The 54516-nt window shown below is 66.5% G+C and carries 58 protein-coding genes (2 of these 58 running past the window's edge); 31 read left to right on the top strand and 27 right to left on the bottom strand.

Translation table 11 applies throughout. From position 1 onward, the window contains the following. A protein-coding gene (locus QX124_RS19530) for a nitronate monooxygenase family protein (protein ID WP_315798008.1) crosses the window boundary here: on the bottom strand, positions 1–685 show its 5' portion. It extends 392 nt beyond the left edge of the window; the window shows 685 of its 1077 coding nt (coding positions 1–685); its start codon is at positions 683–685; the stop codon falls past the left edge of the window. Positions 686–1001: 316 nt separating this feature from the next. Between QX124_RS19530 and QX124_RS19525 the strand changes: the two genes are divergently transcribed. Continuing rightward, complete coding sequence (locus QX124_RS19525; protein WP_315740280.1) at positions 1002–1949, top strand: cyclase family protein; 948 nt, start codon at positions 1002–1004, stop codon at positions 1947–1949. Positions 1950–2123: 174 nt separating this feature from the next. Here QX124_RS19525 and QX124_RS19520 read toward each other — a convergent pair whose 3' ends face one another. After that, on the bottom strand, positions 2124–2723 hold the full coding sequence (locus tag QX124_RS19520) for a TetR/AcrR family transcriptional regulator (RefSeq protein ID WP_315784489.1): 600 nt from the start codon (positions 2721–2723) through the stop codon (positions 2124–2126). A gap of 49 nt (positions 2724–2772) precedes the next feature. Here QX124_RS19520 and QX124_RS19515 point away from each other — a divergent pair, with 49 nt between their 5' ends. The 3 genes from QX124_RS19515 to QX124_RS19505 all read left to right on the top strand — a co-directional run bounded on the left by QX124_RS19515 (position 2773) and on the right by QX124_RS19505 (position 5176). Then, the gene (locus QX124_RS19515; protein ID WP_315798007.1) at positions 2773–3615 is read left to right on the top strand and encodes an oxidoreductase; all 843 of its coding nucleotides are present in this window, start codon (positions 2773–2775) and stop codon (positions 3613–3615) included. Positions 3616–3762: 147 nt separating this feature from the next. Next, entirely contained in the window at positions 3763–4248 is a 486-nt protein-coding gene (gene ruvX, locus QX124_RS19510) for a Holliday junction resolvase RuvX (RefSeq protein WP_315798006.1), read from the top strand. 4 nt (positions 4249–4252) lie between these two features. Further along, entirely contained in the window at positions 4253–5176 is a 924-nt protein-coding gene (locus tag QX124_RS19505; RefSeq protein ID WP_315758615.1) for an AEC family transporter, read from the top strand. A gap of 10 nt (positions 5177–5186) precedes the next feature. Here the strand turns inward: QX124_RS19505 and QX124_RS19500 are convergent, their stop codons facing one another. From QX124_RS19500 to QX124_RS19490, 3 genes are read right to left on the bottom strand one after another with little or no spacing between them, the layout of a single operon-like run. Then, positions 5187–5993, bottom strand: a complete 807-nt coding sequence (locus QX124_RS19500; protein ID WP_315784495.1) for a CPBP family intramembrane glutamic endopeptidase — start codon at positions 5991–5993, stop codon at positions 5187–5189. Continuing rightward, positions 5990–7633, bottom strand: coding sequence for an acyl-CoA dehydrogenase family protein (locus tag QX124_RS19495; RefSeq protein ID WP_315798005.1), 1644 nt, complete (start codon positions 7631–7633; stop codon positions 5990–5992). Before QX124_RS19495 ends, QX124_RS19500 begins: the two co-directional genes overlap by 4 nt. A gap of 23 nt (positions 7634–7656) precedes the next feature. Next, positions 7657–8382: a M15 family metallopeptidase gene (locus QX124_RS19490; RefSeq protein WP_315798053.1), complete on the bottom strand. Its 726-nt coding sequence runs from the start codon at positions 8380–8382 to the stop codon at positions 7657–7659. A gap of 151 nt (positions 8383–8533) precedes the next feature. Here QX124_RS19490 and QX124_RS19485 point away from each other — a divergent pair, with 151 nt between their 5' ends. The 5 genes from QX124_RS19485 to dprA all read left to right on the top strand — a co-directional run bounded on the left by QX124_RS19485 (position 8534) and on the right by dprA (position 14171). Continuing rightward, a complete protein-coding gene (locus QX124_RS19485; protein WP_315740287.1) occupies positions 8534–9487 on the top strand; it encodes an aspartate carbamoyltransferase catalytic subunit in 954 nt (317 codons plus the stop codon). 23 nt (positions 9488–9510) lie between these two features. Then, the gene (locus tag QX124_RS19480) at positions 9511–10812 is read left to right on the top strand and encodes a dihydroorotase (protein ID WP_315798004.1); all 1302 of its coding nucleotides are present in this window, start codon (positions 9511–9513) and stop codon (positions 10810–10812) included. Positions 10813–10842: 30 nt separating this feature from the next. Continuing rightward, on the top strand, positions 10843–11439 hold the full coding sequence (plsY, locus tag QX124_RS19475; protein ID WP_315784501.1) for a glycerol-3-phosphate 1-O-acyltransferase PlsY: 597 nt from the start codon (positions 10843–10845) through the stop codon (positions 11437–11439). A gap of 147 nt (positions 11440–11586) precedes the next feature. Next, positions 11587–12990, top strand: a complete 1404-nt coding sequence (locus QX124_RS19470; RefSeq protein WP_315798003.1) for a patatin-like phospholipase family protein — start codon at positions 11587–11589, stop codon at positions 12988–12990. Positions 12991–13052: 62 nt separating this feature from the next. Next, positions 13053–14171, top strand: coding sequence for a DNA-processing protein DprA (dprA, locus tag QX124_RS19465; RefSeq protein ID WP_315798002.1), 1119 nt, complete (start codon positions 13053–13055; stop codon positions 14169–14171). A gap of 3 nt (positions 14172–14174) precedes the next feature. On the opposite strand, the gene QX124_RS19460 is transcribed toward dprA, so the two are convergent. Then, entirely contained in the window at positions 14175–14573 is a 399-nt protein-coding gene (locus QX124_RS19460; RefSeq protein ID WP_315775215.1) for a helix-turn-helix domain-containing protein, read from the bottom strand. 97 nt (positions 14574–14670) lie between these two features. Here QX124_RS19460 and QX124_RS19455 point away from each other — a divergent pair, with 97 nt between their 5' ends. Continuing rightward, positions 14671–15282, top strand: a complete 612-nt coding sequence (locus QX124_RS19455) for an FMN-dependent NADH-azoreductase (protein WP_315740293.1) — start codon at positions 14671–14673, stop codon at positions 15280–15282. 75 nt (positions 15283–15357) lie between these two features. Here the strand turns inward: QX124_RS19455 and QX124_RS19450 are convergent, their stop codons facing one another. After that, entirely contained in the window at positions 15358–16131 is a 774-nt protein-coding gene (locus QX124_RS19450) for a glucose 1-dehydrogenase (RefSeq protein ID WP_315740294.1), read from the bottom strand. Positions 16132–16275: 144 nt separating this feature from the next. Between QX124_RS19450 and QX124_RS19445 the strand changes: the two genes are divergently transcribed. Next, positions 16276–16719 (top strand): helix-turn-helix domain-containing protein, encoded by a 444-nt coding sequence (locus QX124_RS19445; protein WP_315798001.1) that lies wholly within the window; start codon positions 16276–16278, stop codon positions 16717–16719. 13 nt (positions 16720–16732) lie between these two features. Here QX124_RS19445 and QX124_RS19440 read toward each other — a convergent pair whose 3' ends face one another. Next, the gene (locus QX124_RS19440) at positions 16733–16942 is read right to left on the bottom strand and encodes a hypothetical protein (protein WP_315740362.1); all 210 of its coding nucleotides are present in this window, start codon (positions 16940–16942) and stop codon (positions 16733–16735) included. 225 nt (positions 16943–17167) lie between these two features. Here QX124_RS19440 and topA point away from each other — a divergent pair, with 225 nt between their 5' ends. Genes topA through QX124_RS19420 form a run of 4 tightly spaced genes read left to right on the top strand, consistent with a single transcriptional unit; the run spans position 17168 to position 23542 of the window. Beyond that, positions 17168–19921, top strand: a complete 2754-nt coding sequence (gene topA / locus QX124_RS19435) for a type I DNA topoisomerase (RefSeq protein ID WP_315798000.1) — start codon at positions 17168–17170, stop codon at positions 19919–19921. A 4-nt stretch (positions 19922–19925) separates the two neighbouring features. After that, on the top strand, positions 19926–22301 hold the full coding sequence (gene rnr, locus QX124_RS19430) for a ribonuclease R (protein WP_315797999.1): 2376 nt from the start codon (positions 19926–19928) through the stop codon (positions 22299–22301). Next, a complete protein-coding gene (locus tag QX124_RS19425) occupies positions 22298–22741 on the top strand; it encodes a DUF983 domain-containing protein (protein ID WP_315740298.1) in 444 nt (147 codons plus the stop codon). Before rnr ends, QX124_RS19425 begins: the two co-directional genes overlap by 4 nt. A gap of 42 nt (positions 22742–22783) precedes the next feature. Further along, a complete protein-coding gene (locus tag QX124_RS19420) occupies positions 22784–23542 on the top strand; it encodes an NUDIX domain-containing protein (RefSeq protein ID WP_315797998.1) in 759 nt (252 codons plus the stop codon). Between the two features lie 22 nt (positions 23543–23564). Here QX124_RS19420 and QX124_RS19415 read toward each other — a convergent pair whose 3' ends face one another. Continuing rightward, complete coding sequence (locus QX124_RS19415) at positions 23565–23954, bottom strand: RidA family protein (RefSeq protein WP_315740300.1); 390 nt, start codon at positions 23952–23954, stop codon at positions 23565–23567. Positions 23955–24344: 390 nt separating this feature from the next. On the opposite strand from QX124_RS19415, the gene QX124_RS19410 reads away from it, so the two are divergent. From QX124_RS19410 to QX124_RS19400, 3 genes are all read left to right on the top strand, one after another. After that, the gene (locus tag QX124_RS19410) at positions 24345–25670 is read left to right on the top strand and encodes an LLM class flavin-dependent oxidoreductase (RefSeq protein WP_315797997.1); all 1326 of its coding nucleotides are present in this window, start codon (positions 24345–24347) and stop codon (positions 25668–25670) included. 120 nt (positions 25671–25790) lie between these two features. Next, positions 25791–25958 (top strand): 50S ribosomal protein L33, encoded by a 168-nt coding sequence (rpmG, locus tag QX124_RS19405; RefSeq protein WP_015666342.1) that lies wholly within the window; start codon positions 25791–25793, stop codon positions 25956–25958. Positions 25959–26190: 232 nt separating this feature from the next. Further along, positions 26191–27543 (top strand): globin-coupled sensor protein, encoded by a 1353-nt coding sequence (locus tag QX124_RS19400; RefSeq protein ID WP_315784518.1) that lies wholly within the window; start codon positions 26191–26193, stop codon positions 27541–27543. Positions 27544–27653: 110 nt separating this feature from the next. Here the strand turns inward: QX124_RS19400 and QX124_RS19395 are convergent, their stop codons facing one another. The 7 genes from QX124_RS19395 to QX124_RS19365 all read right to left on the bottom strand — a co-directional run bounded on the left by QX124_RS19395 (position 27654) and on the right by QX124_RS19365 (position 34078). Beyond that, positions 27654–27878 carry a hypothetical protein gene (locus QX124_RS19395; RefSeq protein WP_315740303.1) on the bottom strand — a complete coding sequence of 75 codons (225 nt, stop codon included), beginning with the start codon at positions 27876–27878 and terminating at the stop codon, positions 27654–27656. Positions 27879–27980: 102 nt separating this feature from the next. Then, complete coding sequence (locus QX124_RS19390) at positions 27981–28679, bottom strand: aspartate/glutamate racemase family protein (RefSeq protein WP_315784520.1); 699 nt, start codon at positions 28677–28679, stop codon at positions 27981–27983. 264 nt (positions 28680–28943) lie between these two features. Further along, positions 28944–29351, bottom strand: coding sequence for a DUF1127 domain-containing protein (locus QX124_RS19385; RefSeq protein ID WP_315740305.1), 408 nt, complete (start codon positions 29349–29351; stop codon positions 28944–28946). A gap of 465 nt (positions 29352–29816) precedes the next feature. Further along, the gene (locus tag QX124_RS19380) at positions 29817–30128 is read right to left on the bottom strand and encodes a DUF1127 domain-containing protein (RefSeq protein WP_315797996.1); all 312 of its coding nucleotides are present in this window, start codon (positions 30126–30128) and stop codon (positions 29817–29819) included. Positions 30129–30588: 460 nt separating this feature from the next. Continuing rightward, positions 30589–31020, bottom strand: a complete 432-nt coding sequence (locus tag QX124_RS19375; RefSeq protein WP_315797995.1) for a hypothetical protein — start codon at positions 31018–31020, stop codon at positions 30589–30591. A 1258-nt stretch (positions 31021–32278) separates the two neighbouring features. Beyond that, positions 32279–33700 carry a PleD family two-component system response regulator gene (locus tag QX124_RS19370; protein ID WP_315740307.1) on the bottom strand — a complete coding sequence of 474 codons (1422 nt, stop codon included), beginning with the start codon at positions 33698–33700 and terminating at the stop codon, positions 32279–32281. A gap of 12 nt (positions 33701–33712) precedes the next feature. Then, positions 33713–34078: a response regulator gene (locus QX124_RS19365; protein ID WP_008964019.1), complete on the bottom strand. Its 366-nt coding sequence runs from the start codon at positions 34076–34078 to the stop codon at positions 33713–33715. 217 nt (positions 34079–34295) lie between these two features. Here QX124_RS19365 and QX124_RS19360 point away from each other — a divergent pair, with 217 nt between their 5' ends. Further along, on the top strand, positions 34296–34595 hold the full coding sequence (locus QX124_RS19360; protein WP_315718395.1) for a DUF3572 domain-containing protein: 300 nt from the start codon (positions 34296–34298) through the stop codon (positions 34593–34595). Beyond that, a complete protein-coding gene (locus QX124_RS19355) occupies positions 34592–35899 on the top strand; it encodes a DNA polymerase IV (RefSeq protein WP_315797994.1) in 1308 nt (435 codons plus the stop codon). Before QX124_RS19360 ends, QX124_RS19355 begins: the two co-directional genes overlap by 4 nt. 8 nt (positions 35900–35907) lie before the next feature. On the opposite strand, the gene QX124_RS19350 is transcribed toward QX124_RS19355, so the two are convergent. Beyond that, the gene (locus QX124_RS19350) at positions 35908–36765 is read right to left on the bottom strand and encodes a cell envelope integrity EipB family protein (RefSeq protein WP_315740310.1); all 858 of its coding nucleotides are present in this window, start codon (positions 36763–36765) and stop codon (positions 35908–35910) included. 205 nt (positions 36766–36970) lie between these two features. On the opposite strand from QX124_RS19350, the gene QX124_RS19345 reads away from it, so the two are divergent. The 4 genes from QX124_RS19345 to QX124_RS19330 all read left to right on the top strand — a co-directional run bounded on the left by QX124_RS19345 (position 36971) and on the right by QX124_RS19330 (position 40079). After that, positions 36971–37438: a RidA family protein gene (locus tag QX124_RS19345; RefSeq protein WP_315740311.1), complete on the top strand. Its 468-nt coding sequence runs from the start codon at positions 36971–36973 to the stop codon at positions 37436–37438. 75 nt (positions 37439–37513) lie between these two features. Then, positions 37514–38266, top strand: coding sequence for a glycerophosphodiester phosphodiesterase (locus tag QX124_RS19340; RefSeq protein WP_315797993.1), 753 nt, complete (start codon positions 37514–37516; stop codon positions 38264–38266). Positions 38267–38384: 118 nt separating this feature from the next. Then, positions 38385–39593, top strand: a complete 1209-nt coding sequence (locus QX124_RS19335; RefSeq protein WP_315797992.1) for a GNAT family N-acetyltransferase — start codon at positions 38385–38387, stop codon at positions 39591–39593. Positions 39594–39653: 60 nt separating this feature from the next. After that, positions 39654–40079, top strand: a complete 426-nt coding sequence (locus QX124_RS19330; RefSeq protein ID WP_315775233.1) for an HIT family protein — start codon at positions 39654–39656, stop codon at positions 40077–40079. Here the strand turns inward: QX124_RS19330 and nadC are convergent, their stop codons facing one another. From nadC to QX124_RS19290, 8 genes are all read right to left on the bottom strand, one after another. Continuing rightward, positions 40080–40928 (bottom strand): carboxylating nicotinate-nucleotide diphosphorylase, encoded by an 849-nt coding sequence (gene nadC, locus QX124_RS19325; protein WP_315797991.1) that lies wholly within the window; start codon positions 40926–40928, stop codon positions 40080–40082. It abuts the gene before it with no gap. Beyond that, on the bottom strand, positions 40925–42478 hold the full coding sequence (locus QX124_RS19320) for an L-aspartate oxidase (RefSeq protein WP_315797990.1): 1554 nt from the start codon (positions 42476–42478) through the stop codon (positions 40925–40927). Before QX124_RS19320 ends, nadC begins: the two co-directional genes overlap by 4 nt. After that, the gene (gene nadA, locus QX124_RS19315; RefSeq protein ID WP_315797989.1) at positions 42475–43461 is read right to left on the bottom strand and encodes a quinolinate synthase NadA; all 987 of its coding nucleotides are present in this window, start codon (positions 43459–43461) and stop codon (positions 42475–42477) included. Before nadA ends, QX124_RS19320 begins: the two co-directional genes overlap by 4 nt. A 68-nt stretch (positions 43462–43529) precedes the next feature. Further along, the gene (locus QX124_RS19310) at positions 43530–44489 is read right to left on the bottom strand and encodes an NrtR DNA-binding winged helix domain-containing protein (RefSeq protein ID WP_315775239.1); all 960 of its coding nucleotides are present in this window, start codon (positions 44487–44489) and stop codon (positions 43530–43532) included. A gap of 15 nt (positions 44490–44504) precedes the next feature. Continuing rightward, positions 44505–44987 (bottom strand): tRNA (N6-threonylcarbamoyladenosine(37)-N6)-methyltransferase TrmO, encoded by a 483-nt coding sequence (gene tsaA, locus QX124_RS19305; protein WP_315797988.1) that lies wholly within the window; start codon positions 44985–44987, stop codon positions 44505–44507. A gap of 78 nt (positions 44988–45065) precedes the next feature. Beyond that, positions 45066–45410 carry an AzlD domain-containing protein gene (locus tag QX124_RS19300; protein WP_315740320.1) on the bottom strand — a complete coding sequence of 115 codons (345 nt, stop codon included), beginning with the start codon at positions 45408–45410 and terminating at the stop codon, positions 45066–45068. After that, positions 45407–46153, bottom strand: coding sequence for an AzlC family ABC transporter permease (locus QX124_RS19295; protein WP_315797987.1), 747 nt, complete (start codon positions 46151–46153; stop codon positions 45407–45409). Before QX124_RS19295 ends, QX124_RS19300 begins: the two co-directional genes overlap by 4 nt. A 129-nt stretch (positions 46154–46282) precedes the next feature. Further along, positions 46283–47308: a lytic transglycosylase domain-containing protein gene (locus QX124_RS19290; protein ID WP_315797986.1), complete on the bottom strand. Its 1026-nt coding sequence runs from the start codon at positions 47306–47308 to the stop codon at positions 46283–46285. Between the two features lie 133 nt (positions 47309–47441). On the opposite strand from QX124_RS19290, the gene QX124_RS19285 reads away from it, so the two are divergent. Together QX124_RS19285 and QX124_RS19280 are read left to right on the top strand one after the other, a co-directional pair. Continuing rightward, the gene (locus tag QX124_RS19285; protein WP_315797985.1) at positions 47442–48377 is read left to right on the top strand and encodes a glycine reductase; all 936 of its coding nucleotides are present in this window, start codon (positions 47442–47444) and stop codon (positions 48375–48377) included. Positions 48378–48491: 114 nt separating this feature from the next. Next, the gene (locus QX124_RS19280; RefSeq protein ID WP_315740324.1) at positions 48492–48953 is read left to right on the top strand and encodes a PEGA domain-containing protein; all 462 of its coding nucleotides are present in this window, start codon (positions 48492–48494) and stop codon (positions 48951–48953) included. Between the two features lie 15 nt (positions 48954–48968). Here QX124_RS19280 and QX124_RS19275 read toward each other — a convergent pair whose 3' ends face one another. Continuing rightward, positions 48969–49985, bottom strand: coding sequence for a carbon-nitrogen hydrolase family protein (locus QX124_RS19275; RefSeq protein ID WP_315740325.1), 1017 nt, complete (start codon positions 49983–49985; stop codon positions 48969–48971). A 194-nt stretch (positions 49986–50179) separates the two neighbouring features. On the opposite strand from QX124_RS19275, the gene QX124_RS19270 reads away from it, so the two are divergent. Beyond that, positions 50180–51136 (top strand): helix-turn-helix domain-containing protein, encoded by a 957-nt coding sequence (locus QX124_RS19270; protein ID WP_315740326.1) that lies wholly within the window; start codon positions 50180–50182, stop codon positions 51134–51136. Between the two features lie 78 nt (positions 51137–51214). Here the strand turns inward: QX124_RS19270 and QX124_RS19265 are convergent, their stop codons facing one another. Further along, complete coding sequence (locus QX124_RS19265; protein ID WP_315740360.1) at positions 51215–52099, bottom strand: LysR family transcriptional regulator; 885 nt, start codon at positions 52097–52099, stop codon at positions 51215–51217. A gap of 94 nt (positions 52100–52193) precedes the next feature. On the opposite strand from QX124_RS19265, the gene bla reads away from it, so the two are divergent. The 4 genes from bla to QX124_RS19245 form a co-directional block, all read left to right on the top strand. Then, on the top strand, positions 52194–53093 hold the full coding sequence (bla, locus tag QX124_RS19260; protein ID WP_315775247.1) for a class A beta-lactamase: 900 nt from the start codon (positions 52194–52196) through the stop codon (positions 53091–53093). Positions 53094–53234: 141 nt separating this feature from the next. Continuing rightward, entirely contained in the window at positions 53235–53396 is a 162-nt protein-coding gene (locus QX124_RS19255; protein WP_315718376.1) for a hypothetical protein, read from the top strand. 41 nt (positions 53397–53437) lie between these two features. Beyond that, entirely contained in the window at positions 53438–53764 is a 327-nt protein-coding gene (locus QX124_RS19250) for a cytochrome c (protein ID WP_315740328.1), read from the top strand. Positions 53765–53860: 96 nt separating this feature from the next. After that, positions 53861–54516, top strand: the 5' end (the start) of a protein-coding gene (locus QX124_RS19245; RefSeq protein ID WP_315797984.1) for an MFS transporter. 772 nt of this gene lie beyond the right edge of the window; only the first 656 of its 1428 coding nucleotides appear in the window; it begins with the start codon at positions 53861–53863; its stop codon lies beyond the right edge, outside the window.

The raw sequence follows: 54516 nt of genomic DNA, 5'->3' as shown, positions 1-54516 counted from the left end.
CCGCGGCGATGCCGCGCGCATCGGCGATGCCGCCGGCTGCAATCACCGGCAGCTTCACCGCATCCACGATCTGCGGCACCAGCGCAAACGTGCCGACCTGCTCGGCGAGCTTGTCGGTCAGGAACATGCCGCGATGGCCGCCGGCCTCCGCACCTTGCGCAATGATGACGTCGGCGCCGTTCCGCTCCAGCCATACCGCCTCGCGCACCACGGTCGCGGACGCCATCACGACCGCGCCGGTCGCCTTCACGCGCGCAAGCAGTGACGGCTCAGGCAGGCCGAAATGGAAGCTGATGATCTCCGGCCTCAGCTCCTCGACGACGGCGCACATCGCGGCATCGAAGGGAGCGCGGTTCGCGGCCGTCACCGGAGCCGCCGGATCCACGCCATACTCCTGGTAATAGGCGCCGAGCCTCCGCTTCCACGCGGCCTCGCTGATCGCATCGGCCTCGACCGGCGTGTGGCAGAAGAAGTTCACATTGACCGGCGCCGACACGCGCTGGCGGATGATGTTGACCTGCTCGCGCGCCTTGTCCGCGCTCAGCATGGCGCAGGGCAAGGAGCCGAGCCCGCCGCCTTGCGCCACCGCGATCACGAGATCGGCGTCCATCACCCCGGCCATCGGCGCAAGGACGATCGGATGTTCGGTCTTGACGAGATCGAGAAACCGGCGATCGGGCCACATGGTCTGCTCCTTGTGCTTGCTTGTTCTTGGCGAGGATGTGCCTTCGGATGCGCGTCACGCATGCGGGCCCCGACAATACCGCGGCAGGAACGCGCGTGACAGTCGAGAGTGCCGGCAATGCGGAACGCAGGCCACGTATTCCACCACACGAGATCACGACTGCCGGCGCACGGCCCGGCAACATCTTCCGGTGCGACACTCAGACAAAGTGCAACGCAAGATCGAAAAACAATTTGGTTCCGCGGCGCCCTCAGTTAGGATGCGGGCGCTGGCCAGCGCGAAACACAACAAACGTCAACATGTCGGAGGAAATGCGATGCGCAACGCGTTCGTGTTGTGCTGCTCGATTGCCATGATGGGTGCGATCGGGACGGCCAATGCCCAGGACAAGACCCCGGATTGGACGAAATCGAAATGGGGCCCACAGGACGAGATCGGCGCGGCCAACTACATCACGCCGGAGCTCGTGGTCAAAGCCGCCTCGCTGGTGAAGACCGGCAAGACCTACCCACTCGGCATGATCGTCGATTCCAAGACGCCGGCCTATCCGCCGCGTTCGTTCAAGATCACCGTGGTGCAGCCGGGCCAGGCCGGAATTCCCGGCCTCGGCCCGAACAAGGCGACCTACAATGACGACATCGTCGAAGGCTGGGTCGGCGTCGGCAGCCAGATCGACGGGCTCGGCCATCTCGGCATCGAGCACGTCTACTACAACGGCAACAAGCTGCTCGACTTCGCCGATCCGACCGGCCTGAAGAAGCTCGGCATCGAGAAGGTGCCGCCATTGGTGGCGCGCGGCGTGCTGCTCGACATGGCCGCCTATTACAACACCGACGTGGTCAAGGAAGGCACGGCGTTCAACGTCAAGGAGATCGAGGAAGCTGCCAAGAAGCAGGGCGTCGAGATCCGCCAGGGCGACATCGTGATCTTCCACACCGGCTGGCTTGGTTTGATCGGCAAGGACGACAAGCGTTACGGCGCCGGCGAACCCGGTCTCGGCGTCGAAGGCGCCAAATACCTGACCTCGAAGGGTGTGGTCGCAGTCGGCGCCGACAACTGGGCGGTGGAGGCGATCCCGTTCGAGTCGTCGAACCTGTTCGAGGTGCACCAGATCCTGCTCGCCATGAACGGGACCTACATCCTGGAGAACATGGACACGGCGGAACTGGCCAAGGACAAGGGCTACGAGTTCCTGTTTGTGCTCGGCCAGCCACGCTGGCGCGGCGGCGTCCAGGGCATGATCAACCCGATCGCGATCCGTTAAGCTCCGCCGATCTCCTCGTGAGGGCATCCCGGGAGCGCCGCGTCCTCACGAGGAGTCGGGAATCGTCCTGCGAAAGCAAACCTTGGACAAGGAGCCCGCCGCAGGCGCGCCTGAAGCTGGCCGACAGAGACCCGGGATCGGCGGGTCAGTCGATCAAGCCGCCCCTATCGGACGTCAATTTAGGTAGCCGAGCAACAAGGCGCTCGCCATGTCTCGCGCACGCGGGGCGAGCGCCGCATCCGACAATTCGCCCGCAGTCCAGAAGGACAACACGCCGCGGAAACTGAAGGCGAGTTGCTCTGGAAGGCAGCGCAGGGCTTGTTCTCGCCGGCCGGCCCTCAGTCCCTCTCCCTTCCCCAAGGCCAGTGCCCAGAAGGCAGTGGATCGGGACAGCGTCTGACCGGGCGAAGCCTGGGCGGCACCCAGCCATCCCATCACGGTCCGGTTCACGTCTGGATTCTCCAACATCACTGCCACCGCCGTATCAATAGCCAATAGCACGCGGGCATTTGCATCTCTCGATGGTGGCGCGGCGGCGTACCGCACCTCCATGGTGTCGATCCGACGTATGGAGAGAGCCTGCATGATCGCGGCCTTGTTGCCGAACTGATTGAACGGCGTCGCGAAGCTGACCCCCGCCTCAGCGGCAAGGTCCCGCATCGAGAAATCGGCCCTGCCCTGACGGAGAAGCCGCTCTGCGGCATCGAGGACGTGCCGACGAAGCGGCTCGCCTCTCATGCCACTGGATGAATGTTCGGTCTTGCCACGTGCCATGCAGTATATATATCATGATATAGATAACCTTGTCATGCGGAGTTGTACGATGGCGGCTGCCGATTCGAAGATCTTCCTCATCACTGGCGTCAGCTCGGGCTTGGGCCGAGCGTTCGCAAAGGGCGCGCTGGCCGCCGGCCATCGGGTGATCGGGACCGTGCGAAGGGTCGGCGATGCCGAGGCTTTTGCCGCGCTTGCAGCGGGCAAGGCTCATCCTCTCGTGATCGACGTTACGGATTTCGATGCAATCCCGGCTGCTGTGGCAGAGGCCGAGAAGCAGATTGGCGCGATCGACGTACTGGTGAACAATGCCGGCTACGGTCACGAGGGCACGCTGGAGGAGTCCTCGCTCGACGATCTGCAGCGGCAGTTCGCCGCCAACGTGTTCGGCCCTGTCGCGATGATGAAGGCCGTGTTGCCGGGGATGCGCGCGAGGCGGCGCGGCCATATCGTCAATGTGACCTCCATGGGCGGCTTCATCACCATGCCCGGGATCAGCTTCTATTGCGGCAGCAAGTTCGCGCTGGAGGGCATCTCGGAGTCGCTCGGCAAGGAAGTGGCCGCCTTCGGCATTCGCGTCATTGCGCTTGCGCCCGGTCAGTTTCGGACCGATTGGGCGGGACGGTCCATGGATCGCACGCCGCGCAGCATTTCCGACTACGACGCCGTCATGGATCCGATTCGCGCCGCCCGATTGGCCAAGAGCGGAAACCAACCCGGCGATCCCGCGAAGGCCGCACAGGCATTGCTTGCCCTCGTGGAAGCCGAAAGACCGCCTGTACGGCTGTTCCTCGGTGAGGACGCGCTGGCCCTGGTCGAGCAGAAGATCGAGGGCATGAAAGCCGAAGTGAGTGCCTGGAACAAGCTCTCGCGCTCCACCAGCTTCGCTTGATGATCCGAAGCCGGCGCATCCGGGAAAGACTGCAACGCTCGACATCTGGGCCGGTCGACTCGCGTGCGCGAGCTTCGTCGGGGCGGCGAAGCGATGCACGCCCTCACCTGCTGGCTCGCCACGCGCCTGCGTGTTAAGCGCATTGCCATGCCCGCCCCCATTCTCCCCCTTGTCGAAGCCGCCGGCCGCTGGCCCGAGCGCGGCGCGCTCATCGGCCTCGATCTCGGCACCAAGACCATCGGCGTCGCCGTGTCCGATCCCGATCGCCGGCTCGCCACCGGCGTCGAGACGATCCAGCGCAAGGCCTTCAAGGCCGATGCCATCAGGCTGCTTGCCATTTGCGCCGAGCGCAAGGTGGTCGGCTTCGTGCTCGGCCTTCCCATCAACATGGATGGCAGCGAGGGGCCGCGGGCGCAATCGACCCGGGCGTTCGCGCGCAATTTCGCCGGCCTTACCGACCTGCCGATCGGCCTGTGGGACGAGCGGCTGTCGACGGCGGCGGTCGAGCGCGAGTTGATCGGCATGGATGTCAGCCGCGCCAAACGCGCCGAGGTGATCGATACGCATGCGGCGATCTTCATCCTGCAGGGTGCGCTCGACCGGCTGACGACGCTGCGCCGCTCGGGTCAGTAGTCGCATGGGCCCCGTCATCGCGGCGCTGGCGCCGGTGTTCCTGCTGATCGTGGTCGGCTTTGGCCTGCGGCGCAGTCTGATGCGGCTCGATACCCAGTGGCACGGGCTGGAGCGGTTGACCTACTACGTGCTGTTCCCCGCCCTGCTGCTGCAGAGCCTCGTCAAGGCGGATCTCAGCAAGGTGCCGGTGGCCGGCATCGGCGGCGCGCTGTTCCTGGCGATGCTGGCGATGTCCGCGCTCTGCCTCGCCCTGCGGCCGCTGCTCGCGCGCGCCGGCGTCGACGGACCGGCCTTCACCTCGATCTTCCAGGGCGCGACGCGCTGGCAGACCTACGTCGCGCTTAGCGTATCGGGCAGCCTGTTCGGCCCCACCGGCCTTGCAGTGGCGTCGGTCGCGATGATCGCGATCATCCCGATGGTCAACGTGTTCAGCGTCGCGGTGCTCGCCCATTATGCCTCGCCGAACCGCCGCTCGCTCCGCGAGATCCTCGCCACCATCGTGCGCAATCCGCTGATCTGGGCCTGCGTCCTCGGCCTCGCGCTCAACGTCGCGCGGGTGCCACTGCCTAAACTCTGGCATGATGCCGCCGACGCGCTCGGCCAGGCGTCGCTGCCGATCGGCCTCCTGGTGACCGGCGCCGGCCTGCACTTCGAAGGCTTGCGTCGCGCCGGCCCGGCCGCCGCGCTCGGCGTTGTGCTCAAGCTGGTCTTGATGCCCCTCCTCGCGATCGGGCTCGCCGGATGGTTCGGCGTCACCGGCCCGAGCCTCGTGGTGGTCGCGATCTGCGCGGCGGTGCCGACCTCGCCCAGCGCCTATGTGCTGGCCAAGCAGATGGGCGGCGACGCGCCGCTGCTGGCGCAGATCATCTCACTGCAGACCGTGCTGGCGGCGCTGACCATGCCGCTCGCGATCGCCTGGGCCGGCTGAACACCGCCGCTCAGGAGTGGCCGCTGGCGAGCCACATGGTCTGCACGGTGGCGGCGAGGTTGTTGAGGCCATGCAGCACGACGGTCAGCCAGGTCGAATGGCTGACCGAGCGCAGATAGCCGAACCACAGGCCGAGCGCGAGCACCTCGAGGAAGAAGTACCAGTCATACTGCAGATGCATCGCGGTCCAGACCAGCGACGACAGGACGATCGCGCCCGGCACCCGCAGAAACGAATCCGACCAGCCGCGATAGAGGAAGCCGCGCGCGAACAATTCCTCGGACAGCGGCGCCGCGACGCAGAAGGCGAGCACCATCAGCCAGACCGTGCCGTCGCCCTTGGCCGTCTTCAGGACGTCCAACATGAAGCCCGGCGAGACCTCGCGCCCCGTCGCCCGTGACATCAGGTCCCAGGCGACGACGATCACCACCATGCCCACGATGCCGATGCCGACATACTTCCACGACGTCCAGCGCAGGCCGAGATATTCGGCGAAGGGCGTGCGGGTATGACGGACGGCGAAATAGACCGCCAGCAGCACGGCCGGCAGGCCCATGATCACCGACAGCGACAAGGTCAGCCCGCGGCTGGCGATGTGAACCAGCGCAGCGGCGTCGGTCGGCCCGTCCCGCATCAGCAGAAAATAGCCGACCACCGCAGCCTGGCCGGCGAACAGCGCGATGAAGATCACGAAGCCCCACAGCGCGGTCCACCAGAAGCCGAGCGTGCGCGGCTGGTGTTTCGCAGGCGCGACCTGTTGCGGTGGATTGGCCGGATCGAGCGAGTCCGCGACGGCGGCTTCAGGAGAATCGGTCAAGGCAGGGCGCGCTCCAGCAAGGCACGGATATCGGCGGGATCGAGATCGACCGCGCCATACATGCTCGGATGCACGGCGGCGAGCCGCGTGGCGGCGAACAGTTCGGCGTGAGCGGGCGTGACAGAATTGAGTGCGGCCGCGGCTGCCAGCAGCGCCAGCTTCTCGACCGCAAGCCGGGCAACGCGCTCGGAATCCGGCCGGCGGAAGCCGGTCTCGATGAAAGCGAGCGCCTCCGCCGCGCCGGGAAGCCCGCTGGTCTCTGCCTTCAGTTGCATCAGCACGTGCGCGGCCGCCTCCGCCTCGCGCGTCAGCGCCCGCAGCACGTCGAGGCACATCACGTTGCCCGAGCCCTCCCAGATCGCATTGACCGGCGACTCCCGGAAATGGCGCGCGAGAATGCCGTCCTCGACATAGCCGTTGCCGCCCAGGCATTCCATCGCCTCATACAGGAACGGCGACGCGCTCTTGCACACCCAGTATTTGATCGCCGGTGTCAGCAGCCGCACGTAGTTCGCCTCCCGCGGCGACAGAGGCGCACGATCGAACGCCTGACACAGCCGCATCACCAGCGCCACCGTCGCCTCGACATGGAGAGCCATGTCGGCGAGCACCGCCTGCATCAGCGGCTGGTCGGCGAGATGCTTCTGGAACACGCTGCGGTGGCGCGCGTGATGCAGCGCGTGCGCGAGCCCCGAGCGCATCAGGCCGGCCGACGAGATCGCGCAATCCTGCCGCGTCAATTGCACCATCTGGATGATGGTGCTGATGCCCCTGCCCTCGTCGCCGACCCGCTCCGCATAGGCGCCGACGAACTCCACCTCCGACGAGGCATTGGAGCGGTTGCCGAGCTTGTCCTTCAAGCGTTGAAACTGGATCGCGTTCACCGAGCCATCCGGCTTGAAGCGCGGCATGAAGAAACAGGTCAGGCCACCTTCGGCCTGCGCCAGCACCAGGAAGGCGTCGCACATCGGCGCCGACATGAACCATTTGTGCCCCGTGATGCGATAGCCATCGGTCGTGCGCTCAGCGCGCGTCATGTTGGCGCGCACGTCGGTCCCGCCCTGCTTCTCGGTCATGCCCATGCCGAGCGTCATGCCGCGCTTCTGCCACCACGGCGCAAACGCCGGATCGTAGTCATCAGTCGCGATGACCGGCATCGCTCTTGCCAGCAGATCCGGCTGGGCGGCCAGCGCCGCCACCGAGGCCCGCGTCATCGTGATCGGACACAGATGCCCGCTCTCGACCTGCGAGGCGATGTAGAACTTCGCGGCGCGCACCACCTCCGAGCAGCCGCCGACGGGCTGGCCTTCTGCCGTCCATGTCGAATTGTGCAGGCCGGCCGCGGCCGAGCGCGACATCATCGCATGGTAGGCCGGATGAAATTCGACGACGTCTCGCCGAAAGCCCTTGGCGTCGAAGCTGCGCAGCTTCGGCGTGTTCTCGTTGGCGAGCCGGCCCTGCTCGGCCATCTCGGCCGAGCCCCACAGCGCACCGAACGCAGACAGCTCCTGCTCGGCGCCAGCACCGCCATTGGCCTTCACCGCGTCGACCAGCGGCTGGTCTGCCGTGAACAGGTTGACGTCCTCGAATGACGGCGACTGGTTGAAGACCTCATGGGTCGCGAAGGAAGACTGCGTCATGGCCGTGCCCTGCTACAGATCGATCATCGGCGCGGCCGAATGGGAAAAACATAAGTGGTCGCGCCAGCGCCCGGCAGCGAAAAGTGCCACCACTCCTTGGCATAGTTCACAAAACCTTGCCGCGCCATGGCCGAGAGCAGCTCATCGCGCCAGCGCCGCTGCTCGGACGTCAATCCTTGCGCGGCGGTATGCGCCTTGGGATCTAGACAGTCGTAGCCGGTTCCCATGTCGACGCTGCCCTCGGGCGCGCGTAGCGCTGCGGGCGCGGTGCAGTCCGCGTAGTCCTTGGCCGGGTCGAACACCGCCGAATTATCCGCCGCGAGCTCGACCAGCGTGAGATCGAGCGCCGCACCCGTCGAATGGCTCGAACGCACGGCGATGTAGCCGAGACGGAACAGGTCCTGCTTGGCAATGCGCGGAGTGTAACGGCGACCGGCCGTGGTCTCGACGCCGTCCTGCGACCAGGCCAGCATCTCCGCCACGGCACGCACCGGCCGGTAGCAGTCGAGCATCTTCAGCGACAGGCCGCGCGGCCGCAGCTCGGCTTGGATGGCCTGCAGCCGCCGCGCCACGTCACGCGTCACGACGCATTCGGCCGCCCCGTAGCCCGGCAAAGGGCGGCCGACGAAATTGTTGCTGCCGGCATAACGGATGTCCTGGAGGATCGTCGGGTCGATGTCGCGGAGATAGACGAAATCGAACGGCAACGCGGCCGCACAGGCCGGCACGATCGCTGCCAGCAGGATCAGGGCATATCGGAGCGGACCTCGTCTGGCGATGGCCCGCCAGCCGATGGTTTGGAGCCCCCTGAGAGGCTCGAAAGACGGAACGGGGGATAACTCGGAACCCCGGCTTTCGGCCTTGCCCCCTGCGGAAACCGCGCCTATAGCTCTGGCTTTAATGGCAACCTCTCCGAAATCGACTTTCGTCCTCGGGCACCGGCATTTGCTGGGAATCGAGGGCCTTTCCGCCCACGACATCACCGGTCTCCTCGATCTGTCCGAGGAGTATGTCGAACTGAATCGTCAGGTCGACAAGAAGCGCACCGTGCTGCGCGGCCGGACCCAGGTCAACCTGTTCTTCGAGGCGTCGACGCGGACCCAGTCCTCGTTCGAGATCGCGGGCAAGCGGCTTGGCGCCGACGTCATGAACATGTCGGTGTCGTCCTCGTCCATGCGCAAGGGCGAGACCCTGATGGACACCGCGGTCACGCTCAACGCGATGCACCCGGACATCCTGGTGGTCCGCCACCATGCGTCCGGCGCGGTCGAGCTGCTCGCGCGCAAGGTCGACGGCTCCGTGATCAATGCCGGCGACGGCGCGCATGAGCATCCGACCCAGGCGCTGCTCGATGCGCTGACGATCCGCCGCAACAAGGGCCGCATCGAGGGGCTGGTGATCGCGATCTGCGGCGACGTGCTGCATTCGCGCGTCGCGCGCTCCAACATCCTGCTGCTGAATACGATGGGCGCCCGCGTCCGCATCGTCGCGCCCTCCACGCTGCTGCCGCCCGGCATCGAGCGGATGGGCGTCGAGGTCGCGCGCGACATGCGCGAGGGCCTCAACGGCGCCGACATCGTCATGATGCTGCGGCTGCAGCGCGAGCGCATGAACGGCTCGTTCGTGCCGTCGTCGTCGGAATATTTCCAGTATTTCGGGCTCGATCAGAAGAAGCTCGCTTACGCCAAGCCAGACGCGCTGGTCATGCATCCGGGACCGATGAACCGCGGCGTCGAGATCGAGTCCATCGTTGCCGATGGCGCACAATCGCTGATCCGGGAACAGGTCGAAATGGGGGTTGCCGTGCGCATGGCCGTGCTCGAAGCACTGGCCCGCAACCTGCCCAACGCGTGATACAGAAGTCGGGACAAAACGCCATGCTGACCGACCGCCGCCCGATCCTGCTCGCCAATGCGCGCGTCATCGACCCCTCCCGCGACTTCGACGGCCCCGGCGACGTGCTGATCGCCGACGGCGTCATCCGCGACCTCAAGCGCGGCATCGGCGCGGCCGGCGTGCCCGAGGGCACCGATGTCGTCAACTGCGCCGGCAAGATCGTGGCCCCCGGCCTGATCGACATGTGCGCCTTCGTCGGCGAGCCCGGTCTGGGCCATCGCGAGACCTTCGCCAGCGCCAGCCAGGCGGCGGCGACCGGCGGCATCACCACCATTATCTGCCAGCCCGGCACCGAGCCGGTCATCGACAACTCGGCGACCGTCGACTTCGTGCTCCGCCGCGCGCGCGACACCGCCATCGTCAACATCCAGCCGATGGCGGCGCTGACCAAGGGCCTGCGCGGCGAGGAGATGACCGAGATCGGCCTCTTGCGCGCTGCCGGCGCGGTCGCCTTCTCCAATGGCCATACCAGCGTGATGAACGCGCAGGTGATGCGCCGCACGCTGACCTATGCGCGGGATTTCGACGCCCTGATCGTGCATCACACCGAGGATCCCAATCTCGTCGGCGAAGGCGTCATGAACGAAGGCGAGTTCGCCTCGCGGCTCGGCCTCTACGGCATTCCGCCCGCAGCGGAAGCCGTCGTGCTCGAACGCGACATGCGCCTGGTGGCGCTCAGCAAAGGACGCTATCACGCGGCCGCGCTGAGCTCGATCGACTCGCTCGACATCCTCAGGCGCGCCCGCGAGGCAGGCCTCACGGTGAGCGCGTCGGTCTCGATCAACCACGTCACCCTGAACGAGAACGACATCGGCCCCTACCGCACCTTCCTGAAACTGACGCCGCCGCTGCGCACCGAGGTCGACCGCCGCGCGCTGGTCGAGGCGCTGGCCTCGGGCCTGATCGACGTCATCATGTCGGACCACACGCCGCAGGACGTCGAGGTCAAGCGGCTGCCGTTCGCGGAAGCCGCGAGCGGCGCGGTCGGCCTTGAGACCATGCTGCCGGCGGCGCTGCGGCTCGTGCACAATGGCGAGCTGAGCTGGACGACCCTGATCCGCGCGATGTCGACCCGGCCCGCCGAGCTGCTCGGCCTGCCCGGCGGCACCCTGCGAGCGGGCGCGCCGGCCGACATCATCGTGATCGATCCCGACGTGCCCTGGATCCTCGATCCGGCCGACCTCAAATCGCTGTGCAAGAACACGCCGTTCGACGAAGCCCGCTTCACCGGCCGCGTGGTCCGCACCATCGTCGGCGGCCGCACCGTGTTCGAACATGTCTGACGCAAGGCCAAGCTCGGAAGGAGCGGTATGATGGGTTCCGAAGCCTTCCTGCCCCTCGCTCTCATCATCGGCTATCTCCTGGGGTCGATCCCGTTCGGCCTGATCCTGACCAGGCTGGCCGGCACGCAGGATCTGCGCAGCATCGGCTCCGGCAATATCGGCGCCACCAACGTGCTGCGCACCGGACGCAAGGGGCTCGCGGCAGCAACCCTGCTCGGCGACGCGCTGAAGGGCACGGCCGCGGTCATCATCTCCGGCTATCTCGGCGGCCCGAATGCCGCGATGATCGCGGGCCTCGGCGCCTTCCTCGGCCACTTGTTCCCGGTGTGGCTGAAGTTCCGCGGCGGTAAGGGCGTGGCGGTCTACATCGGCATTCTGATTGGCCTGTTCTGGCCCGGCGCCATCTTCTTCTGCCTGGTGTGGCTCACCACCGCGTTCGCGCTCCGCTACTCATCGCTCGCGGCACTCGTCGCCAGCGTGCTGACGCCCATCGTGCTGTGGGCTTTCGGTCACACCGCGCTGGCCGCCTTGTTCACCTTGCTCACACTGTTGCTCGTTTACATGCATCGCGAAAACATCAAGCGATTGCAGTCGGGCACCGAGAGCAAGATCGGGGCGAAGAAGTAGTCGCTCCGGACAAATACGGAGCAAATAGGGAAAACCTGTGCTGCGCCCTGATTTCACAGCGGCTGCACAGCAACACCGGCGATTCATCAGCTAATAAGTTAACGCGGGACTCTGGCGTGAATCATGATTGCCTGTCATGATTCCTGCATGTGGTTACGCAAGACCAATTCCAGCGGTTCGTCGGCCACGCACGATGACCGTACTGATCAGGCTCCGGCGCAGCAGAAGGCGGCCCCGGCCCGATCGAACGCCAGCCTGCTGCTCTCGGCCGCCGAGATCTGGTCGACCGGCATCACGGCCGCTACAGACCCGGCGCCCACGCCTGAGGCGATCGCGCCCGCTGCGCCGGTCATGCCGAACGTGGCACCATCCACCGAAGCATCCGAACCGCACCCTGCGCCGGAACGAGCCGATGTCGCGCCGGCCGTTGCCGAGATGATCATGGCGGCCACGAGCGCGTCCGTGATCAGCGAGACCAAGGCCGCGGAGACGCCCGAGCGAACGCTGGCGGAGACGATCGCAACGGTCACGCTGCCGCCACCACCCCGGACGTGGCCGCCGCGCAAGCTGTCGCTGGCTCTGCAGGGCGGCGGAACGTTCTCGGCCTTCACCTGGGGCGTGCTGGATCGCCTGCTCGAGGAGCCCGGTTGCGATTTCGACACCATCAGCGGCGCCAGCGCCGGCGCGGTCAACGCCGCGCTGCTCGCGAGCGGGCTCGTCGCCAAGGGCGGCCGCGACGAAGCCCGCAACCGGCTCGCTTTGTTCTGGACCCGGCTGATGGAGGAGGCGTCGTTCCGATCGCTGTTGGTGATCGGCGCATACTCGCCGGCAAGCAGCTCGGTGTCGTTCGGTGCGGGGCTGCGCGGCGGACGCGCCGACCCGCTCGATCTCGACCCGCTCCGCGACATCCTCCTTGAGACGATCGATTTCGACGCCGTGCAGGGCCCGGCCGCGCCCCGCCTGCTGATCGCGGCGACCCGGGCCCGTGACGGCCTGCCGCAGATCTTCCGCAATGCCGGCATCACGCCGGATGCGCTGCTCGCCTCCACCTGTCCCGCGCAACTGCACGCCGCTGTCGACATCGAGGGCGAGGCGTATTGGGACGGCAGTTACCTCACCAATCCGCCGCTGATCCAGATCGCGCATGAGTCCAGCGCCGCCGACCTGCTGGTCGTTCAGGTCACGCCCGCGCGCGACGGCAATGTCCCGATGACCTCGGCCGCGATCGATCGCCGTCTCGACCAGATCGCCGGCAATGCGGTCCTGAACGCCGAGCTCGCGGCGCTCGAATGGGCACGCAGCGACGGCCTGCATCCGCCGCGCGTTCATCGGCTTGCCGCCGAGGACGAGATCGAGGCCCTGGCTCAGCGCGATGCGACCGATCTCGGCAGCAGCTTCATCGAGTTGCTGTACCAGCGCGGACGCGACGCCGCCGAGCGCTGGCTGCGCGAGGCTCCGGTCGGCACCACGCCGGCCATCCAGGGCGATCAGCCGGCGCTGTCGTCTCCGATATCCGCGTCCGAGGATGTGCGCGACGTCGCGCCGGCGTAGCGCGCCCTCTTCCCTGCGTCCTCGGGTTGCTCCATTCTAGTCCTCGGTAAAGGGGGCTTTGCGTGGATGCCATCAACACGACGATCGAGCTGAGCGACACCGAGCGGCGCGACCGGCTGCGCCTGATCCGGTCCGACAATGTCGGCCCGCGCACCTTCCGCTCGCTGCTCGACCATTTCGGCACCGCGCGCGTAGCGCTCGACCGGCTGCCCGATCTGGCACGCCGCGGCGGCGCGGCCGGAGCCGGCCGGATCTGCACGGTCGGCGAAGCCGAGGCCGAACTCGAAGCCTGCAAACGGCAAGGCGTCGAACTGCGGGCGCCGGACGAGGACGGCTATCCGCCCCGCCTCGCCGCCTGCGAGGATGCGCCTCCGCTGCTCGCGGTGCGCGGCGCCCGCGAGACGTTGATGCGCCCGATGATCGCCATCGTCGGCTCGCGCAACGCCTCGGCCGCCGGACTCAAATTCGCGGGCCAGATCGCCCATGAGCTCGGCCAAGCCGGCTTCGTCATCATCTCTGGCCTCGCCCGCGGCATCGATCAGGCCGCCCATCGCGCGAGCCTCGGCAGCGGCACGGTCGCGGTGCTCGCCGGCGGCCATGACCGGATCTATCCGCCGGAGCACGTCGACCTGCTCGGCGCCATCATCAGTGGCAGCGGCGCCGCGATCTCCGAGATGCCGCTCGGACACGAGCCGCGCGCCCGCGACTTTCCCCGCCGCAACCGGCTGATCTCCGGCGCCTCGCTCGGCGTCGTCGTCGTCGAGGCCGCGCATCGCTCGGGCTCGCTGATCACGGCGCGCATGGCCGGCGAACAGGGCCGCGAGGTCTTCGCCGTCCCGGGCTCGCCGCTCGATCCCCGCTGCGCGGGCACCAACGATCTCATCAAGCAGGGCGCCGCGCTCGTCACCGAAGCCGCAGACATCATCCAGGCCGTCGGCCCGATCATGGAGCGGCCGCTGCCCTTTTCGCTGCGCGAGCCGGACGAGGAGTTGTTCGCCCCCGATCCCGAAAGCCACGACCGCGCGCAGATCACAGCCCTGCTCGGCCCGACGCCCGTCTCGATCGACGACCTGATCCGGATCAGCGGTCTGTCACCCGCCGTGCTGCGCATGGTGCTGCTCGAGCTCGAGCTGGCGGGCCGCCTGGAGCGCCACGGCGGCGGGATGGTGTCGCTCACCTAGCACTCAGTCGGCATCCTTGCGTGCGTCGAAGTGCGTGCGTGCCCGCTCGATCTGCTCCTGGTGCTGGATGGCCCAGTGCCCGAGCGCCTGCACGGGCTGCGACAGGCCGCGGCCGAGATCGGTCAATTCATAGTCGACCCGCGGCGGGATGGTCGGAAAAACCGTGCGCGTCACCAGCCCGTCGCGTTCGAGGCCGCGCAGCGTCAGGGTCAGCATGCGCTGGGAAATGCCGCCCACGAGGCGCTTGAGCTCGTTGAAGCGCTTCGGCCCGTCCTGCAGCATCATGATGACGAACACGCTCCATTTGTCGCCGACGCGCGCCAGGATCGAGGCGACGCCCCGGCAATCATTGTGCTCCGGCCCAGCCGGCAGGTCAGGATCAGGGCTGTTCGCAGGTGTCATGGCTGTGCCCGAGTTTCAAAAATGTGCGTTCTTGTGGGGTTACATCACAGTCACTCATAGTGCGCCAGTTACAAACCAATACCAAGGTGACTGACCGATGACCCAACTCCTTCATGTCGACTCCAGCGTGCTCGGCCCCCACTCCGTCAGCCGTCAGGTGTCCGCCGCAATCGTCGCGCGGCTCCGCCAGCTGACGCCGGACCTCGAGGTCACCTATCGGGATGTCGCCGCAGAACCGCTGTTGCATCTGTCTGGCGCGCATGTCGCGACCATGCGCGGAGGAGCGGCAGCGGATCCAGCCATCGAGGCGGACATCACGTCCGGTCAGGCTGTCCTGGACGAATTTCTCCGCGCCGATACCGTCGTGATCGGGGCTCCGATGTACAATTTCTCCATCCCGAGCCAGCTCAAGGCATGGATCGACCGCATCGCGGTCGCGGGCAAGACCTTCAAATATGGCCCGAACGGCCCGGAAGGGCTCGCCGGCGACAAGCGCGTGATCATCGCGATCTCGCGCGGCGGCCGTTATGGCGCGGATACGCCGATGGCCGCCTTCGAACATCTGGAGACCTATTTGCGCGGGGTCTTCAGCTTCATCGGCGTCAAGGATCTCACATTCATCGCGGCCGATGGCGTCCAGATCGGGCCGGAGCAGCGCGAGCAGGCGCTCGCGACGGCGCTTCAGACGGCCGGCGATCTCGCTGCCTGATCGAGACGGTGGCTGCCGCCGGCAGCCACCGTCTTTCACCGTGACGAGGCCTCGCCACATGCTGCTCTCTGGCGCCTACCCCCGATAGATCGGCGCACCGGCCGGTGAGCTCGTGGCGCCGCCATCGACGAACAGCTCCTGCCCCTGGATGTGCGCGGCATCGTCCGACGCCAGGAACAGCACGGTGCTGGCGATATTCTCCGGCTCGCCGATATGGCCGAGCGGCGTGGTCGCCGCGATCCTTGCCTCGAACGTCTTCTCAGCCTCGGGCGTCGCGACCGCGGCGCCCCAAATCGGCGTCCGGATCGCGCCCGGCGCAACCACGTTGACGCGGATGCCGCGCGGCGACAGCTCCGACGCCAGCACCCGGGCCATCGCGCGCACCCCAGCCTTGCTCGCGGCGTAGGCCGAATAGCCGGGATTGCCCAGCACCGAGATCACGGAGCCATTGAGGATGATCGAGGCGCCGTCCTTGAGATGAGGCAGCGCCGCCTGAACGGTGAAGAACACGCCCGTCAGATTGGTGCGGATCACCTGCTCGAACACCTCGGGCCTGGTTGCTCCGGCCGGGGTCGCGCCGGGGATGCCGGCATTGGCGAACAGGATGTCGAGCTTGCCGAAGCGCTCTGCGGCGCGGGCGGCCGCGGCCTCGGTCGCGGCGATGTCGGTGGCATCGGCCACCAGCGCCAGCGCGTTCGGCCCGAGCTCGCGCGCCGCAGCCTCCAGCCGCCCGGCATCTCGCCCCGTGATCGCGATCCTGGCGCCTTCGGCGACGAAGCGCCGGGCGGTCGCAAGCCCGATGCCGCTACTGCCGCCGGTAATCAGTGCCGTCTTGTTTGCAAGCCTCACGCCCGCCTCCAAATGGTTGCATAATTAAACCGATAGACGACATAGGCCGATCGGTTTTATAATGCAACCACACAAGCGCGTGAGCAGACGCCGGTGCGGCCAGGCTACCAGCCGTCCCGCGGGTGACAGGACAAGGATGACGTGATGGTCAAGCGCACCAGTCTGGAAGGCGACGCCTGCCCGATCGCGCGGTCGCTGGATGCGATCGGCGACTGGTGGTCGCTGCTGATCATCCGCGATGCCTTTCTCGGCGTGCGCCGCTTCAGCGCATTTCAGCGCAGCCTCGGCATGGCGAAGAACATCCTTACGGTGCGACTGCGGGCGCTGGTCGATCGTGGCATCCTGACCACCGAGCCGGCCGCGGATGGCAGCTCCTATCGCGACTACGTGCTGACGCCGAAAGGCCGCGGCCTGTTTCCGATCCTGGTCGCACTGCGACAGTGGAGCGAGGAATTCGACGAGCACCCGGACGAGATCGCCACCGCGCTCGTCGACCGCGCGAACCGCAGGCCGGTTTGCAAGCTGCTGCTGACTGCGGAGGACGGCCGGACGCTGGCGCCGGAGGAAACCGCTCTCGCCCCGCGCTGAGCGCGGCTGGCCGTCAGCAGAGCCTGTGGCGGCTGCGCAGCCTGAGATGCTCCTCGGCCTCCAGGTTCGCCATGCGCAGCAGGTAGTCGAGCATGTCAAGGTGATGGCGCTGCGCCAGATGCGACAGGCTGGCCGTCACCTCGGCGATCAGCGCCGCCGCGGCGTCGGGGTCCTCCACCGTCACCTCGACGTCCGGGTCGCTTTTGTCCACTGCCTTGGCCAACAACCGTCACCCAGCATAAGGAATTTGACGAAAAACAACCTCAAAAGAGCACGATTCTCATCGTGCTCCGTACAACCTGATAGGTACTTCGCCGGTCGAACGCAATCGCCTTTCAACATCCCTCGATTTGACAGGAACCCCCTCACCACCCATGTTCGGGTCAACGCAGCCGGCGCGAATCCCGCGAAGCCAGCTTCAATCCTTCCACTAAGCCATTGGAAATACATGAATATCGTCATCGTGGAGTCGCCTGCCAAGGCCAAGACGATCAATAAGTATCTGGGCTCCTCCTACGAGGTTCTGGCCTCTTTCGGTCATGTCCGCGACCTTCCGGCCAAGAACGGTTCCGTCGATCCGGACGAGAATTTCCGCATGATCTGGGAGATCGATCCCAAGGCGGCCGGCCGACTCAACGATATCGCCAAATCGCTGAAGGGCGCTGACCGGCTGATTCTCGCCACCGACCCTGATCGCGAGGGCGAAGCGATTTCCTGGCATGTGCTGGAGGTGTTGAAGGAGAAGCGTGCGCTCAAGGATCAGAAGATCGAGCGCGTCGTCTTCAACGCCATCACCAAGCAGGCCGTCTCGGAGGCGATGAAGCATCCGCGCCAGATCGACGGCGCGCTGGTCGACGCCTACATGGCGCGCCGCGCACTCGATTACCTCGTGGGCTTCACTCTCTCTCCCGTGCTGTGGCGCAAGCTGCCGGGCGCCCGCTCGGCCGGGCGCGTGCAGTCGGTCGCGCTGCGCCTCGTCTGCGATCGCGAGCTCGAGATCGAGAAGTTCGTCCCGCGCGAATACTGGTCGCTGATCGCGACCTTGGCGACGCCGCGCGGTGACACCTTCGAGGCGCGCCTCGTCGGCGCCGACGGCAAGAAGATCCAGCGGCTCGACATCGGCACCGGCGCCGAAGCCGAGGATTTCAAGACCGCGCTCAACGCGGCGAGCTACACGGTCGCGACCGTCGACGCCAAGCCCGCGCGGCGCAACCCGCAGGCCCCCTTCACCACCTCGACGCTGCAGCAGGAGGCGAGCCGCAAGCTCGGCTTCGCGCCGGCGCACACGATGCGCATCGCGCAGCGTCTCTATGAAGGCATCGACATCGGCGGCGAGACCACCGGTCTCATCACCTATATGCGAACCGACGGCGTGCAGATCGACGGTTCGGCGATCACCCAGGCCCGCAAGGTGATCGGCGAGATCTACGGCAACAAATATGTGCCGGACAGCCCGCGCCAGTACCAGGCCAAGGCCAAGAACGCCCAGGAAGCGCATGAAGCGATCCGCCCGACCGACCTGTCGCGCAAGCCGGCCGATCTACGCAAGCGGCTCGATGACGACCAGGCCAAGCTCTATGAGCTGATCTGGACCCGTACGATCGCGAGCCAGATGGAATCCGCCGAGCTGGAGCGCACCACCGTCGACATTATCGCCAAGGCGGGCGCCCGCACCCTGGAGCTGCGCGCGACGGGCCAGGTCATCAAGTTCGACGGCTTCCTCGCCCTCTATCAGGAAGGCCGCGACGACGAGGAGGACGAGGACGGCCGCCGCCTGCCGCAGATGAGCCCAGGCGAGCCGCTGAAGCGGCAGAATCTCGCGGTCACCCAGCATTTCACCGAGCCGCCGCCGCGCTTCTCCGAAGCCTCGCTGGTCAAGCGCATGGAAGAGCTCGGCATCGGCCGACCCTCGACCTATGCCTCGATCCTGCAGGTGCTGAAGGACCGCGGCTATGTGAAGCTCGAGAAGAAGCGGCTGCACGGCGAGGACAAGGGCCGCGTCGTCGTCGCGTTCCTGGAGAACTTCTTCCGCCGCTACGTCGAGTATGATTTCACGGCGGATCTCGAGGAGCAGCTCGACCGCATCTCCAACAACGAGATCGCCTGGCAGCAGGTCCTGAAGGATTTCTGGACCGGCTTCATCGGCGCCGTCGACGACATCAAGGACCTGCGCGTGGCGCAGGTGCTCGACGCGCTCGACGAGATGCTCGGGCCCCACATCTATCCGCCGCGCGACGATGGTGGCGATGTCCGGCAGTGCCCGACCTGCGGCACCGGACGGCTCAACCTCAAGGCCGGCAAGTTCGGCGCCTTCGTCGGCTGCTCGAACTATCCGGAATGCCGCTACACCCGCCCGCTCGCCGCCGACAGCGAGGCGACGGCCGATCGCGTGCTCGGCCAGGATCCGGACACCGGCCTAGACGTCGTCGTCAAGGCCGGCCGCTTCGGCCCCTACATCCAGCTCGGCGAGCAGAAGGATTACGCCGAGGGCGAGAAGCCGAAGCGCGCGGGCATCCCGAAAGTGACGTCGCCCGCAAGCCTCGAGCTCGACTATGCGCTGAAGCTGCTGTCGCTGCCACGTGAGGTGGGCATCCATCCGGAGACGGGCCTGCCGATCATCGCCAATCTCGGCCGCTTCGGGCCGTTCGTGAAGCACGACAAGACCTATGCGAGCCTGGAGGCGGGCGACGAGGTGTTCGACATCGGCCTCAACCGCGCGGTCACGCTGATTGCCGAGAAGATCGCCAAGGGCCCGAGCAAGCGCTTCGGCGCCGATCCCGGCAAGGCGCTCGGCGACCATCCGTCGCTCGGCCCCGTCGCCGTCAAGGCCGGCCGCTACGGCGCCTATGTCACCGCAGGCGGCGTCAACGCCACCATTCCCGGCGACAAGGAGAAGGACACGATCACGCTGGCGGAGGCGATTGCGTTGCTCGACGAGCGCGCCGCCAAGGGCGGCGGCAAGAAGGCCAAGGGCAAGGCTGCGAAGCCGGCCAAGGCTGCCAGCAAGGCCAAGCCGAAGACCGGCGGTGACGACGACACGCCGAAGCCGGCGAAAAAGGCCGTGGCGAAGAAGGCGGCCGCCAAACCGAAATCAGACTCCACCAGCAAGGCGCGTGCGCCGGTCGCCAAGGCCGCCAAGACCTCGGCCAAGCCTGCGACCAAGGCGACGCCCAAGAAAAGCGCCGGTAAGGCCCGCGGATGAGAAAATGACCCAAAAGCGCGACATCGGCTTCCCTTCGCGGGAGGCCATCGTCGCCTTCATCCGCGCCAATCCGGGCAAGGTTGGCACCAAGGACATCGCCCGCGCATTCGGCCTGAAGAACGCCGATCGCGTCGCGCTCAAGCAGTTGCTGCGCGAGCTCGTCGCCGACGGCACGGTGAAGAAGAGCGGCCGCAAGAAGGTCGTCGAGACCGCGACACTGCCGGCCACGCTGGTCGCCGACATCACCGGGCGCGACAGCGACGGCGAATTGATCGCCAAGCCGGCCGAATGGGACGAGGCCGAACAGTCCGAGCCGCCGCGCATCCGCATCCACACGCCGCGTCATGCCGGGCCGGGCTCGGCCGCCGGCGTCGGTGACCGCGCGCTGCTGCGGGTCGAGCCGATCAAGGATGCCGAAGGCGTGGCCTATCGCGGCCGCGTACTCAAGGTGCTCGATCAGGCGCGGCCGCGCGTGCTCGGCATTTTCCGCAGCAATCCCGGCGGCGGCGGCCGCCTCATTCCGGTCGACAAGAAGCAGGCCGGCCGCGAGCTCTCCATCGCGCCCGCCGACACCAAGGACGCCAAGGACGGCGATCTCATCAGCGTCGACCTTCTGCGTGGCCGTGGCTATGGCCTGCCCGCAGGACGCGTGAAGGAGCGCTACGGCTCGGTCGCCACCGAGAAGGCGATCAGCCTGATCGCGATCCATGCCCACGAGATCCCGATGGACTTCTCGGCCGCGGCGGTGGCCGAAGCCGAAGCCGCGCAGCCCGCGACCTTGAAGGGCCGGGAGGACTGGCGCGAGCTGCCGCTGGTCACGATCGATCCGCCGGATGCCAAGGACCACGACGACGCCGTTCATGCCGCGCCCGACCCCGATCCGAACAATGTCGGCGGCTTCATTGTCCACGTCGCCATCGCCGACGTCGCCTACTACGTGCGGCCGGGCTCGGCGCTCGATCGCGACGCGCTGATCCGCGGCAACTCGGTCTACTTCCCCGACCGCGTGGTGCCCATGCTGCCGGAGCGCATCTCCAACAATCTGTGCTCGCTGGTGCCGGGCGAGGCGCGCGGCGCGCTCGCCGTGCGCATGGTGCTCGGCGCCGACGGCCGCAAGCGGTCGCACTCGTTCCACCGCGTGCTGATGCGCTCGGCCGCAAAACTGTCCTATGCGCAGGCGCAGGCCGCGATCGATGGCAAGCCGGACGACGTCACCGGTCCCCTGCTCGAGCCGATCCTCACGCCGCTTTATGCGGCCTATGAGGTCGCCAAGCGCGGCCGCGACGCGCGCGATCCGCTCGACCTCGACATCCCCGAGCGCAAGATCCTGCTCAAGACCGACGGCACCGTCGATCGCGTCGTCGTGCCGGAGCGCCTCGACGCCCACAGGCTGATCGAGGAGTTCATGATCTCGGCCAACGTCGCCGCGGCCGAACTGCTGGAGAAGAAGGCGCTGCCCCTGATCTACCGCGTGCATGACGAGCCGACGGTGGAGAAGATCCATGCGCTGCAGGAGTTCCTGAAGACCCTCGACGTGCCCTTCGCCAAGAGCGGCGCGCTCAGGCCCTCGCTGTTCAACCGCGTGCTGACCCTGGTCGCCGGCCAGGACTACGAGCATCTCGTCAACGAGGTCGTGCTGCGCTCGCAGGCGCAGGCGGAATATTCGACGGACAATTACGGACATTTCGGCCTGAACCTGCGCCGCTATGCGCATTTCACCTCGCCGATCCGCCGCTATGCCGACCTCGTCGTGCACCGCGGCCTGCTGCGCGCGCTGGGCCTCGGCGACGGCGCCCTGCCCGACAGCGAGACGCCGGATCATCTCGCCGAGGTCGCGGCGCAGATCTCGGTCACCGAGCGGCGCGCGATGAAGGCCGAGCGCGAGACCGCCGACCGGCTGATCGCCCATCACTTGGCCGACCGCATCGGCGCTACCTTCCAGGGCCGCATCTCCGGCGTCACCCGCGCGGGCCTGTTCATCAAGCTCGACGAGACCGGCGCCGACGGCCTGGTTCCGATCAGGACCCTCGGCACGGAATATTTCGACTATGACGAGACGCGGCACGCGTTGATCGGCCAGCGCAGCGGTGCCATGCACCGGCTGGGTGACGTCGTCGACGTGCGTCTGGTAGAAGCTCAGCCGGTGGCCGGCGCGCTGCGCTTCGAGCTCCTGACCCAGGCGGATGTCCTCGTTTCGCGGCATGGCCGCCGCGACCGGTCGAAGAGCAAGACGACCGTCAAGGCGAAGAGCAAGGCGACCAAGCGGGCCAAATCCGAGGCTCGTCCGAAGCACGAAGAAAAAAGCCGCAAGAAAAGCCAAAAGGCAGGGGCAAAACGCAAGCCCGGCACATCGAAGAAAGGCAGATCATGGACGCCATGAGTTCAACGCCCCACGCAATGCCGCAAACCTGGACACGTGACACCGGCCTCGCCGAGAAGCGCGACGTCTGGACCGCGATGAAGCGCGGCCTGCGCTGCCGCTGCCCGCGCTGCGGTGAGGGCAAGCTGTTCCGCGCCTTCCTGAAAGTCGCCGACAACTGCGACCGCTGCGGCCAGGATTTTTCCGGCCATCGCGCCGACGATCTTCCCGCCTATCTCGTGATCGTCATCGTCGGCCACATCATCGTGCCGCTGGTGCTCTCGATCGAGACCAACTACGCGCCGCCGGTGGCGCTGCAACTCGCGATCTATCTGCCGGTGACCTTGGTCGCCGCGCTCGCCTTGATTCAGCCGGTCAAGGGCGCCGTCGTCGGGCTGCAATGGGCGTTCCGCATGCACGGCTTCGACGACAATCCGGTGGAGGGCATTCCACCGGTGTGAGCATTCGACCGATCGACGAGCAAGGAAAAAAGCGGGGAGGACATGAGCGAGACGGCACAGGCGACCGGCGCGCCGGCGGGCAAGCCCGCCGAGAAGGAAGCGGACCACCATCCCTACACCAAGCCAAGGGATGCGGCGACGCTGATCCTGGTCGATCGCAGCAGCACTGTGCCGAAGGTGCTGGTCGGCAAACGCCACGACAAGGTCGTGTTCATGCCGGGCAAGTTCGTCTTCCCCGGCGGCCGCGTCGACAAGACCGATCACCGCATCCCGGTCGCAGCGCCCATGCCGGCCGAGCTCGAAGCCAATCTGTTCAAGGGCAAGCCACAGACGACGGCGTCGCGCGCGAAGTCGCTGGCCGTCGCCGCGATCCGCGAGGCCTGCGAGGAAACCGGTCTCTGCCTGGGACGCAGGGTCGACGGCCCCGCACCGAAGCTTGAAGGTCCTTGGGCGCCATTCGCGCAGGCCGGCCTCCTGCCCGATCCCTCCGGCCTGTTCCTGATCGCCCGCGCCATCACCCCGCCCGGCCGCATCAAACGCTTCGACACCCGCTTCTTCACCGCGGATGCCTCCGCCATCACCCACCGCGTCGACGGCGTGATCCACGCCGATGCCGAGCTGGTCGAGCTGGTCTGGGTCGAGCTCGGCTCCAAGCCGCTCGCCGATCTGCACCCGATGACCAGGAACGTTCTCCACGAGTTCGACCGCCGCCTCGCCACCGGCCCGCTCCGCCACGACGCGCCGGTGCCGTTCTTCCATTTCTATGGCGGCAAGATGCAGAAGGACGTGCTGGGCGGTTGAGGCAATCCTCGGGATAGCGCCGCTACGATGCTCGGTCGTGAATGATCGCGGTCACCTCGATCTCGACGCGCGCCGTCGCAGGCGTGAGGCCTGCGACCTTCACGAGCGTGCTTGCAGGCCGAATCGTCCCGAAGGCTTCGCTATGCGCAAGGGCCACCGCATCGGTATCCGCCATGTCGGTCAAGTACACGACCGTACGCACCACGTGACGGAGCTCCGCTCCCGCCTTCTGCAGCGCTTCGGCGATAAGGCCGATTACGCTTTGCGCCTGCGCGTAGACGTCGCGATCCAAATCAGGACCGCGCGCAGTCGTTCCGGAGACGAAGATTTGCTCGCCAACGCGGACCGCGCGCGCATAGCCATAGACGTCCTCGAACGGATAGCCTGAGGAGATGTTCAGCCGGTCTGACACGCCGATGGCTCCCTTGTGAATGAGTGCGAAAGGCACTGTTGCCGTTCGTCCCTGCCAGAGGAGCAGGATACTCGGTGGATGCTGGTCGCGGCGAGTGGGCGGTCCACCCCCACAACAAAGTGTCGTCCCAGCGAACGCCGGGACCCATACCGCGGAATCTTTCGATCGGCCCGGATGGTCGAGACTGTGCCTCACATTCCCTTCACGGAGTATGGATCCCGGCGTTCGCCGGGATGACACCGTTGTTTGGATCGCTTGCTCGGCACGTCATTGGAATGAGCGTGCTACGTCCGCCACCAAAAACGAAATCGTGTTCTGCCGCCGATTGCTGACACGCATGGGCCGAGTTCCTATCTGCCCAAGACAGCAACCATCCGCGGACGACCCTTCATGGCCCCACGTCAACTCAAGCTCGGCGCTTTCATGCGCCCGGTCTCCATCCACACCGGCGCGTGGCGCTATCCCGGCGCCTGGCCGGACGCCAATTTCAACTTCGCGCATCTGAAGCAGCTGATCCGGAAATTGGAGGCCGGCAAGTTCGACGCCTTCTTCATGGCCGATCACCTGGCCGTGCTGAACATGCCGATCAATGCGCTGAAGCGCAGCCACACCGTGACCTCATTCGAGCCGTTCACGCTGCTCTCGGCGCTGTCGGCGGTCACCGAGCATATCGGGCTGATCGCGACGGGATCGACCACCTTCGACGAGCCCTATCACGTCGCCCGCCGCTTCGCTTCGCTCGACCACATCTCCGGCGGCCGTGCCGGCTGGAACATTGTCACCACGTCGAATCCGGATGCCGCGCTGAATTTCGGCCTCGACGATCACATGGAGCACGCCGAGCGCTACAAGCGGGCCCGCGAGTTCTACGACGTCGTCACCGGCCTGTGGGATTCGTTTGCCGACGATGCCTTCGTGCGCGACGTCGAGAGCGGGCTGTTCTTCGATCCCGACAAGATGCACGTGCTCGATCACAAGGGCAAATATCTGAAAGTCCGCGGCCCGCTGAACATCGCCCGTCCCGTGCAGGGCTGGCCCGTCATCGTGCAGGCGGGCGCCTCGGAGGACGGCAAGCAGCTCGCGGCCGAGACGGCGGAGGCCGTGTTCACCGGCGGCGGCAGCCTCGCCGACGGACAAAAGCTCTATGCCGACATCAAGGGCCGCATGGAAAAGGTCGGCCGCGATCCGGAGCATCTGAAGATCCTGCCCGGCGCCTTCGTCGTGGTCGGCGACAGTGTCGACGAGGCCAGGGAGAAGCGCGCTCTGCTCGACAGCAAGGTGCATTACGACAGCGCCATCGCCTCGCTCTCGGTCATCCTCGGCACCGACGCCTCCGGCTTCGATCCCGACGGCCCGCTGCCTGATATCCCCGAGACCAACGCCTCCAAGAGCGGCCGCCAGCGCCTGGTCGATGTCGCCGCGCGCGACAAGCTCACGGTGCGGCAACTGGCGCTGCGGGTCGGCGGCTATGGCGGTCTGTCCTTCGTCGGCACCGCGAGGACGATCGCCGACCAGATGCAGGAGTGGCTGGAAAGCCGTGGGTCGGACGGTTTCAACATCATGTTCCCATTCCTGCCGGCCGGGCTCGACGACTTCGTCGACAAGGTGATTCCCGAGCTGCAGCGCCGCGGGATCTTCCGGACGGCGTATGAGGGGCCGACCTTGCGGGACAATCTCGGCCTGCCCCGACCGAAAAACCGCTTCTTCGCGGCCTAGGGCCCCCAGAATCTGGCCCTCAAACCTTGACTTTGGGGACTGGCTGGGTAGGTTGCCCGCCAACGGCGCCCCCTCTTTGGCCGGTGCCCACCCCCGATCCCGATTCCAGAGGTTCAAGACATGGCCAAAGCGGTCACCATCAAGGTCAAGCTCGTGTCGACGGCCGACACCGGCTTCTATTACGTTGCGAAGAAGAACTCGCGCACCATGACCGACAAGATGGTCAAGAAGAAGTATGACCCGGTTGCGCGCAAGCACGTCGAATTCCGCGAAGCCAAGATCAAGTAAGATCGCGGTCTGCTGCGACTTCAACGGGGCCGTTTCGGCCCCGTTTTTTATTGCGCGCGATGCAGCCACTGGATGCGGCCGGAGCCGTCCCGCATCGGATCGGTCCACTCGCCGCGGTCGAATCTCCGTTCCCGACTTAAGGAGCCATCAACCAAACCTGTGCGATTTTGGGGTAGCGACGCACCCGCGAGTCTCGCAGCGTCTCCCTCCTTATCTTACCGGCAGACCAGCGATGACCGATCTTCAGACTTTGCAATCCCGTCTCGATTTTATCGGCATCGACAATGCGACCAGAGAGGCGCTGCGGGAGCTGCGGCCGCTGATCGGCAAGGTGCTGCCTGGGCTGCTGGAGCAGTTCTACGCCCATGTCGGCAAGTACCCGCATCTCGCCAAGATGTTCTCCACCCCGGCCGCCATGCGGCACGCCAAGCAGGCCCAGCACGATCATTGGATGTCGCTGGCGACCGCGAAGTTCGACGATGCCTATGTGAAGTCGGTGACCCGGATCGGGATGGCCCACAACCGGATGGGGCTGGAGCCGCGCTGGTACATCGCCGGCTATTCGCTGATCGTCACCGGGCTGCAGAAGGCGATCGAGACGGAGATCGCGGACGGCTGGTTCGGGGGCCAGTCGGCGCGCGAGAAGAAGGCCGCACTGCAGGCTGCGATCACCAAGGCGGCGATGATCGACATGGATCTCGCCATCTCGGTCTATCTCGATGCGGCCAAGACGGAGCAGCACGTCGCGATGCAGCGCATGGCCGACGAGTTCGAAGCCACCGTCGGCCAGATCATCAACAAGGTTCATGCCGACGCGCGCACGCTCGAGGTCTCGGCCAACACGCTGACCAAGACCGCCGAGCAGACCCAGCAGCTGTCGTCCAGCGCCGCTTCCGCCTCGGGCCAGGTCTCGACCAACGTGCAATCGGTCGCCTCGGCCGCGGAGGAAATGACCTCCTCGGTCCATGAGATCGGCCGCCAGGTCAGGGAATCGACCACCATCGCCAAGGAGGCCGTGCGCCAGATCGAGCAGACGGACGTCGGCATCAGCGAGCTGTCGCGCACCGCCGAGCGTATCGGCGACGTGCTCAAGCTGATCACCTCGATCGCCGCCCAGACCAACCTGCTGGCGCTGAACGCCACCATCGAGGCGGCGCGCGCCGGCGACGCCGGCCGCGGCTTCGCGGTGGTTGCCTCCGAGGTCAAGGCGCTGGCGTCGCAGACCGCCAAGGCCACCGAGGAGATCGGTCAGCAGATCGAAGGCATCCAGAACGCGACGCAGTCCTCGGTCGCCTCGATCAAGCAGATCGGCGGCACCATCCAGCAGATCTCGGAGATCGCCGCCGGCATCGCCGCCGCCGTCGAGCAGCAGGGCGCGGCGACGGGGCAGATCTCGCGCAACGTCCAGGAGGTCGCCGGCGGCACCGCGCGCGTCGCCGGCAACATCGGTGACGTCAGCAAGGGGGCCAGCGCCACCGGCACCGCCTCGTCCCAGGTGCTGTCCTCCGCGCACTCGCTGTCGCGGGAGAGCGATCACCTCAAGGACGAGCTGGACAAGTTCCTGCGCAAGGTGCGCGCGGCGTAGCCGTGTTCAGCTGAACCGTCGAGCGCATCAGCGCGAGCGTCATAGCCACTCTTCCGCGCCGTAAGATCGGCGGATCACGCTGGGCTGATCCGCCGGACGCACCAGGCGTGCTACATCCCGTGGCTCTGGAACACCGCCGCGCAGCGCTTGCTCAGCTTGGCCCGGTTCTGCGTCAGACAATTCTGGACCCCGAAGTCGTCGCCGAGCTGAGTGCGGCAGAAGCGCTTGGCGTCGGGTGCGCACGCCTTCTGCTCCTGCGGCGTGCCCATATGGGCCAGCGCGAATGACGGCAGAACGGACAGCGACACGGCAACCGCAAACATCAGCTTCTTCATCGGGGCTCCTCCTTGGGGCCCAGACAAACGCCTGCGGCGGCGGGCGGTTCCGACGACGTTCGATGCAGAACGGCCGCGCATCGCCCTGCGCTGGTCCGCTCCTCAGACCGCAACCGGACACGCGTGCGACAGCGCGGCGCGGGCGAGCAGCCGCGTCGAGTCCAACGTCGGCAAGGACGAGTTGGTGTCATCGATGATGAGCGGAATTTCGGTGCAGCCGAGCACGACCGCGTCGCAGCCCCGCGCCTTCAGCCGCACGATGATCGCCTGAAACGCGGCGATGGATGATGGCTCGAAGCGGCCGCAGACGAGCTCGTCCATGATGATGCGGTTCGCCGTGATACGGTCGGCCTCGTCCGGGCGCTCGAAGGCGAGGCCGTTCGCGGCCAGGCTGTCGGGATAGACATTGCTGTCGACGAGCCATTTCGTGCCGGTGATGCCGACACGCCGATAGCCTCTCCTCGCCGCCTCCTTGGCGACCTCATCGGCGATGTGCAGCCACGGCAGCGGCGAGCGCGGCAGCACGAGCGGCAACGCCTGGTGGATGGTGTTGTCCGGGCAGATCAGGAAATCCGCGCCGGCCGCCGCGAGCTTGCGGGCCGAGGCCAGCATCAGCTCGGCCACGCCTGCGAGATCGCCGCGATCGAGACATGTCACGTAGTCGGCGAGCGACGGCGTGTGCATCGACACCTCGGGATGCGCATGCGGCCCGAGGACGCCGGCTCCCTCCTTGCAGATGGTGCGATAGCAAAGCGCGGCGCCCTCGGCGGAGCAGCCGACGATCCCGATATGTTGCGTCATCTGACATGGCCTCCTCTCGCGATTCTCCGCGGATGATGGTCGAGAGACGCTCGATCTCTCCTCCCTCATTGCGAACGCAGCAATCCAGGCTCGTCCCGCAGACGGACTCTGGATTGCGTCGCTGCGCGCGCAAGGACGTTGTGGCAACGGCTCGCTGAGCAGGCAAGCCCGCGCTTTGGAACAAGCCATGGCATCGCGAGGGCGGATCACGCGGATCCGCCCTGCCGACGACCACCGTAACGTCGAGCGCCGGCTCGCGCGCAGCTACATCACGCCGCGGGACATCATCAGATGCGCCGTGCTCCGCTTGAACCGTTCGAGAGCGCGGTGCGCGGCGATGTGGTCGATGTCGCCTCGAGTCAGGCCGATATCAATCAGTTGCGCCTCGCTCAGGTCACGCAGATCGACTCTCATCCGCCTGAGCCGGCGGCCCTCCTGAAACACCAGCCAATAGCGCGCCAGCCGGCCGAGCAATCCCGGCGCTGCTGCGCCCGGCGGCCCGGCGGCGTCCTTTTCCGACACCGCATCACGCAGCACCGTGATGGACGCGGACGGTCGCGGCGCGGCTTGCACGCCACGCACAGCGTTCGTCGCTGCGGCCATGGGACGATCGAGACCGGGAGCGGCGCCATCGCGCGCGATCTCGGCAGTGAGGTTGGTCTGGGGCGGCATCGGATGCTCCTGCTGTTGTGCCGGCAGGGAGCGTGGCCAAACAAAAGGCCCCGTCCGATGCCGGCGGGGCCTGGTGGAATGATCGTGTCGTCGAAAACCTAGCGCACGACTCCTCCCACGGCCCGGCTGCAGCGGGTCGTATGTTTGCGGTTGGAGCGGCGCACGACATTGATCATGGTTTGTAGCTACCACGATGATTGCGCCGGATCAAGGCATGTAGTTCCTGCGCTCGCAGATGAGCACCTATGCGAGGCTTGTGTTCTGCCGAACTCCGCGCACACGACGTCTCCGGCAGAAAGTGTCCAGAAGGAAGCGCGATCTCACCTCCGTCACTGCGAGCGCAGCGAAGCAATCCAGCGTCGTGTGCGGGACCCTGGATTGCTTCGCTGACGCTCGCAATGACGTCGCGGCGACCATCTCGCGCTGTTGGTCGACCGTCCCTGCATCGCCACGGCCTGCGACCGACTACATTCCCCTCCGCGAGACGCCGCCCAGATATCGTGGGTCGTCCCTCAGGCTCTCGAGCATCCGCAGCGCGGCGATGTGCTCGATCTCGGCACGCGTGATGCCGATATCCGTGAGTTCGCGTTCGCTCAGCTCATACAGGCTGTCTCGCACATTCTTGCGGCGCTGCCGTTCTTGAAGGGCGCGCCAGCACCAGCCGATCAGGCGGATGACCAGCCAAGTCGGCGTGGCCGGCGGACCGGCCGCGTCCTTTTCCGACAACACCTCTCGCAAGGCTGCGATCGACGCTTCGGACTGCGTCGATGGCTGCACGCTGCTGATCGCGCCAGTGACTGATGCGATCGAGAGATCGACGTTGAGCCCTGACACGTGCGCAGCGTCGATCGTCGCGTTGGTCTGATGGGGTGGCATCCTGTGCTCCTGCTGTTATGCCGGCAGGGAGCGTGGCCAAACAAAAGGCCCCGTCCGATGCCGGCGGGGCCTGGTGAGAACATCGCGTCGTCGATCTCCTAGCGCGCGACTCCTTCCATGGCCCGGCCGAAGCCGGTCATGTGATCGAAGTTGACGATGCGGATCGATGTGCTCATGGGACCTGGATACCACCAATATCGGATAAAATCAAGAGCTGTTCCGTATGATGGCACATCTCTGAGGCGAGTATTTCGAACCGATGAGTTTGCGACGTGTCGTAGGGCGGATTAGCGCAGCGTAATCCGCCATTACACGGGCGGACAAGCGGCGGATTACGCTGCGCTAATCCGCCCTACGCAGTTTATCCGCCCAGCCGACGTTCGGGGCATCCCCTTGCAACCCACCCCGCAGCATCGCCCCAACCGATGACGACGTCGTGGTGATTACAGCAGAGGAGGTAACTGGCGTCCTTGTCGGAGACGTAAAATTCCATTGGCGGGCACTCCTCCAGGACACGTAGCAGATCCGCCCCGTTACGGAATGTCCAACACGCGCTCGCCCCCGCCACAATCATCACACATTCGCGCCTGCCGACATACGTCGGGATCAGTTGCCATCCGTCCGTCCTGTGCAGGCCCTGGGGCGCCTCGGAATTGTCCCAGGGCACGTGACCAAGAACATTCACACCGAGACGATCGCGTAGCAGCATCGCCATCGCACGCCGCTGCTCATCATCGAGCAAAGCAGCGACGACCTGTGTTTCGTTGATTGCCCGGGAGATATGGTCAAGCATCGTGATGCTGTTCCAACTGGCCCGATATCGCCTCGCAGGTGTTCCAGCGGATCACGCCGCGCAGATCCACCCTACGGCACTGCCCGAGTGGCTATGAAACGATCCTCGATGAAGCCAGCCAACCAGGCGGCAACACCTCCCAACAGTCCCATCACAAAGGGGTTGGCTTCGACGCCGAAGACGTGAAGGATCGGGAGTCCGCACACCATCAACCCACCAGTCAGAGCGCCAATACGAAGCGGCCTCATCTGTTTCCCCTGAGATCGCGGATGACCTTGGTAACGCATGTTAGCACGAGATAACTGAAGCTCGTAAGCCTATCAACGCCAGCGTGAAAATCATTGGTCATCCTGGAGCTTCGCGCGATCGGAAGTCGATCCTGTCCTCGGCAGTCTCCGGGACTGTCCTGCTCCGAAATACGAACTTCTCAAATAATCTCAACGTGATCGCCGTGGCCGCTCTCCGACCCGCATTTCTCACTTTCTTTTTTTCAGAATACATGCTACACGTCGCCCATCCCACCTCGCCACGAGGGGCGCATCGCGATCGTCACGAGCGTGAGGTGGGCTGCGGTGGGCGTGTCGGGTTGCAGCGTGGCTTGTCCGCGCCGACGAACGATCCGGTTTGCACGGTCAAGCCGTGTGGTCCTGGCCTCCCGATGCTGAGGCCAAGCGGGCGCTGCGACGAAGCGCGCTCGCGACGGGGGCAAGAACGCCGGTCCCCGGGGAGAGCACGGAGTAGGCCGTAAAGCCATCGCGCAGGGAGGGCCGGATGTCCGGCTCGTACCTGTGGTTCTGCCGCGTGCTTTTTGTTGCACGCGGACCATGGGTGCGACCAGCACCCGGCCTTCCCTGCGCCCTCTGTTCTTGAAGAGGGTTTTGACTGGCAAAGCTCGGGCGCGGGATGCGCGGCGAGGACGACATGTCATGTACGGAAGCCTGCCGGCCTACCCCGCCGTTACTTTGGCGCAGCGACGTCGAACGCACGCCCGATGACCTGCGCGCTTGGCCGTCCTTCGAGACGCACGCCTGCGGCGCGCTCCTCAGGACGAGGTCCGTGGTCTTGGTGCGATCTTGGAGAGGTCTTGGATACGTCTTGGATAGGTCTTGGCGAAGCTCTCAACCCTCATGCTGAGGAGCGCCGCTTGCGGCGCGTCTCGAAGCACGAGGCCCGGAGCGGCTCGATGGCAGATGGAGGCCGTTGGACAGATGCGCCGCAGCTTCAGCCGAGGACAGAAAGATCGGAGCCACCCTGCCCCTCAGCGGCCGCGGCCGGCGGCTTGCGGCAGGAACGGCGCCGGTTGATGCACGGGGGCGATCGCCACCGCGCGGTTGCGGCCCTCGTTCTTGGCGCGGTAGAGCGCATTGTCGGCGCGCTTCATGACGTCGGCGATCGGCTCGCCCTTCTGCTCCAGGGTCGACAGCCCGATCGAGGTCGTGACCTCGATGCGCTTCTCGCCCTTGTGCACCGAGAACGGCTCGTTGGCGACCGAGCGCCGCAGCCGCTCGGCGACCATGCCGGCGACGTGCAGATCGGTCTCGGGCATCACGATCACGAACTCCTCGCCGCCATAGCGGCAGGCGAGATCGATGCCACGGATCGACTTGCGCACCCGCATCGCGAACTCGCGCAGCACGTCGTCGCCGGCATCGTGGCCGTAATTGTCGTTGATCGACTTGAAGTAGTCGATATCGAGCATCATCAGCGCCAGCGGTTTGCCGCGGCTCGCCGCCTGGTCGGCCAAGGTCGCCAGATGCGTCTCCATGTAGCGGCGATTATGCAGGCCGGTCAGCGCGTCGGTGATCGCCATCTCGATCGAGTTCTGCACGTTGTCGCGCAGGTGGTCGGTGTAACGGCGCTTGCGGATCTGGGTGCGCGCCCGCGCCATCAGCTCGTTCTTGTCGACCGGGCGCAAGAGATAGTCATTGACCCCGATTTCCAAGCCGCGCAGCAACCGCGAATTGTTCTCCGCCTCGGCGATGGCGAGGATCGGCACGTGCCGGGTGCGCTCCAGCGAGCGCAGCTGGCTGCACAGCCGCAGGCCGTCGTAGTCGTTCAGATCGAGCGAGACGATGACGAGGTCGTAATTGCCTTCGGCGGCGTTGAACACGGCCTCGGCGGGATTGGTCTCGACATCGACGGCATGCTCGGTCGCCAGCATCGGCCCGAGCCGCTCGTAGGACGACGGCCGGTCGTCGACCAGCAGCACCTTGCCGCCCCTGCCGCCGTCGGCGACAGCGTTGCGCTCGGGCGCCTGCACGCCGATCTCGAGCGAGGTCAGCGCGCGCATGCGCAGCTCGTCGGTCATCATCTTCAGCCGGGTCAGCGAGCGCACGCGCGCGATCAGCACGACGTCGGAGACGGGCTTGGTCAGGAAGTCGTCGGCGCCGGCCTCCAGGCCGCGCACGCGGTCGGACGGGCTGTCGAGCGCCGTCACCATGACCACCGGAATGAAATGCGTGGCCGGATTCGACTTCAGCCGGCGGCAGACCTCGAAGCCGTCCATGTCCGGCATCATGACGTCGAGCAGGATGATGTCGCATTCGGCGCGCTGGCAGATCTGCAGCGCCTCGGCGCCGTTCGCGGCGGTCAGCACGTCGAAATACTCGGCCGACAGCCGCGCCTCCAACAGCTTGACGTTGGCCGGGACGTCGTCGACCACAAGGATACGCGCGGACACTGCAGAAACTCCTTAGCCGATAAAGCGGCGTACCGTTTCAATGAATTTTCCGACCGATATCGGCTTGGAAAGATAGGCTTCGCAGCCACCCTCGCGGATGCGCTCCTCGTCGCCCTTCATGGCAAAGGCCGTCACTGCCACCACCGGGATGGCACGCAAATCCGGATCGTCCTTGATCCATTTCGTCACTTCCAGGCCCGAGACCTGCGGCAGCTGGATGTCCATCAGGATCAGATCGGGGCGGGTCCGGCGCACGATGTCGAGCGCCTCCACGCCGCTGGACGTCCCGGACGTCTGGTACCCGTGGGCTTCCAACAGATCGCGGAAGAGCTTCATGTTGAGCTCGTTGTCCTCCACGATCAGGACGGTCTTGCCCATCCGCCCCTCCGAATCACTGACACCGGCATGCCCTCTGGCGGACGCCTGTCCACCGCTACTCATCTAATTCAAACTAGCCCCAGATTCGTTCTAACCCGTTAAGTCGGTATTCGATCTTTCCCCGAGATGGTTTCCACTTGCTTGAACCCATTCCGAAGACTCGGGCATGATGGGCGCAAAGTAGAGCCGACAAGTTAACGGAAAGGCAAATCCGCCGTTGAAAAAGCCCGTTCGAAATCCGCGCGAAGTCGCTGAAATCGTTGCAGTTCAGGCCCTCGGCTTCCTGGCCGGCGAACCGGAGCGTCTGGGCCGGTTCCTGGCCGAGACCGGGATTGGGCCGGAGACGCTGCGATCCTCGGCCGCCGACCCCAATTTCCTGGTCAGCGTGCTCGATTTCGTGCTGCGTGACGACGAGACGGTAAAGGCTTTTGCCGCCCACTCCAAGTTACATCCGACCAATATCATGGCGGCGCGGCAGGTATTGGGCGACCGGCAGTGGGAGCGCGACGTGCCGTGACCGCTTCCGCGCCAGAAGGAGCGTCGCGCGCGGTCAGCGGGCCGACCTGCTTCTGCCGCGACTGCCTGACGGATCTGGATGACAGCGCGCGCCGCTGCACGGCCTGCGGCTCGCCGCGCCTCGTCCGCCATCGCGCCCTGCCCGCGCTGACGCTGGCCCATATCGATTGCGACGCGTTCTATGCGACCGTCGAGAAACGCGACAATCCCGAGGTCGCCGACCGGCCCGTCATCATCGGCGGCGGCAAGCGCGGAGTGGTGTCGGCGGCCTGCTACATCGCCCGCACCTATGGCGTGCGCTCGGCGATGCCGATGTTCAAGGCGCTGGAGCTGTGTCCCTCGGCGGTCGTCATTCCTCCGGACATGGCGAAATACGTCCGGGTCGGCCGCGAGGTGCGCCAGGCGATGCAGGCGCTGACGCCGCTGGTCGAACCGCTCTCGATCGACGAGGCGTTCCTCGACCTCTCCGGAACCGAGCGCGTCCACGGCATGGTCCCCGCAAAGGTGCTGGCGCGCTTCGCCCGTGAGGTCGAGCAGACCATCGGCATCACCGTCTCGGTCGGCCTGTCCTGCAACAAGTTCCTCGCCAAGATCGCCTCCGACCTCGACAAGCCCCGCGGCTTCGCCGCACTCGACCAGGAGGAAGCGCGCAACATGCTGGCCGACAAGCCGGTCGGCTTCATCTTCGGCGTCGGTCCCGCCACCCAGCAGCGGCTGGCGAATTGCGGCTTCCGCATCATCGCCGACCTGCAGCGCGCCGACGAGATCGAGCTGATGAAGCAGTTCGGCGGCGACGGCCGCAGGCTGTGGCGGCTGGCGCGCGGCATCGACGACCGCAAGGTGGTGGCCGACCGCGGCGCCAAGACGATCTCCAGCGAGACCACCTTCGACACCGACATCCGCGACTACGCGACCCTGGAGAAGACGCTGTGGCGGCTGTCGGAGAAGGTCTCGTCGCGGCTGAAGGCGAGCCAGCTCGCCGGCTCGACCGTCACCTTGAAGCTGAAGACCGCGGACTTCCGCCAGCGCACCCGCTCGCAATCGATCGCGGCGCCGACGCAGCTCGCCGGCAAGATCTTCGCAATCTGCAAGGAGATGCTGGCGCGCGAGACCGACGGCACGGCGTTCCGGCTGATGGGCGCCGGCGTCAGCGCGCTGCGCCCGGGCTCGGAGGCCTCCGACACCGACATGCTCGACCGCCGCTCGGCCTCGGCCGAGCGCGCGATCGATGCGCTACGCAAGAAGTTCGGCCAGGCCGCGGTGATCCGCGGCATCGCCTATGACGGCCCGGAGCAGACGGAATGACCCCCCGATCAATTGCCGCAGGGTTTGCCGTCCTTCGCGTCCTTGACGTCGAACTTGCCGAGCGCGCCGGCGATGACGAAATCATTGTAGTCGAGCACGAGCGCGCGCGAGACGCCGTTCTCGTACAGCTCGAACGACATCGCGTAGACCGGCGTCTGCTCGCCCTCGGCCCGCTTGGCGTCGCGGTCATAATAGCTGACCGTTACCGGCCAGCGCGTCATCTTCTTCATCTCGTCGTTGTCAGTCGAGGCATCGGGCTTGGCGGCCGCCTTGTCGGCCGACACGGCTGCTCCGATCACGGTCAGCGTGTTGTAGACCTTCTCGCCATTGTCCGAGCCGTCGTAGACCGTCAGCTCAAGCAGCGACTTGCCCTCGCGCGCGGCGGCGATGATGCGATGGATCTGCTCGGTCGGAAACACGGTGGAGCCGTCGAGCGTGAAGGTCTTCGCCTCCGGCTGTTTGAGCTTGACGGTGATGTGATCGCCGGTGCGCTCGGCGATGCCGTCGACCGGGCTGGAGGCCTGATCGTTCATGCGCGAGTCGATCTTGAAGCGATAGCTCTTGCCGGCGCCGTCCTCCCAGGCAGTCGAGCGCAGGTCGCTCAGGGTCACCTTGCCCTCGCCGAGATCGAGCTCCGACACTTGGCGGAATTCCGAGGTGTAGCCGTTGCAGGCATTGCCGGAGAAATTGTAGAGGATGCGGCCGCGCGCGCTATTGACGGGGCTCGACCCGCGCGACTTGACCAGGCTCAGGTCATAGAGCGCCTGATGCGGCAGGAATGGCACGGCCGCCCCGGCCGGCGCCGGACCGAATGTGATCGCCGCGACGGCGAGCGCTCCCATCGACAGTCGAAACGAATGAGCCATGAGTTTTCCTCGGAGGACGTATCGCTAAACCGTCACATTAAAGACCGCTGCATTACGTCGCAACTGCGGCTGGCTCACGGAAACGTGCGGTCAAAGCGGCGGATTGGCGTCGGCGCTGGCTGCTTGCATGTCAGTAGCAACTGCGCCAAACAGGGCCGCGGTCCGGCACGGGATCGGCTTTCAGGCGACAGAACGGGGATTTCAGATGGCGGGTACGGTTGAACAGAATCTGACGGCACAGGGCATCACGTTGCCGGCACCAAAGGCGCCGGTGGCCAACTACGTCCCGTTCGTGCGCACCGGCAACCTGCTGTTCGTGTCGGGCCAGGTCTGCCTCGGCGCCGATGGCAAGATGATCGCCTCCGGCAAGCTCGGCGGCGGCGTGTCGATCGAGGACGGCTATGCGGCCGCGAAGGGCTGCGGCGTCAACCTGCTGGCGCAGGTCAAGGCGGCGATCGGCGACCTCGACAAGGTCGTGCGCGTCGTCCGTCTCGGCGGCTTCGTCAATTCGGCGCCGGACTTCCTCGACGGGCCGAAGGTCCTCAACGGCGCCTCCGACCTGATGGTCGCCGCTTTCGGCGACAAGGGCCGCCACGCCCGCACCACCGTCGGCGTCTCGGCCCTGCCGTCCGATGCGGCGGTGGAAGTCGAAGGCGTGTTCGAGGTTGAGTGAGAGAGAGCGCATGATCCGAAAAAGTGCGAAACGGTTTTCCGACGAGATCATGCGCCAGCAAAATGGACGGGGCGAATGCGCGCACCTGACTGGCTGACGGCCCGCCCCGTCGCCCATCGCGGCCTGCATGATGCTGTCAGCGGCATCATCGAGAACATGCCGGCCGCCGCGCGCGGCGCCGTGGCCGGCAACTTCGCCATCGAATGCGACATCCAGCTGTCGGCCGATGGCGAGGCCATGGTGCATCACGACTATGATCTCGGACGCCTCACCGAGGGCACCGGCCCGCTGATCGAGAAGACCGCAGCTGAGCTGAAAGCGATCAAGTTCAAGCAGACCGACGAGCAGATGATGACGCTCGGCGACCTCTGCAACCTGATCGCCGGGCGCGTGCCGCTGGTCGTCGAGGTCAAGAGCACGTTCCAGGGCGATCACCGGCTGGTCCGGCGCATGGCCGAGGTGCTGGCGTCCTATTCCGGGCCGGTGGTCGGCATGTCGTTCGATCCGGACCAGGTGCTGGCGCTGCGCGAAACCATGCCCGAGCTGACGCGCGGCATCGTCGCGCAGCGCAGCTACGAGGACGGCTACTGGGCCAAGCTGACCCAGGCGCAACGCGACAGCATGCTGCATCTCAAGCATGGCTTCAGCAGCCAGCCGCATTTCGTCGCCTATTGGGTCGAGCAGCTGCCTGCGCCTGCCCCCTGGATCGCGCGCAACGTGTTCGGCTGCCCGCTGCTGACCTGGACCGTCCGCACCCCCGAGCAGCGCGCCGCCGCAGCCCGCTATGCGGATCAGATGATCTTCGAAGGGTTTACGCCGGAGACGTGACGCCGGCCTTGAACTCGCTGCTGCGATGCACGATCTTGAGGGACCGGCCATTCGAGCGTCGCCGCCGCCGGGACGCCGCTCGTTAGGTTCTCTTAAGGACTCGACTTTCAAGGACTCGATGGCATCACCTGAGATCACGCTCGAAGCCGTCCCCGGGGTCAGCGAAATCCCGGCTGCAGCATGGGACGCCTGTGCCAATCTGGACGGTCGCGTGAGTCCCGGCTCATCTCCCGCCTGCGGCGGCGGCTACAATCCGTTCATCTCACACGCGTTTTTCTCGGCGCTCGAAGCCTCCGGCTCGGCCACCCTGCGCACCGGCTGGGCGCCGCGCCATCTGGTGGCGAAAATGGGTGACGAGGTCCTCGGCGTCGTGCCCTGCTATCTCAAGTCCCACTCGCAGGGCGAATATGTCTTCGACCGCGGCTGGGCTGATGCCTATGAGCGCGCCGGCGGGCGCTATTATCCGAAGCTCCAGGTCTCCGTCCCATTCACGCCTGCCAGTGGGCCGCGGCTGCTGATCCGCGCCGACCAGGACCGGGAGTTGATAGGCAACGCCCTCGCCCAGGGCCTGAAGGCGTTGTGCGGGATCAGCGAGGCGTCGTCGGTGCACGTCACCTTCGCCCGGGAATCCGAATGGCAGCTGCTCGCAGCGCAGGGTTTCCTGCAGCGCACCGACCAGCAGTTCCACTGGCACAACCCGGGTTTTTCCAGCTTCGACGATTTCCTGGCGACGATGAATTCGCGCCACCGCAAGGCGATCAAGCGCGAGCGCCGCGATGCGCTGAGCTCCGGCATCAGCATCCACTGGCTGACCGGCAAGGACATCACCGAGGATGCCTGGGACGCCTTCTTCGATTTCTACATGGAGACCGGCTCACGCAAATGGGGTCGGCCGTATCTGACCCGCAAGTTCTTCGCGCTGATCGGCGAGAGCATGGCCGAAGACGTGCTGCTGGTCATGGCCAAGCGCGACGGACGCTGGATCGCCGGCGCCATCAACTTCATCGGCTCGGACACCTTGTTCGGCCGCAACTGGGGCGCCATCGAACATCACCCGTTCCTGCATTTCGAGGTCTGCTACTACCAGGCGATCGATTTCGCGATCCAGCACAAGCTGGGGGTGGTCGAGGCCGGCGCCCAGGGCGAGCACAAGATCGCGCGCGGCTACCTGCCGCAGACCACCTACTCCGCGCACTACATCGCCGACCGCGGCCTGCGCCGGGCCATCGACGACTATCTCAAGCGCGAGCGCGCCTATGTCGAGGAGGCCGGCCGCGAGCTCGCCGAATCCGGACCGTTCCGGAAAGGGATGGACGAGCCGTCTTGACCGGCGACACGTGCCGGTGAGAGTAAGGCGCACCAAGAGGAACCGCTTAAGGGACTGCCCATGACCGCCTACGATCCCAACAATCCGTTCGCGAAGATCCTGCGCGGCGAATTCCCCTGCACCAAGGTCTATGAGAACGACCACGTGCTGGCGTTCCTCGACATCATGCCGCGCGTGCCCGGCCACACCCTGGTGATCCCCAAGGCCGCTGCACGCAACATCCTCGACATCACCGAGGAGGACTATCTCCACGTCGGCCGTGCCGTGCGCACCATCGCGCGCGCCGCCAAGACCGCGTTCGCCGCCGACGGCATCACCGTGCAACAGTTCAACGAGCATGCCGGCGGGCAGATGGTGTTCCACCTCCACGTCCACATCATGCCGCGCCACAACGGCGATTCCCTGCTGCCGCCCGCGAGCCGCAAGGAAGATCCGAAGGTGCTGGAGGAGAATGCCGCGAAGCTGATCGCCGTGCTCAAGGGCTGATCACGCCTCGTCGAGCCCGATGTCCAGCGCGGCCGACGAATGCGTGATCCAGCCGACCGAGATCAGGTCGACGCCGGCCGCGGCGATCGCGGGTACGGTCTCCACGGTGATCCGGCCCGAGGCTTCCGCGATGGCCTTGCCGCTGATCATGCCGACGGCGGCTTCGAGCTCCGCCGGCGTCATGTTGTCGAGCAGCACCGCATCGACGCCCAGCGTCAGCGCCTGCTCGAGCTGCGCCAGAGTATCGACCTCGACCTCGATCTTGACGAGATGGCCGGCATGGGCCTTTGCGCGTGTGATTGCAGCCTTGATGCCGCCGGCGATGGCGATGTGGTTGTCCTTGATCAGCACGGCGTCATCGAGCCCGAAGCGGTGATTGCCGCCGCCGCCCGCGCGCACCGCATATTTCTCCAGCGCGCGCAGGCCCGGCGTGGTCTTCCTGGTGCAGACGATCTGCGCCTTGGTCCCTTTCACCGCGGCGACCAGGGACGCCGTCGCGCTGGCGACCCCGCTCAAACGGCAGAGGAAGTTGAGCGCGACGCGCTCGCCGGTCAGGAGCGCCCGTGCCGGGCCGCTGATGGTCGCGATCGCGTCTCCCGGCGCCACGACGCTGCCGTCAGGCCGCATGATTTCCATGCGCACGTCCGGCGAGACGGTCTGGAAGGCGCAGCGCGCCACATCGAGACCTGCGATCACCCCGTGCTGGCGCGCCCTCAGCTTCAGCGAGGCGCGCTGCTCGGCGGGGACGATGGCATCGGTGGTGATGTCGCCGGCGCGGCCGAGATCCTCGAGCAGAGCCATGCGCACCAGCGGCTCGTAGAGCAAGGACGAGAGAGGATTGAGAGTCATGGCACTGCGCTCCTGAACGGCGTCTGCTCCGCCTCGACAATGTCGCGTGCAACGGCGACCGCCTCGGACAGAGTGAAGCTGGACGGCTGCGCGACGCGCAGCGTGTCCGGACGATCGCAGCGGAAATGCGCGCCGCGGCTCTCCTCCCGCGCATGGGCCGCGACCGCGAGCATCAGGCCGACCAGCGCCGGGTCAGCCATGGGCCCGGCCTGCTCTGCCAGCGGAAGAAGGCTGCGGACAGCAGCAGCGATCGCGCCGCGCTCACGCATCACGCCGAGCGCGTGCGACAACAGCGACCGCACGGCGGACGGATCGGACGCCGGCGGAATTGCCGCCACCTCGCACGGCTTGCCTGCACGCTGCGGCGCGCCGGCCACGCTTTCGGCCACCCATTGCGCGCAGACGATCGCCTCCATCAGCGAGTTGCTGGCGAGCCTGTTGGCGCCGTGCAGGCCGGTGCGGCTGGCCTCGCCACAGGCCCACAAGCCCTCGACCGTGCTGCGTCCCATCGCGTCAACAGCGATGCCGCCCATATGATAGTGCACGGCCGGCCGCACGGGGATCGGATCGCGCGCGGGATCGATGCCCGCCATGCGGCAGAAGGCGCTGATCACGGGATAGCGCGCAGCGAAATCCTTGCCAGGCTTCTCGCGCGCATCGAGGAACACGCGGTGGCCTTGCGCACGGCGGCGCCATACCGCCCGCGCCACCACGTCGCGCGGCGCCAGCTCAGCGCCGGGCTCGTCGGCCATGAAGCGCGTGCCAGTGTCGTCGATCAGGACGGCGCCATCGCCGCGGATCGCCTCGGTGAGCAGCGGCAGCGGCCGCGACGGCCCGTCGAACGCCGTCGGGTGAAACTGCACGAATTCGAGGTCGGACAGCACCGCACCAGCCCGCGCCGCGAGCGCGAGGCCCTGGCCGAAACAGCCGGCCGGATTGGTGCTGTCGAGGAACAGGCCGCCGATGCCGCCGGTTGCGATCACGACGCGTGTCGTGCCGAGGATCAGAGCCTCACCGCCGCGCGCCGCAGCCACGCCCTGGATCGCGTTGTCATTGACAATCAGCCGGCGCGCCTCGACGCCTTCGAGCAAGGTCACCGAAGCACAACGCCGCACAGCCACGATCAGTGCGCGCATGATCTCGCGTCCCGTGCCGTCGCCGGTCGCATGCACGATCCGGTTGCGGCTGTGTGCGGCCTCCAGGCCCAGACGCCAACGTCCATCCGCACCTCGGTCGAACGCAACGCCAAGCTGCGCGAGGCGCTCGACCGCGGCCGGAGCTGCTTCGATGATGCGGCGCGCAGCGGCCTCGTCGCACAATCCCGCTCCGGCGGCGAGCGTGTCCTTCAGATGCAGCCCCGGATCATCGTCATCGCCAACCGCCGCGGCCAGTCCACCCTGCGCCCACATGCTCGACGCCTCCGCGCCGAGCGGCGACTTCGACAACAGCACGACGGGCTCGGGTGCAAGCGCAAGCGCCGTCATCAGACCTGCGGCACCGCCGCCGATGATCACGGGACAGCCGATCAACGCCGAAACATCGATGCTCATGACGCCAGCATCCTTTCCACCGAGCGCCGCGCGCGCTCGGCCATCGCGGGATCGATCGTGACCTCGTGCGTGTTGGTCTCGAGCGCATGGCGGATGTTCTTCAGGGTGATCCGCTTCATGTGCGGGCACAAATTGCAGGGGCGGATGAACTCGATGTCGGGATGGAGCACGGCGACGTTGTCGCTCATCGAGCATTCCGTCAGCAGCACGACCCGCGGCGGCCGCTTCTCACTCACGAAATCCGACATCGCCGCCGTGGAGCCGGCAAAGTCGGCCTCCGCCACGACTTCCGGCGGACACTCCGGATGCGCGAGCACGGTGACACCAGGATGGTTGTCGCGCAGCGTCCGGACGTCATCGGCGCTGAAGCGCTCATGCACCTCGCAATGCCCCTTCCAGGCCGTGATCCTGACCTTCGTCTGCGCGGCGACGTTCCGCGCGAGATATTCATCCGGCAGCATGATGACGTGATCGACGCCGAGCGACTCGACCACCGCGCGTGCGTTGCCGGACGTGCAGCAGACGTCGGACTCGGCCTTCACCGCCACCGACGTGTTGACATAGGCGACCACGGGCACGCCGGGGTGGCGCGCGCGCATCAGCCGCACGTCGTCGGCGGTGATCGATTCCGCCAATGAGCAGCCCGCCTTTACGTCGGGGATCAACACCGTCTTGTCAGGATTGAGCAGCTTGGCGGTCTCGGCCATGAAGTGGACGCCGGCGAGCACGATCACCTCGGCATCGACCTTGGTCGCTTCGCGCGCCAGCAGCAGGCTGTCGCCGACGATGTCGGCGACGCCGTGATAGATCTCGGGCGTCTGATAGTTGTGCGCCAGCACCACGGCATTGCGCTGGCGCTTCAGCGCCAGAATGGCTGCGACGTCGTCCTCGAAGACGGCCCATTCCGGCGGCGGGATCACCCGCCTCAGACGCTCAGCAAGCGGTGCATTCGGCGCGACGGCAGGCAGGACAAGCTCGGCCATTTATACTCTCCGTGAGCATAAGATGCCTTATACTTATCCTGAGCATAAGCCTTGTCAAGAGCGGGAGATCAAGACCGCGAGAGCGGCAGCTTGGTTCCGACCACCGCCCGCTCGGCCAGAACGCCCTGCCTGAAGCGAAACAGCTTGGCCGGCCGACCGATCGTGTCGGCAGCGATTGCGCCTGTCTCTTCAACCAGTTCCTGCTGCTCGATGAGGCGGCGGAAGTTCTGCTTGTGCACGAGCCGGCCTGCCAGTGCCTCGACGCTGCGCTGCAATTGCAGCAGTGTAAATTCTTCCGGCATCAACTCGAACACGACCGGCCGGTATTTGATCTTGGCGCGCAGACGGGCAATGCCGGTAGCGAGAATCCGACGGTGATCACCGATCATGGCGCGGCCGGGCACCTCCGCCTGGCGGGCCTCCTTCTCGCGCGTACTCTCGGGAATCAGCGCAGCCTCGTACAGCAGCTCATAGCGCTGCAGCGCCAATTCCTCGTTCCACTCGCGGCCATCGAGACCGAAAGTGATCGCGGCGCGCTGCCACCTTGTCTTCTGCAGCGCCGGCTGGTCGGCGGCTCGCGCCCACGCCTTCAGCTTCGGCGCGATGATCTTGGCTAGGATCGTCGGCGGTCCGTCGCGATGATCCTCCCACGGGAAGTAGTCGTACCATGACGACCATTGCGCATCCGCGCCCTCGCGCCCCTCTTCCTCGCGTGTCAGGCCGAGATAGCTGATGGAGATGCGGTGCGGCGCGTCGGGATCGCCGCCGCGACCGCGGTCGGCGAAGGTGTAGAGCTGCTCGACATAGCCGAGCGGATGGCCGGTCTGCGCCTTGACCCAGGCGCGCAGGCCCATCTGCAGCGAGCGGTGCGCGAACTGAAACGGTCCGCTCGGCAGCGCCGCAGCGTGCTCGATCGTCATGATCTTCGGATGGCCGTCGGTCACCGCCACCAGCACGGCGACGAGGTCCGCCGTGATCGCATCCAGAGCCGTCACCGTCTTCTGCGGCCGCTTGTTCACCTTCGACATCCGGATCTGTCGGTCCTATTTGTCATCCCCACCCGCCGCTGCCGGCGTGAACACACAATGATCCGGCTTCAGGTCGATCAGCGGCGTCTCGTCGAGGCAGTCGAGACCGCGCACCAGCACGGTGTTGCCCTCCAGCGCGACGAAGCGGACCGTCGACACGCCGATCGGATTGGGACGCACCGGCGAGCGCAGCGCGAAGGTGCCCCGGGTCTCGCCGTCATGATGGCGCGGGCTCTGCTTGACGAGATCCCGGCGCGCCCGGTTGAGCCAGTACAGCACCTGGAGATGGCTGAAACGATCGATGCCCTGCAGCGCCGGCACCCAGGGCTCGAAGATCTCGAGCCGGCACACCGGCCCCTCGAAGCTACCCTGCCGCGGCGTCTCGAGCCGCGAGGTCCAGGGCGTGCGGATGCGGCCGATGAAATACAGCGTGGCGTCGCGCGGCTGGGGCGCGTCGACGGCGACTTCTCCCGGGCGGAGATCGGTATCAGTGGTCATTGCGGAGTCCTTGGGTCTTCCCGGCAATCTATCCGAACCTCGGCTCACCGCAATTGCGGTTGCGCAAGATCGCGTAACTCAGCCGAGCCACCATTTGCCGGCCAGCATGACGGCCTCGCCGCAGACGACACCAGCAAAGATCGAGCGGCGGCTCGCCATGAAGGCCGCAAGGCCGGCAACGACCGCACCGTAGCGCAGGCCCCATGGCACGCTGGCGAGCGCGCCCGGCGGCTGCACCAGGATCTGGGCGATGACCCCCGCCAAGATGGCGGTCGCGACCGCCTTGACCCACATCAGCAGGTCCGAGCCCTCGTCGAGCCCGCTGCCGAACCACAGCCCGAGCAGGCGCCAGATCTGGTTGGGGATCACGCCCGCCACCAGCAGCACCACGAGCGCATGCCAATCGCCGATGAAGTCGCTCATGCCGGCCCCTGCCGCTCGCGCCATTTGTGCGCGCCGAACGCGAGCGTTCCGGCGACGACGCCGCTGACCAGGATGTCGACGCCGCTGTTGAGCTGGGCGGCCAGGGGATACAGCACGAGGCCAAGGCCGAGCGCGAGCACGTCGGCCAGCTCCCTGGCGTTGCGCAGGGTCGAGAACAGAAACGCCAGCGGCGTCAGCAAGAGCACCGCGGCGCCGAAGGTCTGCGACAGGTTGGCGGCGAGAAGATAGCCGATGATGGTCGCGATCAGCGCAATCCCCATCAGGCCGGTACCGAGCCCATGCACGAAGGCGATGCGGCGCTCGCGCGGCACATGCGGCAGGAAACGATAGCATTCGACCCACAGGGTCACCGCGGTAAAATGCGCGATCAGCACCAGGTGCCGCCGCTTGGTCTGCGGCGAGCGGATCAGCGGCAGCACCGCCACCACCATCGGAAACAGCCGGATCGCGCTCATCGTGACCGCGATCGCCGATTGCAGAATGGTCTGGCCGGAGCCGAGCGTGGAGACCAGGATGATCTGCGCTGGCCCGGCCCAAACCAGCACCGTGCTCAGGATCGCCCAGAGCATGCTGAAACGGGTGTCGTGGGCGAGCGCGCCGATGCCGATGAAGGTGACGAACAGCACCACTGACAGGATGGTCGCTGACGTCGCGCGCAGCCCCCAGCCGAAGGCGCGCACTGAACCATGCCATTGCGGCGAATCGAGCGGAGGAAGTGTCACGGGCGGCCCAGCGGAACGAACCGCGATAAGGCTGGCGAAAGCCGCTCGCGTCAACCGCCATCAGGCGCGCGCGGGTCTGCGTCCGGCGCAGCCATTCCCACCATCCCCACGCGCGGCGCCGCACGAGCTCTATCCGGAGCGATTGCGCAGCACGAAGCAGGCGCCACCGGCTCCGCGGATCCGGCTGCAGAGCGCGTCGGCCTCGGCCCGAGTCTCGGCGCCGATTCGCACCTGGTAGAAGGCGTGGTTGCCGCGCGAGCGCATCACCGACGACAGCAGGCTCGGGTCGCGGTCGCCGATGACCGGGCCAAGCCTCTTGATCGCCCGCGAATACATCGCGAGCGCCTTGTTGCGGTCGAAGCCTGCAGCCAGTTGGACGCCCCATGGTTTCGCGGCCGACAGCGCCACATGCTGCTCGAGCTCCGTGACGAACGGATTCGGCGCGCGCTTTAACATGGCCATCAGCTGACGACACGAGGTCGGCGGCGGGCTCGGCGGCGTCTTGCCGCCGCTGCCGGCGGCCGCCCACTCGTCGATCGTGGCGCCCGTGATGGCCGAAACGTAGTTGCGGGTCTCCCAGGGCATCTGCCCCTTGCCGGTGAGCCAGTCCTGCACCCGGCGCGGCCCCGCATTGTAGGCCGCCGCCGCGAGCCCGAGATTGCCGAACTGATCGCGCAGCTCGGCCAGGAACTGCGCCGACTTCGGCAGCGCCTGAACCGGATCGAACGGATCGAGCAACTGGCGCTGGTTCGCCGTGCCCGGCATGAACTGCGCAATTCCCTGCGCCCGCTGCCCGTTGCGCGTGACCGGCCCGACTGCATCGCTCTGAAAGCGGCTCTCCTGCCAGATCACGCGAGCGAAGAATTCGAGCGGCAGATCATTCGCCTTGGCTGCGGATTCGATCATCAGGCAGATCGCCTCGCGGGTGCCGCTTTCCTTGGACTCCTCGGCCTTGATCTCCGGGCCCTCTGCCGCCGCGTCTGCCGGCTTCGCAGTCTCGTGCGGCGCGTTCTGCTGCGCGCCGTCCTTCGGATCAGCCGGCACGGCAACGTCACGGTCTGAGCCCTGCTCCGCCGCCACGCCGGACAACGGCCCGGTCAGGATCAGGGCAAGGCCGAGACAGGCAATGCGAGCAACCGAAAACATGGAAGGCATCGTGAGCGCGGTGCAATGGTTGGAATTCTGTCGACAGACAAAGCCCAGGACCATGCGGGGTTCCACCGCGCGGCGCCTTGACACAGCGAATGAGCCGGCTAGCAATCCGAAAATCCTGCAGGGAGCGCGACGGATGACCGCACCGACCGACGACAGACTCGGCTTCGCGCCCGAAAGCGATGCGCCCTTGTCCTACATGGCGCGCACGCGCGACTACTATCTCGCGATCGGCTATGACACGCCCTATCGCTGGGCTCACTACACGTCGGCGCCGTTCCATCCCTTGCGCAAGCCGCTCGCGCAGTCGCGCGGCACCGTTGTCACCACGGCCGCGCCGTTCGATCCCGCCAAAGGCGATCAAGGCCCCGGCGCGCCCTACAATGGCGGCGCCAAGTTCTACTCCGTCTATGACGGCGATACGTCGGCGCAGCACGACCTGCGCATTTCCCACATTGCCTATGATCGCGCGCACACCAGCGCCGAGGATCCCGGCACCTGGTTTCCGCTTCCACAGCTCATCAGGCTGGCGCGTGAGGGCCGCATCGGCGCGGTCGGACTGCGCTTCTTCGGCGCGCCGACCAATCGCAGCCAGCGCGTGACGATCGAGACCGATGCGCCGGAGATTCTTGCGCGCTGCCGCACCGACGAGATCGACGCCGTCGTGCTGGTGCCGAACTGTCCGGTGTGCCACCAGACCGTGAGCCTGGTGGCCCGGCATCTCGAAGCGAACGGCATCGCGACCGTCGTCATGGGCTGCGCCAAGGACATCGTCGAGCACGCCGCAGCACCGCGCTTCCTGTTCTCGGATTTTCCGCTCGGCAATTCCGCCGGCAAGCCGCACGACGCGGCCTCACAGGCCTTCACGCTCGAGCTCGCCTTGCGTGTCATCGAGAGTTCACCAGCCGCACGGACGACCGTGCAATCGCCTTTGCAGTGGAGCGACGATCACGGCTGGAAGCGCGACTACAGCAATCCGGCCATGCTCGCGCCGGAAGAGCTGGCGCGGCGGCGCGCCGAATTCGATGCGCAGAAGGCGATCGCGCGGCAGGTTCGTGGAAAGCAGGTGTGAAAGCCACACTCGCGTGAAACTCGCCCGGGAATTTCTTCGGATAATGCTGATTGCGCTTGCCGTCCCGCTCCAGTTGCGCTTGAGTTCCCTCGGGTTTCAAGGGGGCAGTACCAAATGAGAGTTGTAGCGTTCGTAGCGCTGTGCGCCGCGCTGGGAGGTTGCGCGTCCGTAACGCGGGGTACAACCGAGACGATCAGCGTCGCGTCGACGCCGTCCGGGGCTGAGGCCACGATCGCCGGTCTCGAAGCGCCGATGACCTGCACGACGCCCTGCTCGTTCGTCGCCAAGCGCAATGCCGACATCTCCGTCACCATCGAAAAACCGGGCTACGAGACCCAGATCATCCCGTTGACCAAGGACATCCCGGCGACCGGCGCGGCCGGCTTCGCCGGCAACATCTTAGCGGGCGGCCTGATCGGCATGGGTGTGGACGCCGCGACTGGCGCGGCGACCGACCACAAGCCAAACCCGGTGATCGTCACCTTGCAGCCGCGCATGGCGGCGCCGGCAGGCCGTGCGCAGCGGCCGCCGCGGCGGTCGGCCCCGCCGCCGGCACAACCGGAGGCCGGGACCTAGCGCTCGCCAAGCCTGTCAGCCAGCCGCCGATTGTGCCTCGCCGGGCGTGACCGCGTCGACCGGCAGCGCGAAGGCCTCGACCCGGTTGAGCGGCTTCTTGTTGAGCAGCAGCCGGGTCACGTCGGGGCGAGAATAGTGTCCCGCCGGATCGGCGGCGTTCTTGGCGATGCCGATCATGCCGAGATCGATCTCGGCGATCAGCAACCCTTCCTGCTCCGGCGGCAGCTTCTCCGCAAGCGAAGAGCCGTCTGGACCGAAGATCGCGGCGTGGCCGCCGCCGACATGCAGCAGCGCGTGCTTGTCGGGCCGGTCACACAGTTCGTCGATCATCGCCTGCGAGACGGTGGCGCACGGCGCCAGCACGAAGCACGAGCCTTCCACGGCATAGACGCGCGAGGCGGCGTTGTTGACCTCGGCGCCGAGCGCCGGCGCGAACGGATCGTACAGCGAGAAGCTCGGCCAGGCCGCGACATGCACCTGCTCGTTCTGGGCATACATCGCGTATTTCGACAGCGGCTGCAGATGCTCCCAGCAGCACAGCGCACCGATCCGGCCGATGTCAGGCCGGTCGTGCACGGCGAGATCGCTGCCGTCGCCCTCGCCATAGACGGTGCGCTCGGCATGGGTCGGCCGCAGCTTGCGGCGCCGGGCGATGGTCTCGCCGTCCGGGCCGATCAGCCATTGCGCGATGTAGAGGCTGCCGCCGTCGCGCTCGGACAGTCCCAGCACGGCCGTGAGCCTGGCCTTGCGCACGGCGGCGCGCAGCGCCTCGGCCTGCGGGCTGTCATAGGCCAGCGAATTGTCGAAATAGCGCTGCACGAAGCCACGGCCGATGCACCAGGCCGGCGAGTCCATCCAGATGTGCCAGGGATAGCCGGGGATGAAGACCTCCGGAAACGCGATCAGCTTGGCACCTTTGTCGGCCGCCTCCTCGATCAGGCCGATGGTCTTCTTGATCGAGGCGTCCAGGTCGAGCCAGGCCGGCGCCGCCTGCACCACCGCCACCTTGTATTTCGGATGTGCCAGTCCCATCCCGCGTCTCCCCTCTTCCGGATCGGCGGCGCCGTGCGCCGCATTCGCAGGGGAGTATTGACCTCGGCGATCATTCGCGCTCGTCTTGGAGGGAACGAAAACTCGACTGCGGCCGCCAGGGAGAGACCAGCGGGCCCAGAACTTGCTGCATTTCCGACGATCCACGCGACACAGAGGCGGAGGGAGACGGAGCGATGCCGGTCCTGTTCACCACGGAAGGAAGCCCGGGCCACCGCCGGCTGGCGCTGTGGCAGGACATCGTCTGCGACGTCTACGTCGGCCTCGACTGCACGTCCGATCTCGGCAGCGCATTTCGGGGCTCGGTGACCCACACCGCGTTGGGACGGGCCGTCTGCTCCGAGGTCGCCTCGGACCGGCAGCGCGTGCACCGGACCTCGCAGCGAATCTCCCGGGCGGATGCCGACTTCGTCCTCGTCGCGCTCGGGCGAGAGGGAATCGGCGGCGTCGTTCAGGATGGCCGCGACACCGTGATCCGGCCCGGCGAGTTCGCGATCTACGACACGACCCGCCCCTACGAGCTGCAGTTCGACGCCGCGTTCAAGCAGATCGTGTTCAAGCTCCCGCGCGAGATGCTGCAGCGCCGGATCGGCCCGACGGAGACCGTGACGGCGATCAGCTTCGGCCCCGATAGCCCGCTCCAGCCGCTCGCCCATGATTTCATCGTCAGGCTCTGCGAACGCGCCGAGCACATCGGCCCCGAGCATGCCGAACCTCTGGCCGACCAGGCTGCCGACCTGCTCGCCATGACCTTGGCCGAGCGGCTTCGCACACAGCCCCTGCCCGCCTCGAGCCATCGCGCAGCGCTGCTTTATCGCATCAAGGCGCACATCCGCACCCGGCTGCCCGACGCCGACCTCTCACTGCCGGAGATCGCACGCGAGCTCGGGCTATCGGCGCGCTACGTCAACGATCTGTTCTCGGACGAGGAGACGTCGTTCCAGCGCTTCGTGCTGGCTGAGCGGCTCAAGCAGTGCCGGCGCGATCTCGGCTCGCCGATGCTGGCGCATCGTCAGATCAGCGAAATCGCCTTGTCCTGGGGCTTCAACGATCTCTCGCATTTCGGCCGCGTGTTCCGCGAGCAGTTCGGCCTGTCGCCGCGCGAGTGGCGGCGCAGCGCCGTAAAGCGCTGAGCTGGCCGCAACGCGCCCGCCTCACGCGCCTCGTGGCGCTGTTCGCGCCCTCGGCTTGTGCGCGGTGGCGACCGGCCGTCAGCGCGGCGGATCGGCGCGCAAGGCATCAACCAGCCAGTCACGAAAGGCACGCATCCCGAACGTCGGTTCTTTCGACTTCAACCAGGTCAGCCAATAAGAACCGGCGGCGACCTCAGCCGCAAACGGCCGGACCAGCCGACCCGTCTCGAGCTCGCAGTTGAACATGGCGATCGGAACCAGGCCAACGCCGACGCCGCGCGCGGCCGCTTCGGCCATCGCGACGGAGCTGTCGAAGATCGGCCCCTGGATCATCGGGCATGGAGCGCCCGCGACTGCAAACCATAATGGCCATTCCTCGGCGCGATACGACCGCAGGAGATTTTCGCCCGCGAGGTCCGACGGCGCGCGCAGACGACTCGCGACATCGGGATGACAGACGGGCGACAGCGGGGCAGACATCAGATGGATGGCCTCAGTGCCGTGCCAGGAGCCGTCGCCGAAGCGAAGCGCGATGTCGAGCCCGTCTCCGGCGATATCGATGCGGTTGTTGTTGGTGAGGAGGCGCAGGTCGATATGGGGGTGCGTATCTCGAAAACCGTCGAGGCGTTGCAACAGCCATCCCGTTGCAAAGGTGCCGACACAGCCGACGGTCACGACCTCGCGGGTTCCCTTCGCTTCGATGCGATCGATCGCGCCGCTGATGCGACTGAACGCATCGTTGAGGACGGGAAACAGAGCCAGGGCTTCGTCGGTCAACGTGAGGCCACGCGGCAGGCGCCGGAACAGGTGAGCGCCCAACATCTGCTCGAGCTGTTTCACCTGGTGACTGATCGCGGTCTGCGTGACCCTGAGCTCCAAGCCTGCCTTGGTGAAGCTCAGATGCCGGGCGGATGCTTCGAAGGCCCGCAAGGCGTTCAAAGGGAGATGGCTGCGGATGGGCATGATGACCAAGTTCTGCTCATGGCTCGACGAATAAATGATCGTTTGTCAGTCGTCACCTCGTTCGGCAGGTTCGCGCAGTCACTGGAGAATGAACATGCTGACGAGACGGCATCTGGGTTTTGGAATCCTCGGGATGGCGGCTGCGGCGAGCGGGCTGCCATCACCTGCGGCGAAGGCGGCGGCCGACCGAAGGGCGCATCTGGAAGGGGAACTCGCCCGCATCGAGCGCGAGAGCCTCGGACGGCTCGGCATCGCCGTCCTCGACTCCGAAAGCGGGTTCGAGGCGGGCCTGCGCTCGGCCGAGCGCTTTCCGATGTGCAGCACGTTCAAGTGTCTGGCTTCCGCGGCTGTCCTGAAGCGCGTCGACGCCGGCGAACTGCATCTCGACACGCGCGTCCCGTTCGAGGCGAAGGATCTCGTAACATATTCGCCGGTGACCAAGGAGCACGTCGGCCGCGGCATGACACTCGCCGAGCTCTGCGAAGCTGCGCTCACCCAGAGCGACAACACCGCGGGAAATCTCCTGTTGCGGCAGATCGGCGGTCCTGCGGGTCTGACGCGTTTTGCCCGATCGATCGGCGACGAGATCAGCCGCCTGGACCGCTGGGAAGTTGAGCTCAACGAGGCGCTGGCCGACGACCCTCGCGACACGACCAGTCCGGCCGCCATGCTACAGAACCTGCGCCGCGTGCTCCTTGGCGAGGTCTTGTCGACGAATATGCGCCAGCGATTGACGGACTGGATGATCGCCAACAAGACCGGCGACACTCGGCTTCGCGCCGGTGTGCCGCGTGACTGGCGCGTCGCCGACAAGACGGGCGCTGGGGACCGCGGCACGACCAACGACGTCGGCATTCTCTGGCCCCCGGGCCGCAAACCGGTTCTGGTCACGGCCTATCTGACTGGTTCACAGGCGTCTCCCGAGGATCGCAACGCAACGATCGCGAAAGTCGCGCGGGCGGTTGCAGACGTCGTGATGGGACAGGCTGGGTAGTTCGAGCATCCGGCTTCCGATCCCCTCCGGAAGCCGGACATCAGACCCAAGATGTTCGCCATGGCGGCGCAACGATCGGGCAGGCTAAGCTGCGGCCGGCCCACGTCATCGGAATGTGCGGCCGCTGCCGGGATCGATCCGATGCGCCGCTTTGCCATGAAGGCCCTGTTCTCCCTGCTGACCTTGCAGCGGGACGACGAGACACAGCTGCGCTGGGACCGGATCGTCCTGATCGGCTCGACCCTGGTGACGATCGGGCTGATCGCCCTATATGCCTATAGCAAGGCCGAAGGCCGCTGGTAGCCGGGCGCAAGACACGCGAGAACGAGTTCATGAGACGACGAATGGGGTCCGCCTGCCTGCTGCTGGCGTTCGCGTCGACCGCCAGCCATGCGCTGGACAGCGAGCAGAAGCGTGGAAAAGCGCTCTTGCAAAGCCTTTGCAGCCGATGCCATGCGGTAGGTCTCACAGGCGCCAGCCGGCACCCCGACGCGCCCCCGTTCAGGACCTTCGGTGACAGCAAGCTCTACGACGAGGATTTTGCCCAGCGGCTGCAGACCGGCCTGTCGACCATTCACAAGGATATGCCGAGCTTCCAGTTCGAGCGGCCCGAGGCGGAAGCCGCGGTCAATTATCTCAGGACCATTCAGGCCCGCCCCAAACGGCGGTGACGCGGCGGCGCGGTCCGCCGGCGTGGAACGGGGCTTGTGCGGCGCGGTTGCCCGTTCCCGTCCATTGCCCGCGGCCCGGCTGCGGCCGGAGCCCGCATGAAGACGCCGACGACCACGGGTCTGCACGCCGACGGACTGCCGCTGCCGCAGCGCACCTGGGCGATCGTGACGATCGCCCTCGGCATCGTGCTGGCCGTGATCGACGGCGCGATCGCCAATGTGGCGCTGCCGACGATCGCCCGCGACCTCAATGCGAGCCCTGCTTTTTCGATCTGGATCGTCAACGGCTATCAGCTCGCGGTCACGATCTCGCTGCTGCCGCTGGCCTCGCTCGGCGAGATCATCGGCTATCGGCGGGTCTATCTCGCCGGCCTCGTGCTGTTCACGGCTGCCTCCGCCTTCTGTGCGCTGGCCGACAGCCTGCTGCTGCTGACGCTCGCGCGCATCCTGCAGGGCTTTGGCGCCGCCGGCATCCTCAGCGTCAACTCGGCGCTGGTGCGTTTCACCTATCCGCACGCTCTGCTCGGCCGCGGCATCGGCATCAATGCGATGGTGGTCGCGGTCTCCGCCGCGCTCGGTCCGACCATCGCCGCCGGCATCCTCGCCGTCGGCAACTGGCCGTGGCTGTTCGCGATCAACGTGCCGCTCGGCATCGTCACCTTCGTCTTCGGCTTCCGCTTCCTGCCGCATACGCCGCGCGCGCCGCACATGTTCGATTGGCAGAGCGCGGCGCTGAGCGCGGTCGCTTTCGG

The organism is Bradyrhizobium sp. SZCCHNRI3043, from assembly GCF_032377735.1.
Classification (GTDB): Bacteria; Pseudomonadota; Alphaproteobacteria; order Rhizobiales; family Xanthobacteraceae; genus Bradyrhizobium.
The sequence above is the reverse complement of the archived record's forward strand: the minus strand, read 5'-3'. Positions and strand labels throughout refer to the sequence as shown.

Excerpts from the sequence above, each read along its gene's own strand:
- QX124_RS19365 (WP_008964019.1), bottom strand. The coding sequence starts at position 34,078 with ATGGGCAAGACCGTCCTGATCGTGGAGGACAACGAGCTCAACATGAAG.
- QX124_RS19285 (WP_315797985.1), top strand. The coding sequence starts at position 47,442 with ATGACCGCACCGACCGACGACAGACTCGGCTTCGCGCCCGAAAGCGAT.
- QX124_RS19515 (WP_315798007.1), top strand. The coding sequence starts at position 2,773 with ATGGCGGCTGCCGATTCGAAGATCTTCCTCATCACTGGCGTCAGCTCG.
- QX124_RS19505 (WP_315758615.1), top strand. The coding sequence starts at position 4,253 with ATGGGCCCCGTCATCGCGGCGCTGGCGCCGGTGTTCCTGCTGATCGTG.
- QX124_RS19280 (WP_315740324.1), top strand. The coding sequence starts at position 48,492 with ATGAGAGTTGTAGCGTTCGTAGCGCTGTGCGCCGCGCTGGGAGGTTGC.
- rpmG (WP_015666342.1), top strand. The coding sequence starts at position 25,791 with ATGGCCAAAGCGGTCACCATCAAGGTCAAGCTCGTGTCGACGGCCGAC.
- QX124_RS19330 (WP_315775233.1), top strand. The coding sequence starts at position 39,654 with ATGACCGCCTACGATCCCAACAATCCGTTCGCGAAGATCCTGCGCGGC.
- bla (WP_315775247.1), top strand. The coding sequence starts at position 52,194 with ATGCTGACGAGACGGCATCTGGGTTTTGGAATCCTCGGGATGGCGGCT.
- QX124_RS19460 (WP_315775215.1), bottom strand. The coding sequence starts at position 14,573 with ATGACACCTGCGAACAGCCCTGATCCTGACCTGCCGGCTGGGCCGGAG.
- QX124_RS19270 (WP_315740326.1), top strand. The coding sequence starts at position 50,180 with ATGCCGGTCCTGTTCACCACGGAAGGAAGCCCGGGCCACCGCCGGCTG.
- QX124_RS19455 (WP_315740293.1), top strand. The coding sequence starts at position 14,671 with ATGACCCAACTCCTTCATGTCGACTCCAGCGTGCTCGGCCCCCACTCC.
- QX124_RS19470 (WP_315798003.1), top strand. The coding sequence starts at position 11,587 with ATGTGGTTACGCAAGACCAATTCCAGCGGTTCGTCGGCCACGCACGAT.
- QX124_RS19420 (WP_315797998.1), top strand. The coding sequence starts at position 22,784 with ATGAGCGAGACGGCACAGGCGACCGGCGCGCCGGCGGGCAAGCCCGCC.
- QX124_RS19425 (WP_315740298.1), top strand. The coding sequence starts at position 22,298 with ATGAGTTCAACGCCCCACGCAATGCCGCAAACCTGGACACGTGACACC.
- QX124_RS19445 (WP_315798001.1), top strand. The coding sequence starts at position 16,276 with ATGGTCAAGCGCACCAGTCTGGAAGGCGACGCCTGCCCGATCGCGCGG.
- QX124_RS19495 (WP_315798005.1), bottom strand. The coding sequence starts at position 7,633 with ATGACGCAGTCTTCCTTCGCGACCCATGAGGTCTTCAACCAGTCGCCG.
- QX124_RS19485 (WP_315740287.1), top strand. The coding sequence starts at position 8,534 with ATGGCAACCTCTCCGAAATCGACTTTCGTCCTCGGGCACCGGCATTTG.
- QX124_RS19520 (WP_315784489.1), bottom strand. The coding sequence starts at position 2,723 with ATGGCACGTGGCAAGACCGAACATTCATCCAGTGGCATGAGAGGCGAG.
- QX124_RS19385 (WP_315740305.1), bottom strand. The coding sequence starts at position 29,351 with ATGCCGCCCCAGACCAACCTCACTGCCGAGATCGCGCGCGATGGCGCC.
- QX124_RS19255 (WP_315718376.1), top strand. The coding sequence starts at position 53,235 with ATGCGCCGCTTTGCCATGAAGGCCCTGTTCTCCCTGCTGACCTTGCAG.
- QX124_RS19390 (WP_315784520.1), bottom strand. The coding sequence starts at position 28,679 with ATGACGCAACATATCGGGATCGTCGGCTGCTCCGCCGAGGGCGCCGCG.
- nadC (WP_315797991.1), bottom strand. The coding sequence starts at position 40,928 with ATGACTCTCAATCCTCTCTCGTCCTTGCTCTACGAGCCGCTGGTGCGC.
- QX124_RS19300 (WP_315740320.1), bottom strand. The coding sequence starts at position 45,410 with ATGAGCGACTTCATCGGCGATTGGCATGCGCTCGTGGTGCTGCTGGTG.
- topA (WP_315798000.1), top strand. The coding sequence starts at position 17,168 with ATGAATATCGTCATCGTGGAGTCGCCTGCCAAGGCCAAGACGATCAAT.
- QX124_RS19345 (WP_315740311.1), top strand. The coding sequence starts at position 36,971 with ATGGCGGGTACGGTTGAACAGAATCTGACGGCACAGGGCATCACGTTG.
- ruvX (WP_315798006.1), top strand. The coding sequence starts at position 3,763 with ATGCCCGCCCCCATTCTCCCCCTTGTCGAAGCCGCCGGCCGCTGGCCC.
- QX124_RS19340 (WP_315797993.1), top strand. The coding sequence starts at position 37,514 with ATGCGCGCACCTGACTGGCTGACGGCCCGCCCCGTCGCCCATCGCGGC.
- QX124_RS19350 (WP_315740310.1), bottom strand. The coding sequence starts at position 36,765 with ATGGCTCATTCGTTTCGACTGTCGATGGGAGCGCTCGCCGTCGCGGCG.
- rnr (WP_315797999.1), top strand. The coding sequence starts at position 19,926 with ATGACCCAAAAGCGCGACATCGGCTTCCCTTCGCGGGAGGCCATCGTC.
- QX124_RS19375 (WP_315797995.1), bottom strand. The coding sequence starts at position 31,020 with ATGCTTGACCATATCTCCCGGGCAATCAACGAAACACAGGTCGTCGCT.
- QX124_RS19275 (WP_315740325.1), bottom strand. The coding sequence starts at position 49,985 with ATGGGACTGGCACATCCGAAATACAAGGTGGCGGTGGTGCAGGCGGCG.
- plsY (WP_315784501.1), top strand. The coding sequence starts at position 10,843 with ATGGGTTCCGAAGCCTTCCTGCCCCTCGCTCTCATCATCGGCTATCTC.
- QX124_RS19400 (WP_315784518.1), top strand. The coding sequence starts at position 26,191 with ATGACCGATCTTCAGACTTTGCAATCCCGTCTCGATTTTATCGGCATC.
- QX124_RS19410 (WP_315797997.1), top strand. The coding sequence starts at position 24,345 with ATGGCCCCACGTCAACTCAAGCTCGGCGCTTTCATGCGCCCGGTCTCC.
- QX124_RS19265 (WP_315740360.1), bottom strand. The coding sequence starts at position 52,099 with ATGCCCATCCGCAGCCATCTCCCTTTGAACGCCTTGCGGGCCTTCGAA.
- QX124_RS19250 (WP_315740328.1), top strand. The coding sequence starts at position 53,438 with ATGGGGTCCGCCTGCCTGCTGCTGGCGTTCGCGTCGACCGCCAGCCAT.
- QX124_RS19335 (WP_315797992.1), top strand. The coding sequence starts at position 38,385 with ATGGCATCACCTGAGATCACGCTCGAAGCCGTCCCCGGGGTCAGCGAA.
- QX124_RS19320 (WP_315797990.1), bottom strand. The coding sequence starts at position 42,478 with ATGAGCATCGATGTTTCGGCGTTGATCGGCTGTCCCGTGATCATCGGC.
- nadA (WP_315797989.1), bottom strand. The coding sequence starts at position 43,461 with ATGGCCGAGCTTGTCCTGCCTGCCGTCGCGCCGAATGCACCGCTTGCT.
- QX124_RS19395 (WP_315740303.1), bottom strand. The coding sequence starts at position 27,878 with ATGAAGAAGCTGATGTTTGCGGTTGCCGTGTCGCTGTCCGTTCTGCCG.
- QX124_RS19290 (WP_315797986.1), bottom strand. The coding sequence starts at position 47,308 with ATGCCTTCCATGTTTTCGGTTGCTCGCATTGCCTGTCTCGGCCTTGCC.
- tsaA (WP_315797988.1), bottom strand. The coding sequence starts at position 44,987 with ATGACCACTGATACCGATCTCCGCCCGGGAGAAGTCGCCGTCGACGCG.
- QX124_RS19480 (WP_315798004.1), top strand. The coding sequence starts at position 9,511 with ATGCTGACCGACCGCCGCCCGATCCTGCTCGCCAATGCGCGCGTCATC.
- QX124_RS19310 (WP_315775239.1), bottom strand. The coding sequence starts at position 44,489 with ATGTCGAAGGTGAACAAGCGGCCGCAGAAGACGGTGACGGCTCTGGAT.
- QX124_RS19525 (WP_315740280.1), top strand. The coding sequence starts at position 1,002 with ATGCGCAACGCGTTCGTGTTGTGCTGCTCGATTGCCATGATGGGTGCG.